The organism is Streptomyces sp. NPDC002698 (assembly GCF_042888945.1).
Lineage (GTDB): Bacteria > Actinomycetota > Actinomycetes > Streptomycetales > Streptomycetaceae > Streptomyces.
Genome location: NZ_JBIAQM010000006.1, coordinates 248,417 through 305,252, shown reverse-complemented (window position 1 = coordinate 305,252; position 56,836 = coordinate 248,417). Strand labels below are relative to the sequence as shown.

General features: G+C 70.2%; 45 protein-coding genes, 2 tRNA genes and 5 pseudogenes. 31 read left to right on the top strand and 21 right to left on the bottom strand.

The features are described 5' to 3' along the window. Window positions 1–416: 416 nt before the first annotated feature. The 3 genes and pseudogenes from ACFYW9_RS12280 to ACFYW9_RS12270 all read right to left on the bottom strand — a co-directional run. Complete coding sequence (locus ACFYW9_RS12280) at window positions 417–1,502, bottom strand: class I SAM-dependent methyltransferase (RefSeq protein ID WP_389148188.1); 1,086 nt, start codon at window positions 1,500–1,502, stop codon at window positions 417–419. Window positions 1,503–1,684: 182 nt separating this feature from the next. Further along, window positions 1,685–2,293: pseudogene (locus tag ACFYW9_RS12275) on the bottom strand (DUF2064 domain-containing protein); the annotation flags it as partial. A 193-nt stretch (window positions 2,294–2,486) separates the two neighbouring features. Then, window positions 2,487–3,180, bottom strand: a pseudogene (locus ACFYW9_RS12270) (glycosyltransferase family 2 protein); the annotation flags it as partial. Window positions 3,181–3,472: 292 nt separating this feature from the next. Here ACFYW9_RS12270 and ACFYW9_RS12265 point away from each other — a divergent pair. Both ACFYW9_RS12265 and ACFYW9_RS12260 read left to right on the top strand, forming a co-directional pair. Next, window positions 3,473–4,225 (top strand): response regulator transcription factor, encoded by a 753-nt coding sequence (locus ACFYW9_RS12265; protein ID WP_389148185.1) that lies wholly within the window; start codon window positions 3,473–3,475, stop codon window positions 4,223–4,225. A gap of 14 nt (window positions 4,226–4,239) precedes the next feature. After that, a complete protein-coding gene (locus ACFYW9_RS12260) occupies window positions 4,240–5,334 on the top strand; it encodes a sensor histidine kinase (RefSeq protein WP_389148341.1) in 1,095 nt (364 codons plus the stop codon). 145 nt (window positions 5,335–5,479) lie between these two features. Here the strand turns inward: ACFYW9_RS12260 and ACFYW9_RS12255 are convergent, their stop codons facing one another. From ACFYW9_RS12255 to ACFYW9_RS12245, 3 genes are all read right to left on the bottom strand, one after another. Continuing rightward, window positions 5,480–6,475 carry an NAD-dependent epimerase/dehydratase family protein gene (locus ACFYW9_RS12255; protein WP_389148182.1) on the bottom strand — a complete coding sequence of 332 codons (996 nt, stop codon included), beginning with the start codon at window positions 6,473–6,475 and terminating at the stop codon, window positions 5,480–5,482. Between the two features lie 92 nt (window positions 6,476–6,567). Beyond that, window positions 6,568–6,915, bottom strand: coding sequence for a hypothetical protein (locus ACFYW9_RS12250; RefSeq protein WP_389148179.1), 348 nt, complete (start codon window positions 6,913–6,915; stop codon window positions 6,568–6,570). 101 nt (window positions 6,916–7,016) lie between these two features. Next, window positions 7,017–7,361 (bottom strand): MerR family transcriptional regulator, encoded by a 345-nt coding sequence (locus ACFYW9_RS12245; RefSeq protein ID WP_329300772.1) that lies wholly within the window; start codon window positions 7,359–7,361, stop codon window positions 7,017–7,019. A 635-nt stretch (window positions 7,362–7,996) separates the two neighbouring features. Here ACFYW9_RS12245 and ACFYW9_RS12240 point away from each other — a divergent pair. Continuing rightward, on the top strand, window positions 7,997–8,686 hold the full coding sequence (locus ACFYW9_RS12240; protein WP_389148176.1) for a hypothetical protein: 690 nt from the start codon (window positions 7,997–7,999) through the stop codon (window positions 8,684–8,686). Between the two features lie 62 nt (window positions 8,687–8,748). On the opposite strand, the gene ACFYW9_RS12235 is transcribed toward ACFYW9_RS12240, so the two are convergent. Next, window positions 8,749–8,988 carry a hypothetical protein gene (locus ACFYW9_RS12235; protein ID WP_389148173.1) on the bottom strand — a complete coding sequence of 80 codons (240 nt, stop codon included), beginning with the start codon at window positions 8,986–8,988 and terminating at the stop codon, window positions 8,749–8,751. Between ACFYW9_RS12235 and ACFYW9_RS12230 the strand changes: the two genes are divergently transcribed. After that, complete coding sequence (locus ACFYW9_RS12230; protein ID WP_389148170.1) at window positions 8,959–9,198, top strand: hypothetical protein; 240 nt, start codon at window positions 8,959–8,961, stop codon at window positions 9,196–9,198. The genes ACFYW9_RS12235 and ACFYW9_RS12230 overlap by 30 nt on opposite strands. Before the next feature lie 117 nt (window positions 9,199–9,315). Here ACFYW9_RS12230 and ACFYW9_RS12225 read toward each other — a convergent pair whose 3' ends face one another. Beyond that, entirely contained in the window at window positions 9,316–12,366 is a 3,051-nt protein-coding gene (locus ACFYW9_RS12225; RefSeq protein WP_389148167.1) for an FG-GAP-like repeat-containing protein, read from the bottom strand. A 358-nt stretch (window positions 12,367–12,724) separates the two neighbouring features. Between ACFYW9_RS12225 and ACFYW9_RS12220 the strand changes: the two genes are divergently transcribed. The 5 genes and pseudogenes from ACFYW9_RS12220 to ACFYW9_RS12200 all read left to right on the top strand — a co-directional run bounded on the left by ACFYW9_RS12220 (window position 12,725) and on the right by ACFYW9_RS12200 (window position 18,094). Beyond that, window positions 12,725–12,976, top strand: coding sequence for a hypothetical protein (locus ACFYW9_RS12220; protein ID WP_389148164.1), 252 nt, complete (start codon window positions 12,725–12,727; stop codon window positions 12,974–12,976). A 234-nt stretch (window positions 12,977–13,210) separates the two neighbouring features. Continuing rightward, a pseudogene (locus ACFYW9_RS12215) lies at window positions 13,211–13,912 on the top strand (glycosyltransferase); the annotation flags it as partial. Further along, window positions 13,909–15,180, top strand: coding sequence for an acyltransferase (locus ACFYW9_RS12210; RefSeq protein WP_389148161.1), 1,272 nt, complete (start codon window positions 13,909–13,911; stop codon window positions 15,178–15,180). The pseudogene ACFYW9_RS12215 and the gene ACFYW9_RS12210, both read left to right, overlap by 4 nt. 89 nt (window positions 15,181–15,269) lie before the next feature. Next, window positions 15,270–15,686, top strand: a complete 417-nt coding sequence (locus ACFYW9_RS12205) for a hypothetical protein (protein ID WP_389148158.1) — start codon at window positions 15,270–15,272, stop codon at window positions 15,684–15,686. Window positions 15,687–16,075: 389 nt separating this feature from the next. Continuing rightward, entirely contained in the window at window positions 16,076–18,094 is a 2,019-nt protein-coding gene (locus tag ACFYW9_RS12200) for a hypothetical protein (protein WP_389148154.1), read from the top strand. A 65-nt stretch (window positions 18,095–18,159) separates the two neighbouring features. On the opposite strand, the gene ACFYW9_RS12195 is transcribed toward ACFYW9_RS12200, so the two are convergent. From ACFYW9_RS12195 to ACFYW9_RS12175, 5 genes are all read right to left on the bottom strand, one after another. Next, window positions 18,160–19,209 (bottom strand): helix-turn-helix domain-containing protein, encoded by a 1,050-nt coding sequence (locus ACFYW9_RS12195; RefSeq protein WP_389148151.1) that lies wholly within the window; start codon window positions 19,207–19,209, stop codon window positions 18,160–18,162. A 137-nt stretch (window positions 19,210–19,346) separates the two neighbouring features. Continuing rightward, on the bottom strand, window positions 19,347–23,030 hold the full coding sequence (locus ACFYW9_RS12190; protein ID WP_389148147.1) for a S8 family serine peptidase: 3,684 nt from the start codon (window positions 23,028–23,030) through the stop codon (window positions 19,347–19,349). Window positions 23,031–23,472: 442 nt separating this feature from the next. After that, window positions 23,473–23,817, bottom strand: coding sequence for a hypothetical protein (locus ACFYW9_RS12185; protein WP_389148144.1), 345 nt, complete (start codon window positions 23,815–23,817; stop codon window positions 23,473–23,475). A gap of 783 nt (window positions 23,818–24,600) precedes the next feature. Beyond that, complete coding sequence (locus ACFYW9_RS12180) at window positions 24,601–24,738, bottom strand: hypothetical protein (protein WP_389148141.1); 138 nt, start codon at window positions 24,736–24,738, stop codon at window positions 24,601–24,603. 367 nt (window positions 24,739–25,105) lie between these two features. Further along, window positions 25,106–25,879 (bottom strand): calcium-binding protein, encoded by a 774-nt coding sequence (locus tag ACFYW9_RS12175; protein ID WP_389148138.1) that lies wholly within the window; start codon window positions 25,877–25,879, stop codon window positions 25,106–25,108. 246 nt (window positions 25,880–26,125) lie between these two features. On the opposite strand from ACFYW9_RS12175, the gene ACFYW9_RS12170 reads away from it, so the two are divergent. From ACFYW9_RS12170 to ACFYW9_RS12155, 4 genes are all read left to right on the top strand, one after another. Then, a complete protein-coding gene (locus tag ACFYW9_RS12170; protein WP_389148135.1) occupies window positions 26,126–26,680 on the top strand; it encodes a DUF6985 domain-containing protein in 555 nt (184 codons plus the stop codon). A 425-nt stretch (window positions 26,681–27,105) separates the two neighbouring features. Beyond that, on the top strand, window positions 27,106–27,378 hold the full coding sequence (locus tag ACFYW9_RS12165) for a hypothetical protein (protein ID WP_389148132.1): 273 nt from the start codon (window positions 27,106–27,108) through the stop codon (window positions 27,376–27,378). 75 nt (window positions 27,379–27,453) lie between these two features. Then, entirely contained in the window at window positions 27,454–28,866 is a 1,413-nt protein-coding gene (locus ACFYW9_RS12160) for an FG-GAP-like repeat-containing protein (RefSeq protein WP_389148128.1), read from the top strand. Between the two features lie 35 nt (window positions 28,867–28,901). Further along, complete coding sequence (locus ACFYW9_RS12155; protein WP_389148125.1) at window positions 28,902–30,329, top strand: hypothetical protein; 1,428 nt, start codon at window positions 28,902–28,904, stop codon at window positions 30,327–30,329. Window positions 30,330–30,524: 195 nt separating this feature from the next. Here the strand turns inward: ACFYW9_RS12155 and ACFYW9_RS12150 are convergent. Further along, window positions 30,525–30,590, bottom strand: a tRNA-OTHER gene (locus ACFYW9_RS12150). A 318-nt stretch (window positions 30,591–30,908) separates the two neighbouring features. Between ACFYW9_RS12150 and ACFYW9_RS12145 the strand changes: the two genes are divergently transcribed. Further along, window positions 30,909–31,247 (top strand): cyclic-phosphate processing receiver domain-containing protein, encoded by a 339-nt coding sequence (locus ACFYW9_RS12145; RefSeq protein ID WP_389148122.1) that lies wholly within the window; start codon window positions 30,909–30,911, stop codon window positions 31,245–31,247. A gap of 168 nt (window positions 31,248–31,415) precedes the next feature. Here the strand turns inward: ACFYW9_RS12145 and ACFYW9_RS12140 are convergent. Then, window positions 31,416–31,640: pseudogene (locus ACFYW9_RS12140) on the bottom strand (calcium-binding protein); the annotation flags it as partial. A gap of 865 nt (window positions 31,641–32,505) precedes the next feature. Between ACFYW9_RS12140 and ACFYW9_RS12135 the strand changes: the two are divergent. The 4 genes and pseudogenes from ACFYW9_RS12135 to ACFYW9_RS12120 all read left to right on the top strand — a co-directional run. After that, window positions 32,506–32,777: pseudogene (locus ACFYW9_RS12135) on the top strand (transposase family protein); the annotation flags it as partial. A gap of 125 nt (window positions 32,778–32,902) precedes the next feature. Continuing rightward, complete coding sequence (locus ACFYW9_RS12130) at window positions 32,903–34,231, top strand: ice-binding family protein (protein ID WP_389148119.1); 1,329 nt, start codon at window positions 32,903–32,905, stop codon at window positions 34,229–34,231. Window positions 34,232–34,482: 251 nt separating this feature from the next. Next, on the top strand, window positions 34,483–35,067 hold the full coding sequence (locus ACFYW9_RS12125; RefSeq protein ID WP_389148116.1) for a DUF5819 family protein: 585 nt from the start codon (window positions 34,483–34,485) through the stop codon (window positions 35,065–35,067). 61 nt (window positions 35,068–35,128) lie between these two features. Next, the gene (locus tag ACFYW9_RS12120; protein ID WP_389148338.1) at window positions 35,129–36,181 is read left to right on the top strand and encodes an HTTM domain-containing protein; all 1,053 of its coding nucleotides are present in this window, start codon (window positions 35,129–35,131) and stop codon (window positions 36,179–36,181) included. Between the two features lie 3 nt (window positions 36,182–36,184). On the opposite strand, the gene ACFYW9_RS12115 is transcribed toward ACFYW9_RS12120, so the two are convergent. Further along, complete coding sequence (locus ACFYW9_RS12115; protein WP_389148113.1) at window positions 36,185–36,583, bottom strand: thiol-disulfide oxidoreductase DCC family protein; 399 nt, start codon at window positions 36,581–36,583, stop codon at window positions 36,185–36,187. Between the two features lie 227 nt (window positions 36,584–36,810). Here ACFYW9_RS12115 and ACFYW9_RS12110 point away from each other — a divergent pair, with 227 nt between their 5' ends. Beyond that, on the top strand, window positions 36,811–37,356 hold the full coding sequence (locus ACFYW9_RS12110; RefSeq protein WP_389148110.1) for an excisionase family DNA-binding protein: 546 nt from the start codon (window positions 36,811–36,813) through the stop codon (window positions 37,354–37,356). Beyond that, complete coding sequence (locus ACFYW9_RS12105; protein WP_389148107.1) at window positions 37,356–38,501, top strand: tyrosine-type recombinase/integrase; 1,146 nt, start codon at window positions 37,356–37,358, stop codon at window positions 38,499–38,501. Before ACFYW9_RS12110 ends, ACFYW9_RS12105 begins: the two co-directional genes overlap by 1 nt. A 49-nt stretch (window positions 38,502–38,550) precedes the next feature. Here ACFYW9_RS12105 and ACFYW9_RS12100 read toward each other — a convergent pair. Then, window positions 38,551–38,624 (bottom strand) — tRNA-Gly (locus ACFYW9_RS12100). Window positions 38,625–39,125: 501 nt separating this feature from the next. Between ACFYW9_RS12100 and dcd the strand changes: the two genes are divergently transcribed. Beyond that, window positions 39,126–39,701 (top strand): dCTP deaminase, encoded by a 576-nt coding sequence (gene dcd, locus ACFYW9_RS12095; RefSeq protein WP_326786575.1) that lies wholly within the window; start codon window positions 39,126–39,128, stop codon window positions 39,699–39,701. Window positions 39,702–39,711: 10 nt separating this feature from the next. After that, on the top strand, window positions 39,712–40,209 hold the full coding sequence (locus tag ACFYW9_RS12090; protein WP_351871400.1) for a phosphoribosyltransferase: 498 nt from the start codon (window positions 39,712–39,714) through the stop codon (window positions 40,207–40,209). Between the two features lie 116 nt (window positions 40,210–40,325). Here ACFYW9_RS12090 and ACFYW9_RS12085 read toward each other — a convergent pair whose 3' ends face one another. From ACFYW9_RS12085 to ACFYW9_RS12075, 3 genes are all read right to left on the bottom strand, one after another. After that, entirely contained in the window at window positions 40,326–41,375 is a 1,050-nt protein-coding gene (locus ACFYW9_RS12085) for a Yip1 family protein (RefSeq protein ID WP_389148102.1), read from the bottom strand. A gap of 98 nt (window positions 41,376–41,473) precedes the next feature. Then, on the bottom strand, window positions 41,474–42,967 hold the full coding sequence (locus ACFYW9_RS12080) for an FG-GAP and VCBS repeat-containing protein (RefSeq protein WP_389148099.1): 1,494 nt from the start codon (window positions 42,965–42,967) through the stop codon (window positions 41,474–41,476). A gap of 326 nt (window positions 42,968–43,293) precedes the next feature. Continuing rightward, the gene (locus tag ACFYW9_RS12075; protein WP_389148096.1) at window positions 43,294–45,570 is read right to left on the bottom strand and encodes a heterodisulfide reductase-related iron-sulfur binding cluster; all 2,277 of its coding nucleotides are present in this window, start codon (window positions 45,568–45,570) and stop codon (window positions 43,294–43,296) included. A gap of 266 nt (window positions 45,571–45,836) precedes the next feature. Here ACFYW9_RS12075 and ACFYW9_RS12070 point away from each other — a divergent pair, with 266 nt between their 5' ends. The 7 genes from ACFYW9_RS12070 (at window position 45,837) to ACFYW9_RS12040 (ending at window position 54,848) form a co-directional block, all read left to right on the top strand. Continuing rightward, window positions 45,837–46,952, top strand: a complete 1,116-nt coding sequence (locus ACFYW9_RS12070) for an undecaprenyl/decaprenyl-phosphate alpha-N-acetylglucosaminyl 1-phosphate transferase (protein WP_389148093.1) — start codon at window positions 45,837–45,839, stop codon at window positions 46,950–46,952. A gap of 147 nt (window positions 46,953–47,099) precedes the next feature. Next, window positions 47,100–48,944 (top strand): molecular chaperone DnaK, encoded by a 1,845-nt coding sequence (dnaK, locus tag ACFYW9_RS12065; RefSeq protein WP_365878917.1) that lies wholly within the window; start codon window positions 47,100–47,102, stop codon window positions 48,942–48,944. Next, window positions 48,941–49,600 (top strand): nucleotide exchange factor GrpE, encoded by a 660-nt coding sequence (gene grpE, locus ACFYW9_RS12060; RefSeq protein ID WP_351871418.1) that lies wholly within the window; start codon window positions 48,941–48,943, stop codon window positions 49,598–49,600. The genes dnaK and grpE overlap by 4 nt, the downstream gene beginning before the upstream one ends. A gap of 33 nt (window positions 49,601–49,633) precedes the next feature. Beyond that, window positions 49,634–50,821 (top strand): molecular chaperone DnaJ, encoded by a 1,188-nt coding sequence (gene dnaJ / locus ACFYW9_RS12055; RefSeq protein ID WP_351871421.1) that lies wholly within the window; start codon window positions 49,634–49,636, stop codon window positions 50,819–50,821. Window positions 50,822–50,828: 7 nt separating this feature from the next. Then, entirely contained in the window at window positions 50,829–51,281 is a 453-nt protein-coding gene (locus ACFYW9_RS12050; protein WP_328670535.1) for a heat shock protein transcriptional repressor HspR, read from the top strand. Between the two features lie 702 nt (window positions 51,282–51,983). Then, a complete protein-coding gene (locus ACFYW9_RS12045; protein WP_389148086.1) occupies window positions 51,984–53,066 on the top strand; it encodes a sugar ABC transporter substrate-binding protein in 1,083 nt (360 codons plus the stop codon). A 717-nt stretch (window positions 53,067–53,783) separates the two neighbouring features. Further along, window positions 53,784–54,848: a LuxR C-terminal-related transcriptional regulator gene (locus ACFYW9_RS12040; RefSeq protein ID WP_389148083.1), complete on the top strand. Its 1,065-nt coding sequence runs from the start codon at window positions 53,784–53,786 to the stop codon at window positions 54,846–54,848. A gap of 67 nt (window positions 54,849–54,915) precedes the next feature. On the opposite strand, the gene ACFYW9_RS12035 is transcribed toward ACFYW9_RS12040, so the two are convergent. Further along, complete coding sequence (locus ACFYW9_RS12035) at window positions 54,916–55,908, bottom strand: helix-turn-helix transcriptional regulator (protein ID WP_351871431.1); 993 nt, start codon at window positions 55,906–55,908, stop codon at window positions 54,916–54,918. Between the two features lie 182 nt (window positions 55,909–56,090). On the opposite strand from ACFYW9_RS12035, the gene ACFYW9_RS12030 reads away from it, so the two are divergent. After that, on the top strand, window positions 56,091–56,378 hold the full coding sequence (locus ACFYW9_RS12030; RefSeq protein ID WP_389148079.1) for a hypothetical protein: 288 nt from the start codon (window positions 56,091–56,093) through the stop codon (window positions 56,376–56,378). Further along, complete coding sequence (locus ACFYW9_RS12025; protein WP_326786561.1) at window positions 56,375–56,710, top strand: hypothetical protein; 336 nt, start codon at window positions 56,375–56,377, stop codon at window positions 56,708–56,710. The genes ACFYW9_RS12030 and ACFYW9_RS12025 overlap by 4 nt, the downstream gene beginning before the upstream one ends. Window positions 56,711–56,836: the final 126 nt, after the last annotated feature.

The window sequence follows — 56,836 nt, the reverse complement described above, 5'->3', positions numbered from 1 at the left end:
CCGGGAAGCCCAGAACCGGGAAACTCTGAACCCGGAGGCCCAGAACCGCGACGGCCCGCGCCGCGACGGCGGTTGGAGGCGCGGCTCGCGGCGGCGCGTCGGCGTCCCGGCCGCGACCTGATCGGCAGCCCCTTCCAACTGCTGCTGTTCGCTTGCTCGTTCGCGTTGGCGGGCTACGCCGGGGTGCGGCTCCTCGCGGCCGACTGGTCCCGGGTGGCCCTCTGGTTCGTGGGCGCGGCGGTGCTGCACGACCTGGTGCTCGTGCCGCTGTACGCCGTCGCGGACCGGGCCGTCTCGAAGACGCTCGACGCGAGGGGCCACCGGGACCTGACGATGTACGTCCGTGTTCCGGCGGCTCTCTCCGGTCTCCTGCTGCTGGTGTGGTTCCCGCTGATCAGCGGGCAGGTCGCCGACCGCTACCGGTCGGCGACCGCCCTGCCGGCCGACGGGTTCGCGGCCCGCTGGCTGCTGATCACGGCGGCGCTGTTCGCCGGGTCCGCGCTGCTGCTCGCCCTGCGGTCCCTCCGGGCCTCCCGCCGGGGCCCGCTGCGCAGGGCCACGAAGGACCGTCCGCCCGCCGCCCACTGAGCGTCGGCGCGCCATCCGGCACGCGCCGCGTGCCGGAGCAGGGCCGGGGTGCCGAGCCGGGCCCACGGGAAGGCGGCCCGGTCGCCGGCCGTGCCCCGGCCGTCGGCCCCGCCCGCGTTCCCGCTCCCGGCCGCGCCGCTGTCGGTGCTGTCGGTGTCGTCGGTGTCGTCGGGGTGCGCGGCGCGGACGATGCGGACGTCGACGCGTTCGTCGATGTCCGCGCCCGCCACGGTCTCGGCGATCAGCAGGCCGCCCGGGGCCAGGAGTTCGGCCGTACGGCGCAGGAGGGCGGCAGGGTCGCCGCCGATGCCGATGTTGCCGTCGACGAGGAGGACGGTGCCCCAGCGGCCCTCCGAGGGCAACGGCTCGAAGACCGACCGGTGCAGCGCCCGGCCGCCGAGCCGTACCGCGCGGGTCACGGCGGCCTCGCTGACGTCGATGCCGAGCGAGGGCCTGCCGCGTGCCGCGAGTTCCGCGACCAGACGCCCGGGACCGCACCCCACGTCGAGCACGGCGCCCTCGCAGCACGCGAGCACCTGGAGGTCCACGGCGTCGGCGCGAGCGCACCAGCGCTCCACGTCCAGGGGAAGGATCCAGCCGTCCGTCCGCCGCAGGAACAGCGGCCCCCGGCCGGCGCCCAGCGCCTCCGCGTAGGGATCGGCGGCCCATGAGCGCGCGGCCCGCCCGGACAGGGCCCCTGTTCCGGGTCCCCCGCCGCTTCCGTTCCCGCTTCCGTTCCTGTTTCCGTTCCCGCTTCCGTTCCCGGGCAGGGTTCCGGTCCCCGCCGCGGCCCCTGTCTCGACCCGCGCGCCCGTCCGGGCTCCCGTCCCGGTGCCGCTCCCGGTACCCGGGACGGGTACGGAGCTCGGTGCGGCGCCGGCGCCCCGAGAGGCTGTCCTCCCCACGCCGCTCATCGCCCGGCCCCCCGCCGCCCGGAGACGGGGCCGGTGTCCCTGCCTCCGGTGCCCGTTCCGGCGGCCCGCACGGTCTTGAGCCCGGCGACGAAACCCTCGTTCCATCCGGTCGCCGGCCCCGAGGTCCGGTCCGGGGTCCGGCCCGCGGTCCGTCCGGGAACCTGCCCCGGGACCGGAGCGGTCGCCGTCCTGAGCCTGCCCAGCTCCGCCGCGAAGACCCCCGCGGGCGCGGCCGCCGCGACCGCCGTCGCGTCCGCGGCCGTGTCGACGTCCCGCAGACGGGGCAGATCCCGCACCCGCAGCCCGGCTCCGACGAGACGTGACCGTTGCGCGGCCCCCGTGGTGCTCGTCGACATCGGGACGCCCCGCAGGAGCTCCGGGCAGGGTTCGGCGAGCCCCAGCGCCCAGAAGCCGCCGTCGTCGGCCGGCCCGAAGTACGCGTCGCAGTCCGCGAAGTCCACCGTGAGGAGGGCGGGTGTCACCTGGGGCGTGTCCATGCCGATGAGCAGCGCGGGCCCGTCGCAGCCCGCGAACGCCGCGGCCAGCCGCTCGTCCAGACCGCCCGCGCACTGTCGTACGACGTCGAGGCCGGCCGGAAGCCAGGGGCCGGGCTCCCCGTCGAGCACGAGGACCCGGCGCCGCGCGGGCGTCGCCGCCACCGCTCGCAGGGTGTCCACGAGGGCCGCCTCGGCCAGCGCGGCCGCTTCCCCGGGGGTGAAGGGCGGGGTGAGCCGGGTCTTCACCCGTCCGGGACGCGGTTCCTTGGCGATGACGAGCAGGGTGACGCTCACTGGACGGTTCCTCCTCGGGACGGTGCGGGAGCGGACGCCGGAGGCGGCGCCGTGACCTGGGCTCCGGCCGGCACGCCGGCCGGCACTTCGGGCCGTGCCTCGGCCTGGTCCTCGGGCCGTGCCTCGGCCCGGGCCTCGGGCCGCGCCTCGGTCCGGGCACCGCCGGAGGACGGGACCGGGTCGTGCGCCCGGGCGGGCGGGGGCGGTTCGGCCAGGACGCGGCGCATGTCCCGTACCGCGTGCCAGGTGCCGCGCCAGGTGCCGGTGACCTTGGAGACGCCGGTGCGCGCCAGATACGGCACGTCGTGCTCGGCGACGCGCCAGCCGGCGTCGGCGGCGCGGACGACCATCTGGAGCGGGTAGCCGCTGCGCCGGTCGGTGAGCCCGAGGCCGAGCAGTGCCTCGCGGCGGGCCGCGCGCAGCGGCCCGAGGTCGTGCAGGCGCAGGCCGGTGCGGCGCCGGAGCATCCTGGCCAGGGCGATGTTGCCCGCACGGGCGTGCACGGGCCAGGCGCCGCGCTCCTGGGGCCGGCGCCGGCCGAGCACGAGGTCGGACTCAGCGGCCCGTACCTCGGCGACGAACGGCAGGAGCAGGGCCGGGTCGAGGGAACCGTCGCAGTCGCAGAAGCAGACGATGTCGGCGGTCGCCGCGGTCAGCCCGGCGTGGCAGGCGGCACCGAACCCCCGGCGCTCCTCGCGCACGACGGTGGCGCCCAGCGCGCGGGCCAGCTCCGCGGAGCCGTCCGTGGAGCCGTTGTCCACGACCAGCGCGCGCCAGCCGGGCGGGATCCGGGAGAGCACCCAGGGCAGGGCGCCGGCCTCGTTCAGACAGGGAAGGACCACGTCGACGTCCGGGTCCGGTACGGGAAAGGTCGTCACGGCCTTCACCTTACGAACGCGAAAGGGATATACCGGACTTCATGTCCTTACGAAACTCGGACGTCGGCGCCGACGAGCCACGCCGGACCCGGCCCGGTGCGACGCTGGATCCATGCATCGAGCGCACGAATCCCCAGGTGCCGGACCTGCCCCGAGCGTGAACGGAAGCCCGGGGACGGCTCCGGACCCGCACCCGGGCCCCGGCGCGCTTCCTTCTCCGGAACCCGCCCCGCGTCCCCTTCCGGCGTCCGCGCCCGACTCCCCTCCGGCCTCCGTTCCGGCCTCCGCGGCGGCCACCCGTGTGCTCGTCGTGGACGACGACCCGACCGTGGCCGAGGTCGTCTCCGGGTACCTCGAACGCGCCGGGTATCTCGTGGACCGGGCGGCGGACGGCGCCGTCGCACTCGCTCGCGCCGCCGCGCACCGGCCCGACCTGGTGGTGCTCGACCTGATGCTGCCGGGCATCGACGGCCTGGAGGTGTGCCGCCGGCTGCGTGCCCAGGGGCCCGTGCCGGTCATCATGCTCACCGCGCGCGGCGACGAGGACGACCGGATCCTCGGCCTGGAGGTCGGCGCCGACGACTACGTGACCAAGCCGTTCAGCCCGCGGGAACTGGTCCTGCGGGTCGAGTCGGTGCTCCGCAGGACCCGGCCGGTACCCGCCGCGCGCCCGCTGCGCGCCGCCGGTCTCGCCGTCGATCCGTCGGCCCGCCGCGCCACCAAGAACGGGACCGAACTCGCCCTCACCCTGCGTGAGTTCGATCTCCTGGCGTTCTTCCTGAAGCACCCCGGCCGCGCGTACGCCCGCGAGGACCTGATGCGCGAGGTGTGGGGCTGGGACTTCGGTGACCTGTCGACGGTCACCGTCCACGTCCGCAGACTGCGCGGCAAGGTCGAGGACGATCCCGCGCGGCCTCGCCTGATCCAGACGGTGTGGGGCGTGGGCTACCGCTTCGACGACACGGAGGCGACGGCCGGGCAGACCGGGGCGACCGGGGCGGCCCGGTCTGCCGGACGGGAACATCCCGTGACCGAGAAGGAGACCGGCGCGTGAACGACATACTGGTCATGGCCCTGTTCGCCTTCCTGGGCGCCGCCGCGGCGGGCCTGCTCGGCGCGGGCGCGCTCCGGCTCCTGCGGCGCCGTTCGCTCACCGCGTCCCTCACGGTCGTCGCCGCCGTCGCCGTCTGCGCCGTGCTCGCGGGAACGCTGGCGGTGGCGTGGGCGATGTTCCTGTCCCCGCACGACCTGAGCGTGGTCACGACGGTCATCACCATGGCGGCCGTCGTCTCGCTGGCCACCGCGTTGCTCCTGGGCCGCTGGGTCGTGGCCGGCAGCAGGGCGCTGACCCTCGCCGCCCGCTCCTTCGGCGACGGCGGCGACTTCGCGGCTCCCGAGGGCCCGACGACCGCCGAACTCTCCGCGCTCAGCCGTGAACTGGCGGACACCAGCCGCAAACTGGCCGAGTCCCGCGACCGCGAAAGGGCGCTCGAGACCTCGCGCCGCGAACTCGTGGCCTGGATCTCGCACGACCTGCGCACCCCGCTCGCCGGGCTGCGCGCGATGTCCGAGGCCCTGGAGGACGGTGTGGCCGCGGACCCGAACCGCTATCTGCGCCAGATGCGTACGGAGGTGGAACGCCTCGACGGCATGGTCGGAGACCTCTTCGAACTCTCCCGGATCCACGCGGGCGCCCTCGCCCTCTCCCCCTCCCGCGTCTCCGTGTACGACCTCGTCGGTGACGCCCTCGCCGGAGCGGACCCGCTGGCACGCGAGTACGGGGTGCGCCTGGTCGGGAACCGTGTCGAGCAGGTGCCGGTCGAGGTGGACGGCAAGGAGATGAGCCGGGTGCTCGGCAACCTCCTCGTCAACGCGATCCGCCGTACGCCCGCCGACGGCACGGTCGCGGTCGCCGCCGAACGCTCGGCCGCGGGCGTCGTCCTGTCCGTCACCGATGGCTGCGGCGGCATCCCGGAGGAGGACATCCCACGGGTCTTCGACACCGGCTGGCGCGGGACCCACGCCCGTACACCACCCGCCGGAGCCGGCCTCGGCCTCGCCATCGTCCGCGGCATCGTGGAGGCGCACCGGGGCATGGCCGCCGTCCACAACGTCCCCGGCGGCTGCCGTTTCGAGGTCACCCTCCCGATGGCGGGGGTGTGAGAGAAGCCCCGGCCTTCCGTCCGGGCCGTCCACCCTCCAAGGCCCTGGGCCTTCCGTCCGGGGCGTTCACCCTCCGAGGCCCTGGGCCTTCCGGCCGGGGTGGTTGTCCGAGGCCCCGGCCCGTGTCCCGGCCGCCGAAAGCGCCCTATGCGCCGCGCAACGGCGCCGTCGCGAACTCCCGCATCCCCTCGGTGAATCCGACCTCCGCCTTCCAGCCCAGATCGGCCCGCAGCCGGGCCGAGTCCGCGGTGATGTGCCGTACGTCCCCCAGCCGGTACTCCCCGGTCACGACCGGCTCGGGGCCCCCGTACGCGTCCGACAGCGCCCGCGCCATCTCGCCGACCGTACGAGGCTCGCCGCTGCCGGTGTTGTAGACGGCGAGCGCGCCGTTCGGCGAACCCGCCTCCAGGGCAGCCGTGTTGGCGGCTGCCACGTCCCGCACGTGGACGAAGTCCCGCCGCTGTCCGCCGTCCTCGAAGACGCGCGGGGCCTCACCGCGGGCGAGCGCGGAACGGAAGAAGGAGGCGACGCCCGCGTACGGGGTGTCGCGGGGCATCCCGGGTCCGTAGACGTTGTGATAGCGCAGCGACACCGCGGTGCCGCCCGTGGAACGGGCCCACGCCGCCGCGAGGTGCTCCTGGGCCAGCTTGGTCGTCGCGTACACATTGCGCGGGTCGACCGGCGCGTCCTCACCCACCAGGCCCGGCGTCAGCTCCTCACCGCAGCGCGGGCAGAGCGGCTCGAAGCGCCCCGCGTCCAGATCGGCGACGGCACGCGGCCCCGGCCGGACCACCCCGTGCCGCTCACACGCGTACCGCCCCTCTCCGTACACGACCATCGACCCGGCGAGCACGAGCCGCCGTACCCCCGCGTCCGCCATCCCGGTGAGCAGCACGGCCGTGCCGAGGTCGTTGCGCGACACGTACTCGACGGCGTCGCCGAACCCGGTGCCGAGACCCACCATCGCGGCCTGGTGGCACACCGCGTCCACGCCGTCCAGCGCCCCCGCGACGGCCTCGGCGTCCCGCACGTCGAAGCCGTCCCGCAGGTCGAACACGACCGCCTCGTGGCCTCGCGCACGCAGGGCCGCGACGATCCGACCTCCGATGAACCCGGCCCCGCCGGTGACCAGTACACGCATGGAACGCACGCTAGGACCGCCGCCGTGTCCGGCGACAGCACCACGCCCACCACGTCACCGCACCGTAAGACCCGGGACACCGTCGCGCGTGCTCACATACGCAGCAGCCGCTGGGCGATCTCGCGGTACTGCCGCAGCGCGTGGCGCAGTTCCTCGCCCTGGGTCTCGGGGTCCTGGCCGTGCCAGGCCGCGTGGAGGTCGCTGCGCCGTTCCGTGAGGGCGCTCATGAGGTGGGCGGCGACCTCGTCGAACGCGGTCTCGGCTTCTTCCAGGGCTTCCAGCGGGTTGTGCGCGAACGTGTTGAGCGCGTGGTTCAGCCGCTGGGTGACGTCGGCCCGCTCGTCCGCCCCGAGCAGCGGTTCCGGGCCGGGCGTACGACGTCCGGCGGAACCGGGCCGCCCCTCCGGAGGCTGTTGGGCGCGTGTCTGGTCGTACATCATGGTCGGCCGCTTCCTGTACGTCGTACCGGCGCGGGGCGCGTCGGGGAGTTCGGGGGCGACGACCGGACCGGACGTTCCGGGAGGTCATCGCCAAGACGTGTTCAGCCGGCGCTGGATCCCTCCCGTTCCGCCTGGGCGGCGCGCCGGTACTCGGCGTTGATGCGCTGGGCGTCCTCGAGCTGGTCCTCGAGGATGACGATGCGACAAGCGGCCTCGATCGGGGTCCCCCGGTCGACGAGTTCCCGCGCGCGGGCGGCGATCCTCAGCTGGTAGCGGGAGTAGCGGCGGTGGCCGCCCTCCGAGCGGAGCGGAGTGATCAGCCGGGCCTCACCGATGGCCCGGAGGAATCCGGGCGTCGTGCCGAGCATCTCGGCGGCCCTGCCCATCGTGTACGCGGGATAGTCGTCGTCGTCGAGACGACCACTGAGTGGAGTGTCCGCTGTCATTTCACCTCGTCGTGGCACGCGTCGAGGGGCCCCGCTGCCGTACGGCACCAGGGCCCCGAAGGAAATTGAACACCATCTGCCGGCTCCGCTGCGGAGCCGACCTTCTGTTTCCGCTACCGGGCCCGTCTGAGGGGCGGATGAGCGGGGATCGTGTATGCCGTGACCGGAAACCACCGTCCATTCCGGGTTTTTGCGGTATCGGCCGTGTTGCTCCGGTGCCGCGCGATCCTGATGGCGTCTGCTTCCTCCGTCCTTGGCTCGGTGTCGATCACTCGCCGGACCGGGAGCGTTCTCCTCCGGACCGACGCTGTCTGTACAAGAAACCCTAATCACGCCACAGCTCGATGTCTACTGTGACAAAGACAGGTTTCGCGACGCGCGGGGATCGGATTTTCCGTGGCGCGCGGCGATCGCCGCGGTGGACGGTCCGTATGCGGAATCGAGATCATCCCGCGTCCTTCTCTCCGCAACTGCCGGGCGGTCCCGTGCTGTCCTGGGGGACAGAATCCGCGGCCGGGCGAGCGACGGCCGTATGCCGTGGTCACGCATGTCGTGGCCATGACTTCGCTGGTCGGGAAGGCCGGGACGGCCGGTGGGAGCCGGCCGGGCGAGGTCGTCGAGAACGAGGATGGGACATGTCGGGTCTCAGACGTACGTCGGCGCTGGCGCTGGCGGGCGGGATCATGCTGCTGACGGGGTGCCAGGACCCGGCGGGCACGGGCTCCGCCGCGGACACCCCCACTTCCTCCGCGGCCGCCTCGGCCGCGGAGGCCGTCCGGAAGGACACCCCGGCCGCCTCACCCTCGTCGAGTCCCGACGGCACGAGCGCCCCCTCGTCGAGTCCCGACGGCACGAGCGCCCCCTCGTCGAGTCCCGTCGGCACGAGCGCCCCCTCGCGCGGCTCGGCCACCGGCTCCCCCGAGCGGGCCACCGCCACCCCGGCCGGCCACGCGGCCACCGCCGTCGCGGGCTGCCGCAACCTGGCCGCCGGTGACGCGGTGAAGGCCGAGGTCACCCGGATGTACCGGCACGACGTCACCCACTTCCAGCACATCGAGCCGGTGCCGCACACGTTCTTCTACGGCCGGTGCGGAACCGTCCGCTACGCCGCCACGCGTTTCCAGCCGTTCGCGGGTGCCACGCAGGCGGAACTCGTGGGCATGCAGGACGAGGGAAGCGTCACCAAGTACTTCCGCGACTCGGGTGGCGGCTGGGTCTACATCGCGAGCGACGGCCTCCCCGCGGGTCCGCACGGCTGCGGCGACATCCCGGCGATTCCCGACGCCCTGGCCACCGCGTGGGGGAACTGCTCGTTCGCGCGCTGAACCGCCCGCCCTCCTCGCTCCCCGGATCCCGGCGCGCCCCGCCCGCGCGGGGCCGCCGGTTCTCACGGCGACGACGGCACCGGGAGCACGGTCGGGACCGTGGCCGGAGAGGCCGTCGCCCCGCGTGCGACGGCACCGAAGTCGACGTATCCGGTCCTCTCCGGCGCGGAGATGTGGCCGAGCTCGGTCCGGTTGGCGACCGTGGCCAGATCCCGTATCAGCGTGTTGCGGGTGCTGCTGCGCACCTGGGCGAGCTGCTGGAAGATCCTGCCGTGCTCCTCGCGCAGCAGGTTCGCGAACAACGTCCGGTACTCGCCGTCCTGAGTCACCGTCAGCTGCGCGAGCCGGCCCTGCCGCTGACCGCCCGCCCCGGCGGCGGGTACTGGCTGGCGGCGGCCGTCCCCGCGACCCTGGTGGCCCTGTTCCTCCTGATCGCGGCCACGGTGACGCACTCGCCCGCGCACGTACGCACCGGCCGGCATCCCCGCGATGGCCAGGGCCGTACCGGCTGATCCGCCGGTGGTCCGGGCCGCTCTCTGGGAGGAAGGCGGCCCGGACACGGGATCACTTCGAGACTGTCACCTTGAGCGGGGCCAGATCCGGGCCCGTCGGGCGGTGGCGGAGGCCGGTCAGAACAGGCCCTTGTACCCCTGCCAGCCGGTGGCGGTCTTCGTACGGCCGCCGAAGGAGCCCTTGCCGTTGCCGTCGTTGCGCCAGACGGTGCCGGCGGTGTCGCGGGAGACGAGGTCGGCCCGGCCGTCGCCGGTGACGTCGCCGACGCCCACGACCACGTCGTACGACGAACCCCAGTCGTCGAAGACCTTCACGCGGGCCTTGAACGTGCCGGTCGCCGTGCCGCCGTAGCGCCACAGCTCGTTCGACCTGTCCTGGGCCAGCAGGTCACCGTGACCGTCGCCGTCGAGGTCACCCGCGCCCACGACCTTCTTGTACCCCGTCCACTTGGACGCGACCTTCACCCGGGCAGAGAACGTGCCCGAGCCGGTCGCCTTGTAGAGGTAGACGTCGCCGGTCGAGGACTGGCGGGCGATCAGGTCGGCCCGGCCGTCGCCGCTGACGTCCCCGGGCGAGGTCAGCACGTCGTACTGGTTCCAGCCCGCGCCCAGCGAGGTGTACGTGGTGGACGGCGTCACCGCCGCCCCGCACGCGGGCCGGTAGGCGCGCAGCGAGCCGCTGCCGAACCGTACGAGCATGTCGTTGCAGCGGTCACCGCTCAGGTCGCCGAAGGGCACCGCCTTCACCGTGGTCGGCCACCCGGAGCCCGTTACCTTGCCGGTGAACGTTCCCTTGCCCGTCCCGTACTGGTACGTCAGGCCGCCCGAGCCGTTGAGCGTCACCAGCTCGCCGAAGCCGTCCGACCCGACGAAGTCGCGGCGGACCGCGGCGGCTCCGGTGACCTTGACCGAACCCGTCCTCGTCAGTGCCGCGCCCTGTCCGTCCGCGGGGGTGACGGTCAGCTTCCAGGTGTAGGCGCCGTTGGGCACCAGCCGGCCGGAGCCGTCCTTGCCGTTCCAGGCCGGGTCCACCACACCGCGGGCCGGACCTCCGGAGAGCGTGCGCACGGCCGCACCGGCCTTGTCGCCGATCTCGAGCTTCCAGGAGGCCGCGGGCTTGTTCAGCCACCACTTCGGGCTCCACTGCGTGGCGCCGCCCTTGACGTCGGCCGAGGCGGCGACGGTGGCGTCGCGCTGGACGAGCGCGGAGACGGGGACATCGCTGGAGGTCAGACGGACGCTGTTGTCGGAGCGGAGCTGGGCGATCACACCGGTGTACGGGTCGACGTCCCAGGCGTTGCCCTCGAACGCCCCGGCGGTGTGCGCCACGGGAGTCCCGCCGCGCACGTCGATCACCTTGAGCTGTCCGGACGCGACCGTCGCGACGAAGCCGTCGCCGAGCTGCGCCTGCTCCCAGTCGCCGCCCGACACCAGCGTCAGATTTTGCTTGGTGACGGTGTCGTAGACGCCCTGGCCCTCCGAGTCGAGCACGCAGTTCCACAGCAGCCACCGGCCGACCGCCTGGAAGTCGTTCAGCAGGCAGCCGCGCCCGAACCACACCGGCTCGCCCTGCTTCCCGGTCGGCAGGTCGTAGGGGACCACGCTGTCGTTGCCGGACATCACCCAGGCGGTGGTGCCCCAGATCGCCCGCACGCTCTCCGTCGTGGTGAACACCGTGTGTCCGGAGTCGACGTCGACGATCCGGGTCTCGGCCACCCCGTTGCTGTCGTACGGCCTGTTCAGGGCGGCGAAGCGGCCGTTCGCGGCGGCCGCGGTCTGATAGCTGCGGGAGCTGTCGATCCGGGTGCCGGGCAGCGACTGGCCGGCCCCGAGGAGCTGGGGCTGCTGGGCGGTGTTCGTGCCGTAGCCGGAGATGACGGTGCGGCCGTCGCCGGTGTCGAGGAGACGAGGACGGCCCTCCGCGTAGTTCTCCATCGTGATGCGGCCGCGGGTGGTGCGCGTTCCCGCTGTGGGGGAGCCGGCCACCCCCGTCTCACGGGTGTGGAGATACGTCCAGTCGCCCACGGGGTCCAGCTCCGTGGTGGTCAGCCGCCCCTGGGAGAGGGTCAGCTGGGAGACCGTGTGGGCGGCCTTGCGGGGGTACGCGTCCGCGATCCGGCGCACGGTGACCCCGCCGCCCGCGGCGGCCTCGACGAGGGAGACGCCCCAGTGGTCCGTGTCGGCGCCGCCCGGTACGAGGAGCCCGCCGTCCGGAGTCGCCATGGCCCGCACCGACGTCCTGGCCATCAGCGTCCGCGGCGCGGAGCCGTCGAGGGGGACGGCCTCGACCCGCGAGACCGCGCGGTCGGTGCCGGACCTGCCCAGGGAGGAGTCGTACCGGGCCACGATCGCGGTGTCGCCGACCAGGCCCAGCACCTGCGAGACGTCGCCGACGCGCACGGTCCGCACGGTGGCGTCCGGGTTCTGGCGGGAGGCGACGTGCAGGACACCGTCGTAGCACCACACCAGGTGGGTGGGGCTGAGCGCGACCATGTCGTACCACGGCAGCACGTCGTACGGCAGGGCGGTGAAGCGCGCCTGCGCGACGTCGAGCCACCCGGTGACCTCGTCGTCGCCCTTGCGGTACCGCACCACCTGTCCGCGTGCGTCGCCCAGTCCGGCGGCGGACTGCGTGTAGACACCGGAGGGGACGCCTTCCACCGTGCGGTCGGAGACGGATCCGTCGTCGCGGGCGTCCAGCAGATGCCACCGGGAGTCACCGGGGGTTCCGGTCGTCGTGACGACGGTCGACCCGAGCGTGCTGAAGTAGAAGTGCCCGTCGGGCAGCGCGACCGTGCCGACCTGACCCGACGTCATGTTCCGCAGCGTCACGGTCCGGGCGGAGCTGTCGAAGCGGGCGACGACGTCCGAACCCGCGCCGGCACTCGTGACGCCGTACGCGTCCGTGCCCGAGGCGTCGACGACGGTGTCGACCCCGTCGTACGTCGTCCACAGCTGGCCGCGCCCCTCCTCGTACCGGAGGAATCCCGAGGGCCCCGCGCTGAGCAGGCCCGTCCGGGGAACCAGGGACGTGGTGGCCGGCACGACCACCTCTCCGGTGACCGGTTCACCCTGCGCGACGCCGGCCGTCAGCGGGCCGAGTCCGAGAGCGAGCGTGAAGGAGACAGCGGCGGCGGTGGCGCATCGTACGAGCGCGCGTCTGCCCATGCGGGACCTCTCCGGGAACGTGGCTGAAAGCGTGGAGAGACATGTGCGTGGGCCGTCGCACCGCAGGTCACAGACGTGCGGGCATAGGACGTTCGGACACCCCCCAAGCGAGTGGCCGGATCGTAGCATTTTACTTGCGCATGACCATTGCCCCGGCCGGGGAGCGGGCGGTGACCCGCCGTGGCACCGGGGCCTGTTGCGCGCGTCCGTGAATCGATCGGTGCCTGCCCGGACCGGTCCGGGCTTTTCTGAACCCGGCCGGGGATTTCGTGAACCGATCGGAGGGGCTCGTCCGATGAGGGGGTGAGCGCCGCTCCCGCGGAGCCCGAGCCCGAGAGTCCGAGCAAGGAGAAGACGGATGCTGCACATGGTGGACCCGACGTCCCTCGCGCTGATCGCCCTCGCGGGCTCCGTCTGGCTGTGGGGTCTGATCGACTGCGCCCGCACGCCCCGTGACCGCGTCCGCTTCCTGCCGAAGCTGCTGTGGCTGCTCCTCCTGCTCAACGGCACGGTCCTCGCCACCCTGGCCTGGGTTTACTTGGGCAGAAAGCCGGCAGCGAGCGCGGCGAAGGTCCCGGCCGGGCGGACCGGGTCCCTCGCCCAGGCGTAGTAGCGGAGGGGCGTGCGTACGAGACCGGCCGGCCGCGCCCGCCAGGGATCCCGCCGCCCGGCGGAAGGTCCTACTGGTAGAACCGCACGCCGCCGTTCGACCCGAGGGCGTTGAGTTCCAGCACGCCCCCGTCCGAGGTGACGTACACCGTGCCGGAGGTGAAGCCCCACTTGCCGGTCCCCACCGGCAGGCCCGCGACCGGGGTGGTGCGACCGGTGCGCGCGTCGATGGGGAATCGAGTACGTGATGGGCTTCAACCTCGACCGCCGGATGTACGACGTGCTCGACTGCATGCCGACCATCCCCGGCGCCGTGGGCGGCTTCCGCCGCTCGGCGCTGGAGCAGGCGGGCGGCATGAGCGACGACACGCTCGCCGAGGACACCGACGTGACCATGGCCCTGCACCGGGCCGGCTGGAAGGTCGTCCACGCCGAGAACGCCCGGGCCTGGACCGAGGCGCCCGTCAGCATGAAGCAGCTGTGGTCGCAGCGCTACCGCTGGAGCTACGGCACCATGCAGGCGATGTGGAAGCACCGGCACGCGGTGCTGGAACGCGGCGCGGCCGGCCGCTTCGGCCGGGTGGGCCTGCCGTTCGTCGCCCTGTTCATGGTGGTCACCCCGCTGCTCGCGCCCGCCATCGACATCGGCATGGTCTACGGCGTGGTCTTCGTCGACGCGTACAGGACCCTGGCCGCCTGGTTCGCGGTGATGACCCTCCAGGCCGTCTGCGCCTGGTGGTCCTTCCACCTCGACAAGGAGAAGGCGTGGCATCTGATCACGCTGCCGGCCCAGCAGGTGGTCTACCGGGTGCTCATGTACATGGTGCTGCTGCAGTCCACCATCACCGCGCTGACCGGGGGCCGGTTGCGCTGGCAGAAGCTGAAGCGCACCGGTGAGGTCGGGCTTGAGCACACGACGGGGGCGATGTCGTCATGAGCGGTGCGGAACGAGGTGCCTTCGGCGCCCGGAACTCCTACGACACCGTCGCCCTGCGGGTGATGGACCCCGTGGTGCCTCCCCCGCAGTTCGCCCCGCAGCCCGAGGAGGCCGCCCCCGCGCCCGCGCACAAGCCCGGCCGTGACCGCTACCTCGACCTGCTGCGGGCGCTCGCCCTGGTCCGCGTGGTGATCTACCACAACGTCAACTGGACCTGGCTGCCGATCGTCTTCCCCTCCATGGGTGTCATGTTCGCGCTGGCCGGGTCGTTGATGGCGCGGTCCCTCGACCGGCCGGCGCTGGGCGTGATCCGCGGCCGGTTGCGCCGTCTGCTGCCGCCGCTGTGGCTGTTCGGCGCAATCGTGGTGCCCCTGATGCTCCTGGAAGGCTGGAGGCCCGACGCCCATCACGCCAACTGGTGGTGGGGCGACCTGGCCTACTGGATCCTGCCGTTCAGCGAGCCGCCGTTCGGGGTCCCGCTGAACACCTTCGGCGGGCACCTGCCGAGTTCCTGGGCCGAACAGATCTGTGTGCCGCTGTGGTACCTGCGCGCCTACCTCTGGTACGTCCTGCTGTCGCCGCTCATGCTCAAAGCGATGCGGAAGCTGCCCTGGGTCACCCTGCTGGTGCCGCTGGCGCTCGCGTTCTTCATCAACTCCGGACTGGTCGACCAGTCCGGCCGGCTGATGGAGGCCGCCACCGACTTCACCACCTTCGGCTCCTGCTGGCTGCTCGGCATGGCCCACCAGGAGGGGCTGCTCCGCAGGATCCCGCAGTACATCGTGCCGTCCCTCGCGCCGCTGGTGCTCATGTTCGGCTACTGGTGGCTGATGCGGTCGCCGGTGGAGAACCCGCGGTTCGGGCACGATCTGGAGGCGGTGCCGGTCGCCCAGGCGATCTGGTCGTTCGGCGCGGTGCTGCTGCTGCTCCACCTGAGCCCGTCCTGGGAGCGGTGGCCCAAGCCGCTGGAGCGGTTCAACGGCGTGATCACCCTGCTCAACTCCCGTGCGGTCACCGTCTACCTGTGGCACGCCGTCGCGCTGGTGCTGACCGAACCGCTGCTCGACCCGCTGTGGAGCAACGACTTCATGTACGACCACGCCCGGTGGCTGCTGTCGAGCAAGTGGACCCCGCTGGTGGTCGCCGTTCCGCCGGTCTGCCTGGCGATCCTGCTCTTCGGCTGGATCGAGGACGTGGCCGCCAAGCGCCGCCCGCGGCTCTTCCCCTATCCCCGCCGCTCCAAGGGCCGCCGCCGCAGCAGCCGCTAGTGCCCCGACGTGCCCCGCACTTATCTGGTTCTTACATCTCGTGTAGCGTGCGCGCGTTCGATATCCCGCAAGATCCAGGAAGATCGCAGATGAGCGCTCCGACGCCCCCCGCCGCCCCGCAAGACCCCCAGCCCTCTCCGTTCCCGGAGCAGCCCGTACCCGGAGCCGCACCCGCGGCCCCCGCCCCCGCAAGGGAGAGCAAGCTGAAGAAGGTCCTCGGTGTTGTCGTCCTGATCGTCGTCGCCGTGGTGGTGAAGCTCGGTATCGGCTACGTCTTCGACTCCCCGGTGCGCGCGGAGGTCGGGGACTGCGTCAAGGTCACCGGCGCCGAGAACGACCCCGACGTGGAGACCAAGAGCTGCGACGACAAGGACGCCAACTACAAGGTCCTCAAGGTCGTCGAGAACACCTTCGACACCAACGCGTGCACGGTCGGCGAGGCCGCGCTCGCGCAGCAGTGGGACGCCGACAAGTTCGTCCTCTGCCTGGACCCCGTGAAGAAGTAGGACCCCTCGGCGGCCGACTCGGGCCGCCGGGATGAGAGCGCGAGCTCGATTCTCGAACCCGTTACGACGAAGAGGGCCCCGGACGACCGTTCCGGGGCCCTCTTCGTCACAACCGTTCGGCGTCCTGGGGTGTCTGATGTGGCGGAACACCTGGTTTCCCGCTGTTCGCCTGTACGTATCCGTCGCTTCACTGGGACGGTCGGACCAGCCTGGACATTCCCAACAGGAAATGAATTTTTTCTGTAGATCGGGTGTACAACTTTTTACCTTCTTTTCGAGTCGAACTGGCATATACGCCGAACTGGCGTACACAGGTCGCCCGTTCGGGCGAGCGTCTCGGAAGAGAAGGCCTGCCCATGATGATTCGTCGGTTGTGTGGAGTTCTACGCGTGCGCGGGGTGACCGACCTGCTCCTCGTGCTCCTGCTCGTCGCCGGTTTCGTCGCACTGCCGGGTTTCGCCCTGCTGCCGTCCCTGTGGGGCTTCATGGCGACGGCGGCCCTGACGTACGTGGTGGACGAGGTACTGCACACGCGCGCTCCGAGTTTCGTCCGCCGGCTGGCGGCGCTGCATCTCGATCGCACCATGCGGTTCGCGGTTCGCACGGTGATGCTGCTCGCGCTGGCCAGCCGGATGGGTGCGCCGGGCGTGTGGCTGGTCACCGCCCTCGCGGTCGTCAGCGGTCACTTCGCGATGATGATGCTCTATACGGCGGTGCACCACGCCATCCGACGGCGCCGGGTGCTGCCGCTGATGGTGCGCAACCTCGACCTGAGCGCGCTGCCGATACCCCCGCAGCCGCCCGCCGTCCTGTTCAGACGCCACTTGCGCAAACTCCTGCACCTGGACCTGCCGGCCCACGTCGGGCTCCTCGCCGCGCTCGCCGCCGGCACCTGGGAGCCGGCCTACGCGGGCTTCGCGCTCACCGTCGGTGTGACCGCGGCGGCTGTCCTCGCGCTGCTGGGTCAGTACCGCAGGGCGCGCCGGATGCCCGCACGGGACGAGGTGTTCGCCGAGGTCAACCGTCAACTGGAGGAGTACCGACCGGAGGTGGCGCTCTACTTCAGCTTCGCGGCCGTCTCCCGTGACTTCATGTACCAGGTCAACATGTGGATCGAGACGCTCGAGCAGCTCGACCTGCGTCCGGTGATCATCCTTCGCGAGAACGCCTCGTTCCGCTACCTGAGCCGTACCTGGATCCCGGTCGTCTGCGTACCGAAGGCCGACGACCTGGCCGAGCTCGAACTGTCAGACGTCCGGGTCGTGCTGTATCCCGGCAACGCGGGCAAGAACGTGCACATGCTCCGCGTGGCCGAGGCCAAGCACGTCTTCATCGGGCACGGCGACAGCGACAAGCTGGCCAGCAGCAACCGGGTCAGCAAGGTGTACGACGAGATCTGGGTGGCCGGCCGCGCGGGCCGGGACCGCTACCAGCGGGTGCGGCACGCGATCAGTGACAGCGCGATCGTGGAGGTGGGCCGCCCGCAGCTGTCCCCGATCCGGCTGCACGCCGAGCACGTCCCCGGTCCTGTGCCCGTCGTCCTCTACGCGCCCACCTGGGAAGGCTGGAGCGACGACGACTGCCACACCTCGCTGATCCCGATGGGTGTGCCCCTCATCGAAAAACTCCTGACGGAGAACGTACGGATCATCTACAAACCGCACCCGCTCACCGGCAAGCGCTCGGCCCGGGCGGCGGACGCCGACAAGACGATCCGCGAGCTGCTGCGCGCCGACAACGAGCGGCGTGACCCCGCGGAGGCGGCGGCCGCGGCCCTCGCCGTACGGCCCCGGCTGCAGGAGATCCGGGCCCGCCTCGACGAACTGGCGGGCCGGCTGCGCGGCGACGCCGCCGAGCAGATGCGTGAGGCCCGGGTGCCCGACCGCGCCGGCGCGGCCGAGTGGCAGGAACTGCGCGCCGAGTGGCACCGGATCTTCTGGGAGAGCCAGGGCACCCTTCGCCACAACGTGATCCTCGGCCAACTGCCCAACCTCTACGAGTGCTTCAACCAGGCGGACATGCTCGTCAGCGACGTCTCCTCGGTGGTCGCCGACTTCGTGGCCAGCCTCAAGCCGTACGTCCTCACCAACGCGCGCGACCTGCCCGACCACGAGTTCCGGGCCGCCTACACCACTGCGGGCGGCGCCTACCTCCTCGACCGCGAGTGCACCCGTCTCCCGGAGATCCTCGACTCGGTCCGCGCTCCGCACACCGACCCGATGGTCCTCGACCGCCGCACCCTGAAGGAGTACGTCCTGGGACTCGACCACCCCACCTCCATGGAGCGCTTCAACTCCGCCACCAATGCCCTGGCCGCGAAGGGAGAGGCGGAACGGGCCGAATCCGTGATGGAGGCGGACCGGGCCGAATCCGTGATGGAGGCGGACCGGGCCGTGACCGTGCTGTAGCGGCCTCGCACGGCCCGGGGGGCCCGGGCTGACGGGCTCACGCTCTTCGGCCCGACCCGAGCCGGCTAGGCGGTTTCGTCCGGAACACCGTGCGCGCCAGGAGGAGATGTCTGCCGGCCCGGCACGGGTGGCGCTGCCCAGCCGTGCCGGACGGCGTGACCGCCGAGCTGCATCCGGGTACGGACTCCGGCCATGTCCATGAGGTGGCGCAGGCGTCGGTGCAGCGTGCGCGGTGACAGGCCCAGCTGTGCGGCGATCGTCTGGTCGGTCAGGCCGGCCAGCAGGAGCGCGAGGATCCTGCGGTCGAGGTCGCCCGGGCCTTCCGCGCCGAGCTCCACGGTGGTTTCGGCCTCTGTGCCGGTACCCGACAGTTCGAGCGGGTGGGCGGTGCGCCATACCGTCTCGAACAGTGCGTCCAACGCGTCCAACAGGCCGCTGCGGTGCAGCAGTACGGCGCCGGGCTCTCCCGCCGGTGTGACCGCGAGCGGGACCAGGCCGAGCTCGGCGTCGGCCAGCACGAGTTTCATCGGCAGCTGGTCGGCGACACGCAGCTGGACACCGTTGCGCAGTGAGGCGATCGCATCGGTGATGATGCCCGGTTCTGCCAGCACGGCCCGGTCCAGCACCGCCCGGAAGTGCACGCCGCGGTCGATGGCCATGGGCTCGGCCGTGTTCTCTTCGGGCGGGACGGCGAGGAACGGCGCGGTGATGAAGCTGCGGACCTGCGTACGGGCCGCCTGCTGCACCTGGAGGAAGCGATGGCGGATGGCGTCGCGGCCCGTGACGACTTCGATCAGATCGTTGATGCTGTTGCCGGTCATCGCCGCCCGGTGCTCCTCGGCGAGGGTCACCAGCGCCTGCTCGGCCATCCGCAGCCCGTCCCGGCGCTGGCTGATGAGAGCGCCGAACGCCATGGCCGGCGGCGCGGCGGTGAACCGCTCGTCCGCCGACCTGATCACCAGTTCCCACTCGACCAGCCGGGACAAGGCCTTGTCGACGTGGGCCTGCGGTACGGCGAGCAGATCCGACAGCAGCGTCGCGGTGGAGTCCGGCCGTCCGACCAACGCCCGGTAGACCAGCTCGTCATCGGGTTCGAGGCCCAGAACATCCAGCATCGGCGACCGACCTCCTTCCACTTGCCGCAGCGGGGAGAGTATGTGCCAAGTCGGCGGACCCTGAGTAGTCCCTGCTGGGAGCAGGTGTGACAAGAAGGGCCCCGGGGAGGTGACTCCCCGGGGCCCGACAGCGCGGTTCATCGCAGGCCGTACGCCCGGACGATCTCGTTCTTGACGCTGTAGCCGCGGTCCGTCCCGGCGCTCGCGCGGACCGAGATGAAGCCGCCGGACTTCTTCGCCGTCCTGAACGAGCCCTGCCAGTAACCGCCGTCGCCCTTGGCCAAGGTCACCTTCCGCCAGGTGGCACCGTCGTCGTACGAGACGTCCAGCTTCACCGTGGTGACCTTGCCCGGCACGGTGCCGAGGCCCATCGACACCGGCTTGAGCGCGATCTTCTGGGTCGCATCGGCCTTCACGTCGCCGTGCAGGTCCGACTCCAGCCTGTAGTCCAGGTTCAGCACCGAGAACGGCTCGAAGAAGTCCGAGTCGACCGTGCCGGACCTGAACGTCCACTCGGAGTGGGTGCGCGTCGACAGCCGGAAGACGTCGCCGGGCCGCTCCGCGTCGAGGACGGCGCGGTAGGGCAGGTCGCCCGCCGGCACCTCCTGCCACTGCATGTCCGTGCTGTTCGGGTTGTCGTGGATCAGCGTGTCGCCCTGGAAGACCTGAAGGCGGGTCGGCGTCTCGCCCCAGTCCAGGAAGCCGCCCAGCCGCATGTTGTCGCTGGCGGAGGCCCACGCCTGCACGTTCCACGTCATGTAGTTCTGCCAGCGGGAGTTGTACACCCCGAAGGACTCGCTCTGGGCGGGCCGGGTCGCCGGAGCGAACCAGTCCAGACGGGTGGCGCTGCCCTTGGCATACGTGTTGTCGCCCGACACCATCACCCACGGCAGGTCTCCGTCGACGCCCTGAGCGTGGAACTCTCTCCAGTTCTGGCCCGGGGTCACCCATTCCGTGCGGGTGCCCGGGTGCCACTCGGCCTCGGGGAGGTTGAACGACGGGCTGAGGGTGAAGTCGGACCGGTAGCCCTCCGCCGACGTGCCGCCCGTGGCCGAGTAGTAGCGGGCGTCGATCCGGGCGAGGTCACGCTCGGCCGGCTGGTAGACCAGGGGCCGGTCCGGCACCCGGCCGGGGTAGTCCCGGGTCAGGTCGTAGACGAACGGTGTGTACTCGGTCTGCTTCACGGTCAGCTTGAAGTGGCCGGTCCTGGCCATCGCGACCAGGGCCTTGCCCTCGTCGCGGTGCACGGTGGCGACCGGGACGGCCGATTCACCGACGTACTCCATCAGGGCACCGACACCGTCGTTGACCACGATCAGTGCCTTCGCACCGGCCGCCGCCGCGGCCTCGGCGCGCTCCTGCGGCGAGACCTCGTCGCTGCGTTCGACGACGACGAGCTTGCCCTTGGCCCTGATCTTCTCGTACGCGGCCGCCGAGCCGTTGCCCGCGTAGACGGTGTCCAGCCTGTTCGTGACGGTGCCCAGCGCGCTGCCCGCCTGCACCAGGGCGCCGAAGCTGCGGTGACCACCCGCCGTGCTCAGGCTGAGCTGCGGTTCGCCCTTGCGCCAGCGGGTGGTCAGGATGAACTCGCCCTGCTTCATCGGCTCCGTCGGCGCGACGTAGACGTCGTCGTACGTCGGCGGCAGCACGTACGCGCTGCGGTAGTCCGTGTACGGGTCGAGGCCCTTGTAGTGGACGTTGAAGTCGACCTTGCGCTGGCGGTCCTCGGTGCGCTGCGGCGCCTCGGTCCGCAGCAGGCGTGCCCTGCGCGCGTCCAGCACCACGTCGGCGGAGCCGTCCTCGAGCACCGTCTCCGGGTCGACCAGCACGGCCAGACCCGAGCGGTCCGCCTTCTCACCGGCCACGTCGAGGTACGCCGCCACGGTGTACTGGCCGGGCGTCATGCGCATGGTGGTCGAGCCGTCGACGTAGAGCGCCCACGGCCAGAAGTCACCGGCCAGGTTGATCTGGACCCAGCCGGCGGCGGGCTTGCCGTCCCGGCCGACCAGCTTGATGTTCAGGTCGTAACGCTCCTCCTCCTTGAGCAGCGCCACGGACGTGCGGGTCACCGGCTTCCCGGTGGCCGCGTCGGTGCCGATCACGTAGCCGACGTGCCGGCCTGCCGAGGCGGCTCGCGGGTCACCGGTCACCGGGACGGCGGCGGTGCCGCCCGCCGGGACGGTCACCTCGGTGCCTCCCAGCGCGAACGGACCGCCGTCGTCGGTCAGCGTCAGGTTCAGCGTGACGTCGGCGGAACCGGTGTTGGTGAAGGTCAGGTCCTTCGTGACGGCGGCGTCGCTCGGCTCGTGCGGCCACGTGTAGTTGCCGAAGAAGAGCGATCCGGTGCCGCGGACCGTGGTGCGCACGGCGGCGGCCACGTCGACACGGCCGGTGCCGACCTCGTACGGCGAGTACCCGCCGTCCAGGCCCTTCGCGGTGCTCATCAGGTGTTCCTTGAGCTGCGCGCCGGTCCAGTCCGGGTGCCGCTGGGCCAGGACCGCCGCCGCGCCGACCACGTGCGGGGTGGCCATGGAGGTGCCGCTGAGGGTGCGGTACAGGCCCTCACCACCGTCGGTCATGTCCTGCGAGCGGGCCGCGGTGATGTCCACGCCGGGCGCCGCGATGTCCGGCTTCATGCCGCCGGAGTAGGCCAGTGGGCCGGTGCTGGAGAAGGACGCGAGCCGGTCCTGCTTGTCCGTGGCGGCCACGGTCAGCGCCGAGGCGGCCGCACCCGGGGCGGAGACGCTCTCCGGGCCCGCGTTGCCGGCGGCTATGACGAACAGCGTGCCGTACTGCTCGGACAGCGCGTCGACCGTCTGCGACATCGGGTCGCTGCCGTCCGTCGGGTAGGTGTCGCCGAGACTCATGTTGACGACGTCCGCACCGGACTCGGCCGCCCACTGCATGCCGGCCATGACCCAGGAGTCCTGGCCGTAGCCCTCGGCGCCGCCGAGCACCTTGCCGACGAACAGGTCGGCGCCGGGGGCGACACCCTTGTAGTCGCCTCCGGAGGCGGCGCCGGAGCCGACGATGGTGGAGGCCACATGCGTGCCGTGCCCGTTGACGTCGGTGACGCCCTCGCCCGGCACGAAGCTGGTCGTGCCGTCGATCACGCCCGCGAAGTCGGGGTGGTTGACGTCGATGCCGGTGTCGAGCACCGCGACCTTGACGCCCTTGCCGGTGTAGCCGTCCTTCCAGGCCTCGGGCGCGCCGATCAGCGGCACGCTCTCCTTCAGGCTGGCCTTGACGCGACCGTCGAGCCACAGCTTCGACACACCCGCGCCCAACTCCGCGCCGCCCCGCGGCGCGACGGTGGTCCAGAAGGTGCGGGCCCGCCGCTTCTCGGTGCTCAACGCGGCACCGTGGATGCCCTTGAGCTTGCGGGTCAGCCTGCTGCCGCGGGGGGCCGTCGGCTCGACGGCGGAGCGGGACTTCGGCTGGGCGTACGCCGCGATCAGCGGCACCGCGGCCGACTTCGCGTCGTCGTAGCCCATTTCGATCAGGTCGGTGACGTTGAACAGCCGCCGGTCCAGCTTCCCGGCGCCCAGCAGTGGAGCCGCCTCGTCCGGGACGACGAACAGGTCGCCCTTGATCTCCTGGATCTTCACGCCCCCGACGGCGCTGTCGGGACGGCGGACGTCGGCGGTCTGCCTGCCGTCGGCCATGGTGGTGACGGTGACGACGTCGCCGGTGACCAGGGTGACCTCGTGGGTCGCCGAGGGGCTGGCGGGAACCGGGGGCTTGGCCGGAGCGGCTTGTGCGGGCGCTTGCAGAAGTGCGAGCCCCGAAGCCAGCAGCGGCAACGCGGTGGCGGCGGACACGAGCCGCCGGCGTCTGCGCCGAAAGGCGGAAGACTGAGAGGGGGAGGACATGCCACGGGTCTATCGGCCGGTTCACACCGACGTGAAGGCCGGACGACGGCAAGTCCTCGCCATGGCAGGAACTCGCCATCCACAAACCAGTCACAATCAGTCGACCCACGCTTTTCGGGCATGGTCGGGCTCGTGTCACCGGGGCGAACCGCAGCGTCGGCGCCAGGACAGCTGGATGCCGAGCGCCACACGGGGCTCGGTTCGTGATCCCCGGGCAGCGGCCCGACCGGGCGCCGGAGCAGCGGACCTCTCGAAGACCCGACTGGCCCATGCGGGCACATCCCAGAGGTCCGGCCGGGTGGCCAGGGCCTGTCCGCCGCCCTTTGCTTCTCCGCGATGCCGGGCCGGGAATGTCCTGCCCCCACCTGAACCAGACGGACGGCGCGCACGCTCAGAGCTCAATGCGTTCTGTCGGGACATCGTCAGCAGGCTCTCCGTAGCGCAGCACGGCGTGCGCCGGCCGAAACGGGAGCGCGCGCAAGCCGGGCTCCATCACCCGGTACAGAGCTTCCGCGTCAGGGCCGTAGGCGAAGATCACGACCTCACCACCACCGAACTCGTTGCCGTCGACCTCCCCGACGCCGGCGGCCTTGACCGCGGCCCCCATCGACCGCTCGGCCGCGAAGACCAGTGACCGCTGGTCAGGATCGCCGAAGTCGTCGCCTCCCAGTCGGAAGCGAGCGATCACGGCGTGCTCCGAGGGTGTCTCCGGCAGTTCGAAGAGTGTGTTCTGCATGGCAGCACCCTCCCACCGGGCTCTGACAGCGGCCTTCGCCCCGGACATCCGCGTCGGGGCGCGGACGGCACCCTGCCCGAACTGTTCGCCCACGCCTGGGCGTTGGTCGTGGCGGGCCGGGAGCCCTCGGCGTGAGAACCGCGGTGCCGGGCAGTGCTCACGCACAACAACAAAGGCCAGGCCGCCGACCTGGGACTCTGCCATGGAGCGGGTGACGAGAATCAAACCCGCACTCTCGGCTCGGGAAGCTGCGGGCACTTGAGCGCGGTTCGGGCGCCGACCGGGCTGAACAGCTGCGGCGCGTCCTTGATCGCCTCGGCCGCATGCACCGTGGTTGCCCGCTGTCCCCCGTCCGATCCGGTGCGCCGGTGGTGCGAGCCGCACAGGAGCAGCGGTCGCGCTCGCGGGGCCTGTTGTCAGTGCTCACGGCTAGGGTCGCAGACGCGCGGCCGGCTTCCGAGGTGTCCAGCTCTACAGAGCGGCTGCATCCCCGATCTGTCCGGGGGCGGCCCGGGTACGGCCCGGGACCCAACCGACGGTCGGGCTTCGTCGATGGCCAAGGAGAGACCTGCCAGCGCCGGCCGCGCAATGAGTACGCCACCGCCACAGGAGCAGGCACACGCTTGCCGTCTGTTCCTGGGACAGGTAGGCACAGACGATTTGGCGTGCGTGTCAGCTCAAGGCCACCTGTGTCCACCATCGTTGATGTCGGACGTAGATGTCGGCGCACGCGGTTCCTTCCGAGCCCGGCGTGGATCTGCGTGGCATGTTCTTCCCCCTCCCCTACGGGGTTGGCATCCCGAAGAACAGGACGGTCACGAGCAGGTACACCGGAACGGCCAGGGCCACGACCAGCCCGGCAAGGCAGCCCCAGAGGGCAAGTCGATTACTGGTCCCGTCGTATTCGTCGCTCTTCGGCACGCCCGTATCCAACAGCGCGATACGCCCTGCTCGCTACCTCCAGAAGCACCCAGTCCAGGGCTCCCGTCAGGAAGCAGGCCAAAGCCACTCATTGAGGACTGCGCCGGCGCGGTCCATGGGCGAGTCGGCACTTCAGCGATCTCGAAAACCGTCGTGGCGCGAGTCATGGGTTCAAATCCCACACCCACCATGCAGGTTGACGGCCACCGACCGGGTAGATCGGTCAGGGCCGCTGCGTCGCACGTTGCCCGTTGGGTGACGGCCCGGCCGCGCAACTGACGGTCCCGGGACGGCCCCGGCACAGCAGCAAGCCCCCACCGACGGAGAACCCGTTGCTGGGGGCTTGATCAGTGCGTGATGCCGCTGTCTACCGCACGTCCACGTAGTCCCCGGCGGTCTTGACCGTCGCGGTCGTGCTGGTGCCGGAGAAGTAGTAGCGCCAGTAGCCGTCGCCGGCAGCTGTCGCGGTGGTCTTCAGGCTGCCGGTGCTGTTGGTGTATACGGTCTTGACCGTCGTGTAGGTATTTGTTCCTGCTTTGCGGAACTGCAGCTTGACCGGCTGATCGGTGTAGCCGCGGTAGTCGTGGGTCTCCCAGTTGGCGCGGGTCAGTTTGCCGGTGACGGTGATGCTCTTGCCCTTGGCGACCGGCTCCGGCGAGGCGTTGACGCTGAGCTTCGAGTAGCGCTGGACGTTCGTGTGCTTGTAGACATCCAGGGCGATGCCGCCGTTGCCCTTGTCGAAGGCGTCGATGCCGACATTCCACTGCCCGGCCTGAGTGTTCTTCTGCAGGTCGCCGGGGTCGAGGGTGAAGGGCACGACGCAGGTCTTCGTCGCGGCGTCGACGGCTGTGCATGCGGGACGGCCGAACGCCGCCGCCGTGTCCATGTCGTCTTCCTCGGGGCCGCCGTGGTACACGAATACGCGTGCTATTTCGATGCCGTCCGGATCGGTGGCGGTCACCGAACCCGAGAAGGTGACCTTGTTGGAGACGCCGACCACGATGGGCTTGCCACCGTTGACCGTGACGCTGGTGATCGTGGTGTCGCCACCCCACACCTCGTCGGCCTGAGCCGCAGGAGTGCTTGCGACGGCGAGTGCCAGGGCGCCGGACAGAGCGGCGCCTATGGCGATTGAGCGCATGTAGTCCCCAGAAAAACAGGCCTGCCGGTCGAGCCCCCACCGCAGGCACCATGATTGATGGAGGGAGAGTACTGCGTTCACGCCAACTTGGCTGGTTGTCCACCTGTACGCCAGTCACCACACCCGGCGCGACCGACATCGCGGAGGACCGGACCACCTGCACGACGTCCCCGGGGCACCCTTCGCGGGTCCGGGCGGTACTCATGTGTGACCGGGTGGTCGTCATCGGTCGTGTAGAACTGCGCCATGGACATGTCTGCCTTTGTCTGGGACGAGTTCTTCTGGCGAACGACGGTCCGCCTGCCCCCCGGGGGGTGGGCATCAGCCGACGCACGTACCGATGGGTCACCCGTGCCTGAGCCGGTCTCCCTTTACTACGCTCCGGAGGGCAGGAGCGACCACCCGCTGGATGAGTCGGAGATCGCCTCGGTGGCATGGACGGTGGCCAACCTCCCGCGCCTGATGGACTCCCTCCTGCCCGGACTGTTCGCCTACTACCAGGCGATCTGCGCCGCCCCCGACGGGCTGGATCCGGATGACCTGCCCGCTCTTGATCAGGCCGAAGAGCTGAAGTCGTTGATCGGCATCGAGTCCATCCACGTCCACCGGATCTCCAAAGACGGCAAGCCGTACGTCGGCTTCGAGGGCACCTGCCGGTGGGATGAAGAGCACGGCGTGGGCGCCCTCATGCACGACACCCGCATCGTCAAGATCGGAGGCGGCGACACGGCCGTCCTCCTCTGGATAGCAGAGGAAGACAGCGAACGGACCGATGAGGTCGACGCCGCGACCCGCCTCTGATGCCGGCGGAGTCCCGATCGCGCTGCCCTCTTCACCGTCGCTGCTTGAATCGATCCCTGACCATCCCGATGCGAACCATGGGCGCGGCGGTCGCTGAGGTTTGCTCGGCTGGTCGGCCGGTTGCCTGGGCCGGGTGGCGAGTGGCTGCGGTGGGTCGAGCGCTGGAGAGTCGTCGTCTACTGAAGCCGCTCAGGAACAATCCTGAAAACCGTCGTGGCGCGAGTCACCGCGGGTTCAGATCCCATGGTCACAGCAGCCCCGAAAAAACCACCGAACTCATGTGCAACCTTTACGCCCCGGCCCAGGTCTCCTGATTGCCGGTCTCCTGTGAACCGCGGGACAACTCGCGTCGAACACGGGGGAGCCGCAGCCCACCGACTGCGGATGCCCGCCAGGCATCCCCCGCATGCCGCAGGAGAAAAAGCATGCACAAGCACCGCCGACTCGCCCTCGCGACACCCACGACTGCCGCGCTGACGGGTGGTCCGCTCACCTTCGCCGCCGCCTCCCCCGCGACCGCGGCGGACTCCGTCAAGGTCGCGAAGGCCGACTTCAACGGCGACGTCGCCACCTCGGCGCCCGGCGCCTACGCCAGCGGCCAGAAGGACTCCGGCCAGATCGCCGTGCTGTACCGCACGGCCACCGCCGGCGTCTCCACCTCGGGTACCCCGCGGCTCGGCGCCGTCTTCACCGACTGACCACCCCTCGTCCCGCTCATCCCGGCTGGGCCCATCACGTCGCGGGCCCGGCCTCCTCCCACCCGGAGCCCCGCCTTGCGCAAGCGCGTCCTGCTGCTGGCCGCCACCCTGACCACCGGCCTGCTCACCGCCCTGCCCCTCACTCCCGCCGCCGCCGCGCCCTCCCGTCTGGCCGGCGACTTCAACGGCGACGGCTATCTGGACCTCGCCCTGAGCGCCGCCGGCCACCAGGTCGGTACGGCACAGCAGGCCGGTGCGGTCGTCGTGCTCTACGGCTCGTCCTCCGGCGTCTCGGCCGCCAAGCGCACCGTCATCACGCAGAACTCCGCCGGTGTGCCGGGCACCGCCGAAGCGGGGGACCTCTTCGGTGAGAGCCTGGCCGCCGGCGACCTCGACGGTGACGGCTACTCCGACCTCGTCGTGGGCGCCCCGAACGAGACCATCGGCGACCGGGACGCCGTGGGCAGCGCCACCATCCTGTGGGGCGGCACGTCCGGCCTGTCCGGCGGCGCCCTGGTGCCCCAGCCGTCCACTCTGGACGAGTGGAACAACTTCGCCACCGGCATCGCGGTCGCCGACTTCGACGGGGACGGGAAGAACGACGTCACCCTGACCGGGCGGACCGAGACCCGCGTCTACAAGGGCCCCTTCACCCGCACGGGCACCCCGGTGAACAACCTCCGTGTCGGCGAACTGGGCACCACCACCAACGTGTTCGCGGGCGACCTGAACGGCGACCGAGCCGCCGAGCGCATCTACCCCTTCCTCGTCGACGGCGATGAGGGCGGCGACATCAGGTACTTCACCTGGAACGGCTACAAGCACGTCATGAAGGGCCTGCCGAACGCCGACGGTCAGCCCGGCTCGATCGGTGACATCAACGGCGACGGCTACGGCGACGTGGTCCTCGGTGACCCCACGGACCCCAGCGCGTCCAAGAAGACCGGCCACAAGGGCGGCCAGATCTCCGTCTGGTACGGCGGTCCGAACGGTCCCGACCCCGCCCAGAAGCCGACTGTGATCCACCAGGACACCGCGGGGGTGCCCGGGGCCGGTGAGGCCGAGGACCTGTTCGGCTCGTCGATCAGCACCGGTGACATCAACGGTGACGGCTACGGCGACGTCGCGGTCGGCGCGCCCGGCGAGGACGTGGGCACGGTCGGTGAGGCCGGCGCGGTGACCGTCCTGTTCGGTTCCGCCTCGGGCCTGACCACCAAGGGCGTGAAGACCTGGACGCAGGACACGGAGGGCGTTCCCGGCGGCTCCGAGGCCTGGGACCAGTTCGGCCAGTCGGTGCGGCTGATCGACATCAACAAGAACGGCAAGGCCGACCTGGTCACCGGCGCCGGCGGCGAGAACGGCTACGGCGCCGTCACGATCCTGCGCGGCGCCGCCTCCGGCCTGACCACCGACTACGCCAAGTTCATCGGCGCCCGCGACGTCTCCGTGCAGGGCACCGGTGAGTTCGCCTGGGCCATCGCCCAGTGACACACCCCCGCCCCAGGCCTCCCCGAGGAAACCCCATGCGTACACGCGTTCTCGTCGTCGCCCTCGCCGGCGCGCTGGCTCCGCTCGCCCTGACCGTCCCCGCCGCCCACGCGACCGCGGCCGCCGTCCCGTACGACTTCAACGGCGACGGCCGCGTCGACCTCGCGATCGGCGCCCCCGACGCGACGGTCGGAGGCCAGTCCAAGGCGGGTGCCGTCTCGGTCGTCTACGGCAGCTCCACCGGGCTGAAGACGGCCACCCGCACCCTGATCACCCAGAACACGGCCGACGTGCCCGGCACCGCCGAGGCGGACGACGCGTTCGGCAGCGCCGTCGCCTCCGCCGACCTGAACAAGGACGGCTACGCCGACCTCCTGGTCGGCGCGCCCGGCGAGGACGTCGACGGCGACACCAACGGCGGCGCGGTGGTCGCCGTCTGGGGCTCCCCGTCCGGTCTCTCCGGGGCTCGCACGGTCGTCAACTACTGGAAGCAGGAGACGGACCGCTACGGGCAGGCCCTGGCCGTGGGCGACCTCGACGGTGACGGCGACCTCGACGTCGTGGTCGGTTCCACCGGTTCCTGCGCCCTGAGCTTCGTCAACGGCCCCGTCACCCGGTCCGGCTCCTTCCAGGGCGGCTCGGGCTCGGGCTTCCCCGCCCCCTACTCCCCGTCGTACGGCGTCACCTCCGTGTCCGCCGGGCGGATCTCCCCCGCCTGGTCCACCAGCCTGGTGGTGCACGGCCGGCAGCCCCGCACCGGTGCCGCCGTCACCCACCTGGTCACCGACCCGTCCATCGGCAACTACACCGACTGGTGGCAGGAGCTGCCCGCCGGTACGGTCTCGGCGGTCGGCGACATCGACAAGGACGGGTACGCCGACATCGCCATCGGCAATCCGGCCGAGACCTCCGCCGACCCGGCGGGGGCCAAGGGCGGCAAGGTCACCGTGGTCTACGGCGGACCGGGCGGCGAGGACACCTCCCGCGCCCCGCTGGTCCTCGGCCAGGACACGCCGGGCGTGCCGGGCGCGGCCGAGGCGGGCGACGCCTTCGGCAGCAGCGTCTTCCTGGGCGACGTGGACGGGGACGGGTTCAAGGACCTGGCGATCGGTGCGTCCGGCGAGGACTTCGGCACCGGATCGGTCACCGTTCTGCGGGGCACCGCCTCCGGGCTGACGACCAAGGGCGCGGCGTCGTACACCCAGAACACCGCGGGCGTCCCCGGCACGGCCGAGAAGGGCGACCGCTTCGGCGCACGGGTCCTGCTCGCCGACCACTCCGGTGACCACCGCGCCGAGCTGACCGTGGGAGGCCCGGGCGAGAACGCGGGCGACGGCGCGGTCTGGTCGCTGCGCGGCGCCTCCGCAGGACCGACGACGGCCGGGGCGCTCTCCTTCGGCCCGTCGGCCACCGGGGTCTCCACGGCGGGTGCCCCGCGGTACGGCTCGGTCCTCAACAACTGATGCCGCGCGGCACCGCTCGGTCAGCGGCCGTCAGGGCGCCTACGCGGTGCGAGAGCGTGGAGCCCCGCACAACAGACTCGGTAGCCGAAGAACCACCGCGATCGTGAAGGCGTGAGGCTTCACCGCCGTCAAAGCCTGCCCTCAAAGCCTGCCGTCAAAAGGCCCCGGACCGTGATCGGTTCGGGGCCTCTTGCCTGGTGCCCCGGCAGGATTCGAACCTGCGACACCCGCTTCAGGAGCGAGGTCGGCCGACCCGGTGGCTGATCTGCGAAATGAGCCCTCCACGGGGTGTGGGAGCCCCCCCACGGGGCGTGGGCTTCGCGGCTGGTGGACGCCTGCTGTTCCCCGTGACTCCCCGCTCGTTCCGGCACGTTGTGGCACGCGTTCAACCGACGGCGGGCTCGCCGGCTGAACGGGCGCGCTTCGCGCCATGCGCTCATCTCTGCGTCTCAAGGCCACAGCTCACCTCCGTATCGGCCGCTGACACCGAGGGTGCCACCGTCGAGAGCTGCACCGACCTGGTTCGGCGACCACGCCCCTCCGCCGAGCCGGTCGCGGCCGTGCCGCGACAATGGTCGGGTGAAAGAAGAGCCGCCCGCACCGACGCCCGTCATCCTCGGCATAGACGACCTCCGGCCGCTGCCCTGGACCACGCGGATCGCGCGCAGCAGCGGCGAAGGCGTCAAGCTCCTGCAAGAGCACCGCGACAGCTTCATCGACGAACTCTGGCTCGACCACGACCTCGGCGGTGACGACAGCATCCTGCCCGTGGTGACCCTCATGGAAGAAGCCGCTTTCAACGGGCGGCCCTTCCAGATCGGCACGGTCTTCGTACACAGCGCCAACCCCATTGGCGCCGAGACCGTCGTCCGGTCACTCGCACGCTGGGACTACCAGGTCCGGCGGGCAACGGTCTAGGAATCTGATTTCGAGGTCTGGCCTCGTCTTTACCAGGTCGATCGCGGGGCGTTGGGAACGTTGGTCGACCGACTGCACCCCTCGGCCGATCGCCCGCCGAGGTCCGGCGCTGACCACCGCTGTTCGGGGTCGGCCTCGTTGCGGAGGTCGACCCGGCTTCGTTGCCGATTACCTCACGTCGACGAGGTCACCACTGGAGTTGGCCGCCGGCGTTGTCGAGGCGCCCGCGAAGGAGTGGCGGTAGTACCCGTCGGCTGAAGCCTGCACCGTGGTCTTCAGTGTGCCGGTGCTGCTTGTCGTGACGGTCTTGCCCTTCGTCACTGGCTCGGGTGTGGCATTGACGGTGAGCCGGGAGGCACGCTGCACCTTGACCGTGCGGTACGAATAATTCCAGGACTGGACCCGGTTGAAGGAGGAGTCCACCGGCAGCCGGCCGGTCCTTGTGGTGCGGATGTGGTGCGTGTCCCGCTCACTGGTCTGGACAACAAAGAACCCCCGGGTCGTCGACCTGGGGGTTTCACATGGAGCGGGTGACGAGAATCGAACTCGCACTCTCAGCTTGGGAAGCTGAGGTTTCCTGGCGGTGGTCGCTGCGCTGATCTGCGGCGGAGTGGTGCTGGAGCCCGGGTCGTCTCTGGGGTCAGTCCCCGCTGTTCCCCGTGGTTCCCCGCGGGATCTGGCACGCGAATGGCACGGTCTCTTCGCCTCGGACGTCGCTTGGCGAAGCTGTGCGATGGAGCGTCTGGGTCTCAGCCGACGGCAGTCAGCCACGATGGTGGGTCGGTCGACCGTGTGCCTCCCCGTACCCCTGCCAGCCTGAGCCAGGCTATCCGGCGGTCGACCGGCTCAAGCCTCGACGGTAAAAGCACATGGGTGGCGCCTTGCACGATGACCTCTTCGTCTCGCGGCAGCTTGACCGAGACGGGCGCCTCGGCGAGGCACCCGCTACCTTCACTGACCATCTGCCACGGGGCGCACGCTTTCCAACTGTGCCGGTGGGGCTTGGGGCTTCGAGCGGGGCCGTTCACCTGCGTTCATGGGCGTTCGGCCGCGGGAGCGGCCACCGGCTTCGGTCTCGTCTGAACGACCGTGAACGGTGCTGAATGAGACGGAAACTGAGACGGGCGCCGGGGCCGGGGTCGCTAGCATCGTTGCTGTTGAAGGGGAAGTCACGGCGCTGGTCCGCAGGGGACCGCGACGAATCGTTGTCGACGGCATGGCTTACCTCTGGCGGCTGCGGGGCAGGCCGACGTACTTCGAGGTTGGCATCATCTGCTGGGCGGACAAGGGTTACCAAGGTGCCGACGGCACGGTCCGCGTTCCCTACCAAGGCTGTTGAGACAGCCTTTCCACAGGTGAGCAGTCCGTCAACCGGCCCCATGCCAAGATCCGGGCGCTCGCCGAACAGGCCATTGTCCCCTGAAATCCTGGCAGCTCCTCCACAAATTCCGGTGCTCGACCGCCCGAATGAGGGGGGGGCAGCCATTCAGCTCAATATTTATCGCACATTCCTTGATGCATACTGATTGATTCCAGCGACACCGGCCGAGTGAATCTTTGCCGAGGTCATTCGCCTGCGTAATATGCCGCCGACAGAAGGGGCGATTCTGTTCGACGAGGAACGCCGGAAGCCCCCCACAGGAGTTGGACACTCGATGACACTGAACATTCCCAGTGTGCCGCCGCGGCGCACAATGACGGCCTGGATTGCAGGGGTACTCACCCTGCTGGTCGCCATTGCCGTTGTGGCAGTGACGCCTACACGAGCAAATGCCGCAACAGCTGTAGATCTGGGTACCGCGGAAAGCTTCGCGGTACTGGCCGGTTCGACGGTCACCAACGAAGGTAATTCTGTAGTCACCGGAGACGTCGGTGTATCTCCGGGAACGGCCGTTACCGGATTCCCGCCAGGTACGGTGACGGGCGGGTCGATCTACGCGGGCGCGGCGGCAGCAGGAGCGAAGGCCGACCTTGGTACGGCGTACGACGACGCTTTCGGTCAGCCTACGGAATTCAACCTTTCCGCGGCGCCCGTGACTCCCACACTGCTTCCGGGTACCTACGCCGTCCAGTCCGGTCTCCTGGTCAACGGCACCTGGACCCTGGATGCCCAGGGCGACCCCGATGCCGTCTGGGTGTTCAAGGTTCCCGCGGGCCTGACAACGGCATCCGGGAGCAACATTGTCCTTCAGAACGGCGCCCAGGCGTGCAACGTGTTCTGGGTGACCGACGAATCGGCCACGCTCGGATCCGGTTCCACCTTCGTGGGCACCCTCATGGCGCTCACCTCGATCACTGTCAATAGTGGGGCGACCATCCAGGGCCGGGTGCTGGCCCGCAACGGGGCCGTGACGCTGAACAACAACGTGATCACCAGGCCGGAGTGTGAGAGCACCACCACCACGACCACTGGTGATGCTGCGACCACTGGTGACGCTGCGACCACCGGTGATGCTGCAACGGGTGATGCTGCGACCACTGGTGACGCTGCGACCACCGGTGATGCTGCAACGGGTGATGCTGCGACCACTGGTGACGCTGCGACCACTGGTGACGCTGCGACCACCGGTGATGCTGCAACGGGTGATGCTGCGACCACTGGTGACGCTGCAACGGGTGATGCTGCGACCACCGGTGACGCTGCAACGGGTGATGCTGCGACCACTGGTGACGCTGCAACGGGTGACGCTGCGACCACCGGTGACGCTGCAACGGGTGACGCCACGGGCGGACACGACTGCAACTGCCACATGAAGCCGGGGAAGCCGGGGAAGCCGGGGAAGCCGGGCAAGCCGGGCAAGCCGGGCAAGCCCAGCCACCACGACAAGCCCAGCCACCACGACAAGCCCAGCCACCACGACAAGCCCAGCCACCACGACAAGCCCAGCCACCACGACAAGCCGCAGATGTCCAGCCATGACGAGTGGCCGGGCAAGCCGGGGAAGCACTTCGTGCACGAGGAGCTCGTTCCGAGCTGGATGTAAGACGGGTGGCGCGCGGCGGATCGTCATCAATTCCGTCGCGTGCCGTCCGTGGAAGCAGGAGCAGCAGGTGCGAGCAGTCAGGATGGGAAGGACCGGGTGGGGCCGTGCTGAGCGGCAGTGAGTCGACAAACTTGAAGTATCCGCAGCCGACCGGAGCTAAGCCGGCAGCGCAGGACGGTGGCGGAAGACCGGGTGGCACCCGCAGGATTTCAGGGCCACCCCGCCCGCTGAGCGCTGGAACGGGAACCGCGGTGGCCCTGTGTCTGGCAGTGACCCTGGTCCATGTACTCCTGGTGTTTCTGTACGTGGCGCCTCCGAACGCCGTTTCAAAGGCGTACAGCCAGCAGGTCAACGCGTGGGTCCGGCCCGTGTTCGAGCAGAACTGGCGGCTCTTCGCACCGAATCCGCAGTCCGCCAACCGACAGATCTCAGCGAGGATCAAACGGACAGCAACGGACGGCACCGCACAGGTGAGTGGCTGGATCGATCTGACCGCCGGGGACGATGCCGCCGTCAAGCACAGCGTTTTCCCGAGCCATACGGCGCAGAACATGCTGCGCCAGGCTTGGAATTCGTACCTGAAAACGCACGGCGGCGACAACCAGCCGCGCTCGGAGCGGGCTCTGATGATCGAGAAGTATCTGCGCAACATCGCAGTCGATCGCGTCGCCGCCCGACATGGCGGCTCCTTCGGTTCCATCCAGCTGCGGGTGATCTCGCGGCCTATCGCTGCGCCCGGCGCAGCGAGTGGATCCCCCCGGGCCGCCAAGGCGTTGACGCGGGCCGAAACCCGGTATCTGCCCTGGTGGAAGGTGGCCTCGCATGGAACTGACTGAGCAGGAACCGGTCGCGGCGCCCACCGCGTCCGAACGCACCACTGAGCGGGCAGCCGTTCGCATGCCGCAGCGCGTTCTCGACCGGACCCATGCGTTCCTCGCCTTCCTGACCGAACGGCCGGTCTCCCTGTACGCGGCGGCGGTACTGCGCATCGGGTACGGGCTTCTCTATCTCGTCTTCCTGCTCCGTGAGTTTCCACACCGCAACGAGATGTGGGGGCCAGGTTCACCGTGGACGCCCACACTGGCCAGGCAGATGTTCGACCAGAGTGGGTGGGCCAGCGTCCTCACCCTGTCCGACAGCCAGGTGTACTTCGAGGTCTGCTACGCCGTGGCTCTGGTGACGTGTGCGCTGTTCTTGCTGGGCTGGCGGACGCGGGCGGTGTCCGTGTTGTTCGCGGTCGTGGTGGTGTCGTTCCACGCCAGGGCGATCTTCATGGCGGACGGCGGGGACAATCTCATGGTCCTCATGGCTGTCTACCTCGTCTTCACCGCGTGCGGCCGGTGCTGGTCCCTCGACGCCCGCAGGACCCGGCTCCAGGCGTCGGCGGGCAAGACGGCAGGCCCGCGGGGCAGCGATCTCCGGCACCATCTCGGCGACGCCCGCATCATCTTGACCACCGTGCTGCACAACTGCGGCATGTTCGTCATCGCCGCCCAGGTCTGCTTCCTCTATGGATGCGCGGGCCTGTACAAGGTGCAGGGCCCGAAGTGGGGCGACGGCACAGCCCTTCACTACGTCCTGAACATCGACCTGTTCCGGCCCTGGCCCGAGCTGTCCCAGACGATCGCCAGCCATCATGTGCTGATTGCCGTCGTCGGTTACCTGACGGTGCTGGTACAGGTCGCGTTTCCGTTCGTCCTGTTCGGCAGGCTCAAATACCCTGTTCTGGTACTGCTGTTGGGCATGCACGTGAATATCGCGGTGCTTCTGGGGCTGCCTCTCTTCTCCGGCGCGATGATCGTCGCCGATGCCGCATTCCTGCCGGACCGCTTCTACCGCGCGCTGGGACGGCTGTGGCGGCGCACCTTCCAGCGCACAGGTGGCATGGGAGCGGAAGCTCCGGTACGGACAGCAAGGGCTGCGGTGCCGCCGCAGCCCTTGCTGAAGTAGGGGTCAACAGTCCGGTTTCCCTCTCATGTGGGCCGGGAGAGAGCAGGTGACTGTGCCGCCTGGTAGACGATGGCGGTTCTTCGCGACAACCTGGTAGACGCCACGTGCCATCCAATTGACAGGCGGCAGCTGAAGAACAAACCCGAGCCACCACCAGCGCCTTCGTCCGCACATCAGCATGGCGGACAGGGCGCGTGGTCCGCCGTGGACCCTGCCGTCGGCCGGGCTGATCCAAAGGACCTCGCGGTCGGCTCTGTCTTCGGTGACACCCAGGGCGGCGAGGTCGGCGTACTGCCAGGGAACGAATTGCACACGCGGCTGAATGGTGCGCCGGGCAATTTCGATCGTTCTGCTACAAAAACCGCAGTCTCCGTCGAACAGCAGAATGGGCTTGCTTGCCATCTGGGTTGCCTTTCCTCCACGGACTGCGTTGAAGATCTTCAGTGTGCGGTGATCAAAAGCCGATTGGTGAGCAACACGACCTATAAGCGCGTAACGCCAGCTTGTTGGAGCTCCTCGGTCGGGCGGTTCATGGAAGGTGATCTCGAACCGGGCGACTTCGTCCGCCGCCGAGACCGGCAGGAGCGGATCCACGATGACCGGCGAGAGGCCCGGGGAGACAGGCTGCGGTGACCGGGGAAGCCGATCGGCGTCCGGGCATCCCCCGCGGGGAGCGCGGGGCGATCAGCGTCGCCGACGGGGTCGTTGCGAAAATCGCTTCCCGGGTGGCGCGGGAGGCGCTGAGCCGGTTCACCGAGTCGGCCGGCCACGTACCACCCGGCCGCCGGACCCCACACGTGACCGCATCCGTGCGGCGGGCACCGGAGCCGAATGCCGCAGGACGAGACGGTGAGTCTGCCGCCGGACGACAGGCGGTGCTCGGGGAGGCACGGCTGCGCATCACCGTCGAGCTCGGCTATCCGTCCGACATCGGGGCACAGTGCGCCGCAGTGCGCCGGGAGGTCACCGAACGGCTCAGGGCATGGGCCGGCATGGACGTCCCCGACCTCGCGGTGTCTGTCTCGAGGCTGCACTCGGTGCACTCGCGGCGCATTCGATACGTGAAGGTCGGCCGTCACGTCCGCATCCCCGCAAGCGCGGTGGATGAGTTCCTCGCTGCGCACACGGTGAAGCCGTTCAGGCGTCCGCGTGCTCGATACGGGAGGGCCGCCTGATGGCCAACAGCAAGGGCAGGCGGCGCCGGTTCGGCGCGATTCGGCGTCTCAAGTCCGGGCGCTATCAGGCCCGTTATCCGGGGCCCGACGGGGTGATGCGTCCGGCGCCGTTCACCTTCGAGACGACGGCGGACGCGGACGACTGGCTCGCTGAGAAGCAGACCGAGATCCGCAGGGGGGAGTGGCGTGACCCCGAGGCTGGAGCGGTGGGCTTCCGCGCCTACGCGGACAAGTGGATCGAGGAGCGGGAACTCGCACCGCTGACCCAAGATCTCTACCGGTACCTCCTCGACAAGCACCTCTTCGCCTTCGCCGACACGGACTTGGACGAGATCACCGCACCTCGCGTCCGCGAGTGGCGCACCGAGAGGCTGCGCACGACGGGAGCCAAGACGATCACCGCCAAGGCGTACCGGCTCCTCAAAGCCATCATGGAAACGGGGGTTGATGACGAGCTGATCCAGCGCAACCCGTGCCGGATCAAGGGCGGCGGCAAGGAGAAGGCCGTCGAGCGGCGCATTGCGACCGTTCCCCAGGTGGACGCTCTCGCCAACGCCGTCGGGATGCGGTGGCGCCTCATGGTCTACCTCGGCGCCTACGGTCCGATGCGGCCGGAAGAGCTGGCCGGCCTCCGCCGCCGAGACGCCGACCTCGACACCCTGCGTATTCGCGTTCGCCTCGCCGAGCCGGAGCGGATGAACGGGCGGCGTGTGCAGGGAGAAACCAAGTCCGAGGCGGGCACTCGAACGGTCGTCCTTCCCGCGTTCCTCCGTCGAGAGCTGCGCTGGCATCTGGAGTCGTACGCCGAGGGGGGGCCGGACGGTCTGATCTTCGTCGGGGAGAAGGGAGCTCCCTTCCGGCGTAGCACCTTCGGCACGAAGTGGAGAAGGGCACGTGCGCTGGTCGGCATGCCCGAGGGCTTCCGGTTCTACGATCTCCGCCACACCGGTCACACCCTGTCCACGCGCTCCGGTGCGACGCTCAAGGACACGATGGTGCGGGCCGGCCGGTCCTCGGAGAGGGCGGCGCTGATCTATCAGCACTCCGACGACGATCGACAGCAGGAAGCTGCTGCCGTGCCAGTAGAGGACACCGATGATCCGGACGAACAACGTTCTGGCACGGATCTGGCACGCGGCGAGTGATCGCAGCGGACAGCAAAAAGGCCCGGGTCGATGACCTGGGCCTCTGTCATGGAGCGGGTGACGAGAATCGAACTCGCACTCTCAGCTTGGGAAGCTGATGTTCTACCACTAAACTACACCCGCGTAAGACGCCGGTTTCGGCCGGCGTCGAATGCCCGCTCACTGTACCTCATGCCCGGCCCCCGGCGTCGAAGCCGCGGGGCCCGTTCGCGTTTCGGAGGGTGGACGCGGCTGCGGGGGACGGGAGTTGGGGCGTACGGTGGGGACGTTGAAGCGGGTCCAGGCGGGGTCGGAGTGCCGCCTGGAGAGCCATCCCTTTCATCCCGTAATGTGGATTTCGTTGTCAGGGCATCAGCCCGACGCGGTTCTTGGGGAAGGGACTCTGGGACTTGATGGAGCGCACCGTCGTCCGTTGTGCCGAGGGGCACGTGTTCAGCACCGCTTCGTTCCCGATGCAGCAGGCCGAGCGCCTCGGCCCCGGCCGGCTGCTCCGGTGTCCACGGTGTGCCCGGCTCCGCAGTGTGGTGCCGGTGGCCTTGGAGAAGACAGTGTCGGAGCGCTAGTACGGGCGCGCGGGGCCGTCACGATTGTGGTGGCTCCGCCCGCCTTGCGTATCCTCAGGACGTGCTTCTCTCAGACAAGGACATCCGGGCCGAGATCGACGCCGGGCGGGTCCGGATCGATCCCTACGACGAATCCATGGTGCAGCCGTCGAGCATCGACGTGCGCCTCGACCGCTACTTCCGGGTGTTCGAGAACCACCGCTACCCCCACATCGACCCCTCGGTCGAGCAGGCGGACCTCACGCGGCTCGTCGAGCCCGAGGGTGACGAGCCGTTCATCCTCCACCCCGGGGAGTTCGTCCTCGCCAGTACGTACGAGGTCATCTCGCTGCCCGACGACCTCGCGTCACGGCTGGAGGGCAAGAGCTCGCTGGGACGGCTGGGGCTGGTCACCCACTCCACCGCCGGGTTCATCGACCCCGGGTTCTCCGGACACGTCACCCTCGAGCTGTCCAACCTCGCGACCCTGCCGATCAAGCTGTGGCCGGGGATGAAGATCGGGCAGCTGTGCATGTTCCGGCTCAGCTCGCCGGCCGAGTTCGCGTACGGCAGCGACCGGTACGGCTCCCGGTACCAGGGCCAGCGCGGGCCGACGGCCTCGCGGTCCTTCCTGAACTTCCACCGCACCCAGGTCTGAGGCGATACCCATGTCTGCTGTGCGCGAGAACCTCACCTACGAAGGGTTCGGCGTCGCCGTACGCGAACTCGCCCGGACCATCGCGGACGACGGGTACGAGCCGGACATCGTGCTCTCCATCGCCCGGGGCGGCGTCTTCGTCGCGGGCGGGCTCGCCTACGCCCTCGACTGCAAGAACATCCACCTGGTCAACGTGGAGTTCTACACCGGGGTGGGGACGACGCTGGAGATGCCGGTCATGCTGGCCCCCGTCCCCAACGCGATCGACTTCTCCGACAAGAAGGTCCTGATCACCGACGACGTCGCCGACACGGGCAAGACGCTCAAGCTCGTGCACGACTTCTGCGTGGGCGAGGTCGCCGAGGTCCGCAGCGCCGTGATCTACGAGAAGACCCAGTCGCTCGTGAAGTGCGAGTACGTCTGGAAGCGGACGGACGAGTGGATCAACTTCCCGTGGAGCTCCGAGCCCCCCGTCGTCCGGCGGTCCGGCCAGGTGCTCGACGCGTAGGCGCGACGCGCGGCCACGACGGTTCGCGGTCATGACGTGAAGAGGGACCCCCGGCGGTGTGCCGGGGATCCCTCTTCGTCGTGTCCGGGCGGGGGCGTGTGCCGCCCCCACCGGCGTCAGAACGTGCCGAGCTTGATGATCGACAGGATGGCGATCAGCTGGATGGAGGACGCGGCGAGGGCCTTCGGCCACGGGAGGTCGTGGGACTTGCCGACCATCAGGGTCAGCAGGGCGCCCGCTGCGACCCAGGTGATCCAGCCGAGGAGCTTGACGAAGGACGCGTCGCCGCCGAGGAACATGGCGAGGAGCAGCCGCGGGGTGTCCGTGATGGACATGATCAGCATGGAGAGGCCGACCGTGGGCTGCCAGGCACCGTCGCCGCCGAGCTGGCGGGCCAGGGTGTGGGTGACCACGCCCAGGACGAACGTGCTGAGCACGAGGGCGACAGCGGTCGTCAGGACGATCGGGACGGCGTTGGAGAGGGTCGCGTTGATGGCGTCCTCGCGGGCGCCGTCGAAGCCGAAGACCGCCAGCAGGCCGTAGAGGAACGTCACGATCAGGGCCGGGGCCCACATCGCGTAGTCGCGCATCTGGAGGAAGGTCTGGTTGGGGGCCGTCACTATGCCCTTGAGCAGGTCCTTCCAGTGCAGCCGGGGGCCGACCGGTGGAGCGGCCGCCTGGCCCGCCCGGTAGACGTCCCCCTGGTTGTAGGGGTCCTCGCCGATCGAGAAGGCCTGCGTATGGCCGGGGCTGTTCGCGGCGTACGGGTCCGGGCCCTGCTGCGGGTGACCGTCGCCGAAGTACTCCGGCTCGCCGTGCCCGCCGGCGTGTCCGCCGCCCTGGGGCCAGCCGCCCTGCTGTCCACCGCGGTAGGGCTGGCCGCCCTGCTGTCCGCCGTACGGCTGCTGTCCCCCGTACTGCGGCTGCGATGGCGCGGGCGGATAGCCGTACGGCTGCTGCCCGCCTCCCTGGGGGGACTGCTGTCCACGTCCCTGGGAGGACTGTCCGTACGACGGTTGTTGTTGCGGTCGCCCTTGCGGGGCACGGTTGTCCCGGCCCCCGCGTCCGATCCTGAATCCAGCCACGTCATCGAACGTACCTGGTCCCGGAGAGCGGCGTGCCGGAGCCGGGGCAACGGGCCCGGCATTGGGTCCGAGCTGTGACATCCCCTAAGGGCGCCGCGGGCGGGTCCCCTACGGGAGGTCCGTTCGACGGAACGCCACGTGGAGGGGCCGTCCGGGGACGGCCGGCCCCTCGGCGGCGGTCAGTCGGCGAAGACGGCGCCGAACTGCGGGGTGCCCGACGTCGAGACGCCCGACGTGCTCGGCGAGACGGTACGGGAGCCGGTCGTGGTGATCTTGCCGCCGCTGGAGGGCAGGTAGGTGACCGCGCCGTTGGCGGCGTTCTCGTACGAGCCGACGATCAGGTCGGCCCTGCCGTCGCCGGTGACGTCGTCGAGCTTGACGTCCGCGCCGAACAGGTCGCCCTTCTCGTCGTTGCCGGGGACGCCCGCCGTGCTCTGCGCGAAGGCCTGGGTGCCGGAGGAGACGTCGATGCCGGCCGCGGAGCCGTACAGGACGGTGACCATGCCGGTGTTGGTGACGCCGTCGATGTCCTCGTTCGGGGCCGAGACGACCAGGTCCTGGTAGCCGTCGCCGTTGACGTCGCCCATGTCCAGGTCCCAGCCGAAGCCGTCGCCCTTCTCCGAGGTGCCCGGGACGCTGCCGCTGTTCTGGGTGACCCCGGTCGTGCCGGCCGGGCCGGACGCCGAGCCGTAGGTGATGTTCACCTTGCCGCCGTTGGCGGAGTCCGGGACGGGGGTGCCGTCCTCCAGGGCGGAGTCCCAGCCGGCGCCGCTGACGATGTCGCCGAAGCCGTCGCCGTTGATGTCGCCGACGCCGGTGACGATGCCGGGCTTGAGGGCCTTGGCGGACGCCACGCTGAGACCGCTCGCCGTGCCGGGTACGTAGTAGTTCGTGTTCCAGCCGTAGTCGGAGTCCGTCTCGAAGCCGTCGACGATCAGGTCGGTCCTGCCGTCGCCGTTCACGTCGCCCGCGGTCAGGCTGAGCGGGCCGTAGGGCTGGTCGTTGGTGCCCGACTGGATCGGGGGCTTGATCGTCGTACGGGCGCCGGGGGTGCCGGCCGTGGTGAAGCCGCCCTTGTAGACGTAGATCGTGCTCGCGGAGCTGCCGACGGCGAGGTCCGCCCTGCCGTCGCCGTCGAAGTCACCGGCGGCCAGGTCCTTGCCCCAGTAGTCGTGCGAGGAGGGGGCCGGGTCCGGGACGTCGACGCCCTTGCCGGTGAGGCCGCTCGCGGAGCCCCACAGGATGGCCAGGCCGCCGCCGTCGGTGTCGGTGCCGACCTTCTCCGAGGGGGAGGCGACGGCGAGGTCGTCGTACCCGTCGTCGTTGAAGTCCGCGTACGCCGTCTCGGCGCCGAAGGCGTCGCCGGCCTCGGCGGAGCCGGGGACACCGGTGGTGTTCTGGCTGATCGTGCTGCGCTTGGCGGACGAGACGCCGGTGGCCGTGCCGTAGAGGGCGACGATCTGGCCGGCGCCCGCGTGGCCGCTGACGTAGGCGCCGTGGGCCGAGAAGGCCACATCGCCCTTGCCGTCGCCGTTGAAGTCGGCCTGCGGGACCGTGGTGGAGTCCGCGGCGGACGCGGTCGCGGCCGAGAAGGTCAGAAGACCGCCCGTCAGAGCGGCGGCCGTCGCCGTCGCGAGGGCGAGACGCACGTGGTGCGGGTGACGCATGTGCATGCGGGATTCTCCTGCGGCATGCGGGGACGCTGGGCGCACGTCCCCTGTCGATAGGGAGCCGAGCGTCTGTATTTGCCTGGAGTTGCACGGCAGTTCACTGACTGATCGGCGAACAGGAGACCGCTGACGGGCCTCAAGGGTTGTACGTGAGTTCGGTCGTCTCCGCGGACACGACGGCACCCCCGTGCTCCGCGGAGCACGGGGGTGCCGGTCGTACCGATCCGGGCCGGGCCGGTCGGCTGTGCCTGACGGCCGGGTCAGGCGGCTGGGTCAGACATGCGTGTCGCCGGACGGTCGTACGGGACCGCCGGGCCGGACGGGGACGGTCACTTCACCGGCTCCGGCTCCGGCTCGCTCTCCGACTCGGCCGCGCCCGCCGGCGGCTCTTCCTCGACCGGCGTCTTGACGGATTCGAGCAGGAGCTGGGCGACGTCGACGACGGTGACGGACTCCTTGGCCTTGCCCTCGTTCTTCTTGCCGTTGACCGAGTCGGTCAGCATGACGAGGCAGAACGGGCAGGCGGTGGAGACGATGTCGGGGTTCAGCGACAGAGCCTCGTCGACACGCTCGTTGTTGATGCGCTTGCCGATCCGCTCCTCCATCCACATCCGCGCGCCGCCGGCGCCGCAGCAGAAGCCGCGCTCCTTGTGGCGGTGCATCTCCTGCTGGCGCAGGCCCGGGACGGCGGACATGATCTCGCGCGGGGGCGTGTAGACCTTGTTGTGCCGGCCCAGGTAGCACGGGTCGTGGTACGTGATCAGACCCTCGACCGGGGTCACCGGCAGCAGCTTGCCCTCGTCGATGAGGTGCTGGAGCAGCTGGGTGTGGTGGATGACCTCGTAGTCACCGCCGAGCTGCGGGTACTCGTTGCCGATCGTGTTGAGGCAGTGCGGGCAGGTGGCGACGATCTTCTTCGCCGTCCGCGGCTTCTTGGTGGACTCGTCCTCGTCGTCCTCGCCGAAGGCCATGTTCAGCGCCGCGACGTTCTCCATGCCGAGCTCCTGGAACAGGGGCTCGTTGCCGAGGCGGCGGGCGGAGTCACCGGTGCACTTCTCGTCGCCGCCCATGATCGCGAACTTGACGCCCGCCATGTGCAGGAGCTCCGCGAAGGCCTTCGTGGTCTTCTTGGCCCGGTCCTCCAGGGCGCCGGCGCAGCCGACCCAGTACAGGTACTCGACCTCGCTGAGGTCTTCGATGTCGCGGCCGACGACGGGGATCTCGAAGTCGACCTCCTTGGTCCACTCGAGGCGCTGCTTCTTGGCCAGACCCCAGGGGTTGCCCTTCTTCTCCAGGTTCTTGAGCATCGTGCCCGCCTCGGACGGGAACGCGCTCTCGATCATCACCTGGTAGCGGCGCATGTCGACGATGTGGTCGATGTGCTCGATGTCGACCGGGCACTGCTCGACGCAGGCGCCGCAGGTGGTGCAGGACCACAGGACGTCCGGGTCGATGACGCCGTTCTCCTCGGCGGTGCCGATGAGGGGGCGCTCGGCCTCGGCGAGGGCGGCCGCGGGGACGTCCTTGAGCTGCTCCTCGGACGCCTTCTCCTCGCCCTCCATGTTCTTGCCGCCGCCGGCCAGCAGGTACGGGGCCTTGGCGTGCGCGTGGTCGCGCAGCGACATGATGAGGAGCTTGGGGGAGAGCGGCTTGCCGGTGTTCCAGGCGGGGCACTGCGACTGGCAGCGGCCGCACTCGGTGCAGGTGGAGAAGTCGAGCAGGCCCTTCCAGGAGAACTGCTCGACCTGGGAGACGCCGAAGACGTCGTCCTCACCGGGGTCGGTGAAGTCGATGGCCTTGCCGCCGGAGGTCATCGGCTGGAGGCCGCCGAGGGCGGTCCCGCCGGTCGCCTCGCGCTTGAACCAGATGTTCGGGAACGCCAGGAAGCGGTGCCAGGCCACGCCCATGTTGGTGTTGAGCGAGACCACGATCATCCAGATGAACGAGGTGCTGATCTTCACCATGGCGGTGAGGTAGATCAGGTTCTGCAGGGTGGTGACGCCGAGTCCCTTGAAGGCCAGGACCAGCGGGTACGAGGCGAAGTACGCGGCCTCGTAGTGCTCCACGTGGTGGATGGCGCCTTCGAGACCGCGCAGCACGTAGATGGCGAGGCCGATGGTGAGGATGACGTACTCGACGAAGTACGCCTGGCCGGCCTTGGAACCCGCGAAGCGGGACTTGCGGCCCGGGCGGGACGGCAGGCTCAGCAGGCGGATCACGATGAGCACGGCGATGCCGAGGATCGTCATCACGCCGATGAACTCGATGTACAGCTCGAACGGCAGGAAGCCGCCGATGACCGGCAGCGTCCAGTCGGCCTGGAAGAGCTGGCCGAAGGCCTGGGCGAGGGTCGGCGGCAGAGTCAGGAAGCCGATCGCCACGAACCAGTGGGCGAAGCCCACGATGCCCCAGCGGTTCATCCGTGTGTGGCCGAGGAACTCCTTGACCAGCGTCACGCTGCGCGCGTAGGGGTTGTCGGTCCGGGTACCGGCCGGGACCGGCTGGCCCAGCTTGAAGTACCGGACGAACTGACCGATGGCGCGTGCGAGCAGCGCAACGCCGACCACGGTCAGGACCAGCGACACAATGATCGCGGCGAGTTGCATTCGGGGGCTCCTCGGGCCTGCGAGGTGTTGCTTCGAGGGTGACCTCGAAGGTGATTACTAAGCGGTAACTTATGTAGTCCGTCTGAGACTACCCACTTCCTCCGCCGCACTGTAGTCAGAGGTGCGGTGATCTGCGTCGCTGAGGGAAGCCTGAGTGGGCGCCCGGGACGCGGGCACGAGGTGTGCTTCGCCCGGGGTCGGCAGGACACGTAAACCCGATCGTGTTATTCACCCAATACTGTGACAATTACCCCTAAATTGGCGACGTGCTGTATGGAATCACGGCCGCCACCGCCGCTCTGCTCCTGACCGCCACGCTCACCGCGCTGCTGCGGTCGTTCTCCCTGCGCCTCGGCCCGGACGGAGGGAGGGGACTTCCCGCGCGCCGGGCGAAACCGCGGGCCCCCGGAAGAGGGAGGCCGGTTCCGCTCCTCGGCGGGGTCGCCGTGGCCGGCGTGACGGCGCTCGTCGGCTGGGCCGGGGACTGGACCGGTGCCGCCCCGCTCGGGCCGGAGGCCGGTCGGCTGCTGGTCGCCGGGATCGCGGTCGCCCTGCTCGGCCTGGCCGCCGATCTGCTGCCCGTGCCCCCGGTGGTGTGCGGGGCGGGCGTCGCCGTCGCCGCCGCGCTGACCGTCCCCTACGACGAACTCGGTGTGCCGGCCGGAGTGCTGGCGGTGGGCTGGATCGTCCTCGTCACGCAGGGCTTCCGTTCGCTGGACCACGCCGACGGGGTGATGGGGACGGTCGGCGTCATCACGGCGTTCGCCCTCGGCGCGTGCGCGGCCGCCGAACTCATGGACGGGCTCGCGGCGCTGCTCAGCGTGCTGGCCGCCGCCCTCACCGGCTTCCTGATGCACGGATGGCCGCCCGCCAGGATCGCGCCGGGGCGGTGCGGGTCACTGTTCACCGGCTTCGTCCTGGCCGCGGCGGTCGTGCCGGTGCACGCGGAGCGGCCCGCCGGGACCGGCCTCGGCGCCGCCTTCGCGCTGACGGCCGTGGCCGGCGCGGACGCCGTCCTCGTCCTGGTGTCGCGGCGGCGGGCGGGGCGGCCGCTGCTGCGACCGGCGCCGGACCATCTGGTGCACCGGCTGCGGCAGGCGGGGCTCACCCGTCAGGGGGTCATGGTCGTGACGGGTCTCGCGGCGTTCGCGGCTGCGCTCGTGGGGCTGTGCATCGACCTCGGATGGCTGGGGGCGGGGGCCGCCTGGTGGGTGGCGGGCGCGGTGGCCGCTGTCGCGGTCGTGGGCGCCGTACGTCCCGGGGTCCGCCCGCGCCGTGCCCGTCCGCATGCGATTCCCGCCCCCGGGCGCCCCGTCCCGAGGCCGCTGAGGCGTCCGGGGCGCCCCCGTCCGGAGGCTACGGGTGCAGTAAAGGTGCACTGACTCTACGAGAAAACCGCAGTTCAGAGGCTCCATGCGTGTAAGGAGCGGATAAGAGTTGAGCCCCCATGACTCAGGTCTGTTGACCGAGAGGCGGACGTCGTGCACACTTGAGTCCGTTCCACTCAAGTCATTGCTGGAGGAATTGAAATGGCACGTGCGGTCGGCATCGACCTGGGCACGACTAACTCCGTCGTCAGCGTTCTCGAAGGCGGCGAGCCCACCGTCATCACCAACGCCGAAGGCGCCAGGACCACGCCGTCCGTCGTCGCCTTCGCGAAGAACGGCGAGGTGCTCGTCGGCGAGGTCGCCAAGCGCCAGGCGGTCACGAACGTGGACCGGACCATCCGTTCGGTGAAGCGCCACATGGGCACGGACTGGAAGATCGAGCTCGACGGCAAGAGCTTCAACCCGCAGCAGATGAGCGCCTTCATCCTGCAGAAGCTGAAGCGCGACGCCGAGGCGTACCTGGGTGAGAAGGTGGCCGACGCGGTCATCACCGTCCCCGCGTACTTCAACGACTCCGAGCGTCAGGCGACGAAGGAAGCCGGTGAGATCGCCGGTCTCAACGTCCTTCGTATCGTCAACGAGCCGACCGCCGCCGCCCTGGCGTACGGCCTCGACAAGGACGACCAGACGATCCTCGTCTTCGACCTCGGTGGCGGCACCTTCGACGTGTCCCTCCTGGAGATCGGCGACGGCGTCGTCGAGGTGAAGGCCACCAACGGTGACAACCACCTCGGTGGTGACGACTGGGACCAGCGCGTCGTCGACTACCTGGTGCAGCAGTTCCGCTCCGGTCACGGTGTGGACCTCGCCAAGGACAAGATGGCGCTCCAGCGTCTGCGCGAGGCCGCCGAGAAGGCCAAGATCGAGCTGTCCTCGTCCACCGAGACCTCGATCAACCTGCCCTACATCACGGCTTCCGCCGAGGGCCCGCTGCACCTGGACGAGAAGCTCACGCGCGCCCAGTTCCAGCAGCTGACCGCCGACCTCCTGGAGCGCTGCAAGACGCCGTTCCACAACGTCATCAAGGACGCCGGCATCCAGCTGTCCGAGATCGACCACGTCGTTCTCGTCGGTGGCTCCACCCGTATGCCCGCCGTCGCCGAGCTCGTCAAGGAGCTGACCGGCGGCAACGAGGCCAACAAGGGTGTGAACCCGGACGAGGTCGTCGCCATCGGCGCCGCCCTCCAGGCCGGTGTCCTCAAGGGTGAGGTCAAGGACGTCCTGCTCCTCGACGTGACCCCGCTGTCCCTCGGTATCGAGACCAAGGGAGGGATCATGACCAAGCTCATCGAGCGCAACACCACGATCCCGACCAAGCGCTCCGAGATCTTCACGACGGCCGAGGACAACCAGCCGTCCGTCCAGATCCAGGTCTACCAGGGCGAGCGCGAGATCGCGGCGTACAACAAGAAGCTCGGCATGTTCGAGCTGACCGGTCTGCCGCCGGCCCCGCGCGGTGTCCCGCAGATCGAGGTCGCCTTCGACATCGACGCCAACGGCATCATGCACGTGACCGCGAAGGACCTCGGCACGGGCAAGGAGCAGAAGATGACCGTCACCGGCGGCTCCTCGCTGCCGAGGGACGAGGTCGACCGCATGCGCCAGGAGGCCGAGAAGTACGCGGACGAGGACCACGCCCGCCGCGAGGCCGCCGAGACCCGCAACCAGGGCGAGCAGCTCGTCTACCAGACCGAGAAGTTCCTCAAGGACAACGAGGACAAGGTCCCCGGCGAGATCAAGACCGAGGTCGAGGCCTCCGTCGAGGAGCTGAAGGCCGCGCTCAAGGGCGAGGACAGCGCCGAGATCCGCACCGCCACGGAGAAGGTCGCCGCGGTCTCGCAGAAGCTCGGCCAGGCCATGTACGCCGACGCCCAGGCTTCCCAGGCCGCGGGCGGCGACGCCCACGGCGCCGAGGCCCCGAAGGCCGACGACGACGTCGTCGACGCCGAGATCGTCGACGAGGACCGCCGGGACGGTGCCGCGTGACGGAGGAGACCCCGGGCTTCGAAGAGCAGCCCGACGTCCCTTCCGGCGCCACCTCTGACGACGCCGAGCCGCAGTCCGCCACCCCCTCTGCGGAGGGGGCGGCGGCCCCGGACGGGGACGCAGCAGCACAGTTGACCGGCCTGACGGCCCAGCTGGACCAGGCGCGCATGGCAGTGACCGAGCGCACCGCGGACCTCCAGCGGCTCCAGGCCGAGTTCCAGAACTACCGCCGCCGTGTCGAGCGCGACCGGATCGCGGTCAGGGAGGTCGCCGTGGCGAGCCTCCTGACCGAACTCCTGCCCGTGCTCGACGACATCGGCCGCGCGCGGGACCACGGCGAGCTCGTCGGCGGATTCAAGTCCGTCGCCGAATCGCTGGAGACCGTCGCGGCGAAGATGGGGCTCCAGCAGTTCGGCAAGGAGGGCGAGCCCTTCGACCCGACGATCCACGAGGCACTGATGCACTCGTACGCGCCGGACGTCACGGAGACGACGTGCGTGGCGATTCTGCAGCCGGGGTATCGCTTCGGCGAACGCACCATCCGCCCCGCGCGGGTGGCCGTCGCCGAGCCGCAGCCCGGGGCGCAGCCGGTCAAGGCCGAGGATCAGGCCGAGTCGGCTGAGGACAAGGAGAGCGGTGGCCCGGACGAGGGCTGAGCTTGAACGGACGAGGAAGGAGGGACGTCGGGGATGAGCACCAAGGACTTCATCGAGAAGGACTTCTACAAGGTCCTCGGCGTCCCCAAGGACGCCACCGAGGCCGAGATCAAGAAGGCGTACCGGAAGCTCGCCCGCGAGTTCCACCCGGACGCCAACAAGGGCAACGTCAAGGCCGAGGAGCGCTTCAAGGAGATCTCCGAGGCGAACGACGTGCTCGGCGACCCCAAGAAGCGCAAGGAGTACGACGAGGCACGCGCCCTCTTCGGCAGCGGTGGCTTCCGGCCGGGTCCCGGCGCGGGCGGCGGCAACTTCAACTTCGACCTGGGCGACCTCTTCGGAGGCGGTGCCCAGGGCCAGGGAGCGGGAGGAGCCGGCGGCTTCGGCGGCGGCATAGGTGACGTCTTCGGGGGCCTGTTCAACCGCGGCGGCCCCGCCACGGGCACGCGTACGCAGCCCAGGCGCGGCCAGGACATCGACACCGAGGTCACGCTCTCCTTCACGGAGGCGGTGGACGGCGCGACCGTTCCGCTGCGCATGACCTCGCAGGCACCCTGCAAGGCCTGTTCGGGAACCGGCGACAAGAACGGCACACCGCGCGTGTGCCCGACCTGCGTCGGCACCGGCCAGGTGGCGCGGGGTTCGGGCGGCGGGTTCTCGCTCACGGACCCCTGCCCGGACTGCAAGGGCCGCGGCCTGATCGCGGAGCACCCCTGCATGGAGTGCGCGGGCAGCGGGCGGGCCAAGTCGTCCCGCACGATGCAGGTCCGCATTCCCGCGGGGGTCAGCGACAACCAGCGGATCCGGCTGCGGGGCAAGGGCGCGCCGGGCGAGCGGGGCGGCCCGGCCGGTGACCTGTACGTCACCGTCCATGTGGACGCCCACCCGGTCTTCGGCCGCAAGGACGACAACCTCACCGTCACCGTGCCCGTCACCTTCGCGGAGGCGGCACTGGGCGGCGAGGTGAAGGTCCCGACGCTGGGCGGCCCCCCGGTGACCCTGAAGCTGCCGCCGGGCACGCCCAACGGACGGACCATGCGCGCCCGGGGCAGGGGTGCGGTCCGCAAGGACGGCACCCGGGGCGACCTCCTGGTCACCGTCGAGGTGGCGGTCCCCCAGGACCTGTCCGACAAGGCTCGTGACGCGCTCGAGGCGTATCGCGAGGCGACCGCGGGTGAGGATCCGCGGGCGGAGCTGTTCCAGGTCGCGAAGGGAGCATGACGGAGCCATGGACACGACCGGTCGTCGACGCAACCCCTATGAACTGACCGAGGAGACCCCGGTCTACGTCATCTCGGTGGCGGCCCAGCTCTCCGGACTGCACCCGCAGACCCTGCGTCAGTACGACCGGCTCGGTCTGGTCTCTCCCGACCGCACGGCCGGCCGGGGCCGCCGTTACTCGGCCCGCGACATCGAGCTGCTGCGCACCGTCCAGCAGTTGTCGCAGGACGAGGGCATCAACCTCGCCGGCATCAAGCGCATCATCGAGCTGGAGAACCAGGTGGCCGCGCTCCAGTCCCGTGTCGCGGAGCTGGAGTCGGCCCTCGACGGCGCCGCGGCCGCCATGCAGCAGCGCGAGGCCGCCGTACACGCCTCCTACCGGCGTGACCTGGTCCCGTACCAGGAGGTCCAGCAGACCAGCGCGCTGGTGGTGTGGCGTCCCAAGCGGGCGGCCGACTAGAACCCGGTCGCCCGGGCGGTACCGGACGAACGTGAAGGGCCCGGAGGTCATCACCTCCGGGCCCTTTCGCGCGCCCGCGTTTTCCGGCCGGAGCGGTGAGGTTGACCGTTTTTGACCGAGTGGCTGAAATGTTCCCCCTGAGGTCTGTTTTGCGCATGTCGTCCATATAAGCCCGATAGTGGGGGCTCGGGCTGCCCCTTTCGTCGAGCGCGAGGGGGCGGCGATAAGAGGTGTTCGCGGTGAAATGCCGTCAATGAAGCGGCGGTGTGCGCTTGGTCACTATGGGGGCGGCCGCGTGGGCCGCGCCGAGTGGTCCGCTCGTGGGGGTGGGCGCGGGGGCCGAGGTGGGGGCGCCTCGCGTGGGAGTGCCCTTGTCCATGTGTTCCTTCGAGTCTGACCGGTCGTCAACGGCGGTTAAAAACCGTCGGCGACCGCGACTCCTGTGAACGGACGTCGGATGTCCTTGTGAATGACAGAAGGTGAAGCTGAGGGGATCGGTCGATGGATGGGCGTAGTCTTTTCCCGTCGCGTTCACTTGTGGAACACGAAACGCCGTTGCCATCTCGTTAAGTGGTTACTCCTTGACGCTGAGGTGATCGCCGCGTTGGCTTTCAGCCACCTGGGTCGCAATGCTGCAACCTCGCCCGGAAGGCACCTGATGTGAAGACTCGTAACACCGGCCTCCGCCGTACCGTCATAGCCGTGGCGTCATCCGCCACGGCCCTCACCCTCGCCGGATGCGGCGTGGTCGACTTCGGTGGGAGTGGCAGCACGGCCAGCGCCACGAAGGGCGACGACATCACGGTCGGTCTGCTCCTTCCGGAGAAGGAGAACACCCGTTACGAGAAGTTCGACTACCCGATCATCCGGGAGCAGGTTCAGAAGCTCACCGAGAAGAAGGGTGACGTCCTCTACCTGAACGCTGAGCAGGACGCCGCCAAGCAGCTCCGCCAGATGCAGCAGATGATCGACGACGAGGTCGACGTCATCCTCGTGGACGCCGTGGACTCGGTGTCGATCGCGAAGGGCGTGCGCAAGGCCAAGGAGGCCGGGATCCCGGTCATCGCCTACGACCGCCTGGCGCAGGGTCCGATCGACGCGTACATCTCCTTCGACAACGAGCTGGTCGGCGAGACCCAGGGCAAGGCGCTGGTCGCCGCGCTGGGCTCCGACACCGCCTCGAAGAAGATCATCATGATGAACGGCTCGGTGACCGACCCGAACGCCGCGCAGTTCAAGAAGGGCGCCGAGTCCGAGCTCAAGGACAAGGTGATCGTCGCCAGCGAGTACGACACCAAGGACTGGAACCCGGTCAACGCCAAGGCCAACATGGAGAAGTCCATCCAGGCCGTGGGGCTGAGCAACATCGCCGGTGTCTACGCCGCCAACGACGGCATCGCGGGCGCGGTCATCGACGTCTTCAAGGCCGCGGGTGTCAGCAAGGTGCCGCCGGTCACCGGTCAGGACTCCGAGCTCATCGCCGTGCAGCGGATCATCAAGGGCGACCAGTACATGAGCGTGTACAAGTCGTACCCGCAGGAGGCCAACGCCGCCGCCGAGATGGCCGTCGCCCGGGTCCAGGGACGGACGATCGAGTTCGACGCGCTCACCCGCGACAAGGTCAGCAGCCCCACGAACAAGGACGTCCCGTCCCAGCTCGTGCCCGTGGTGGCCCTCACCAAGGAGAACATCGCGGACACGGTCGTCCAGGACGGCATCTACCCCGTCGACAAGATCTGCACGGCGGCCTACAAGGCGCTCTGCAGCTCGCTCGGCATCAAGTAGGACGCTCCGCCAGACCGTCCCGGAACCGGGACGGCCGGCGAGCACGGTTCCGGCCCCGCTCGCGGGTGCGCGCCGACGGCGCCCACCCGCGGCCGGGGCCGTTCCCGTTCCCGTACCGCCCCGGCCCGGAAAGCCCTCAGGGGCGCGCTGCGCGGCCTCCCGCCGCTCCGGAGCCCCGCACCGCCGCCCCGGCGCACCCAGGGCCCCTGCGGCGCACTCCGGGGCCGCACGCCCCCTTCGGCGTGATCGTCCCGCGCTCGTCGCCCCGCGCTCGTCGCCCCGCGCCCACCGCCCCGCGCCCACCGTCCCGCGCTCACCGCGGGTGCCGTTCAGGTCGCTCTGCGGGGCCGGTGGACTTTCGTCGCGGTGCCCGCTTCCGCGCGGCCTCCGGTTCCTGGGGCGGAGCGCCGTCACCGGCTGCGGCCGGGCGGGTGCGCTCGCCGCAAGTCCCCCGTAAGTGGCCGGAGTTGGGGATTCGGGCGAAGCGTCCCGGAGCGTGCTCCGGGACGCGTCCGGGGGTCCGGGCGGCGGCCCTTCAGCTTGTTGCAAGGGGAGTGGCGGAGGTCAGGATTTATGGGGACGAGCAGGGGCGAACGGACGCTCCTCGCCCGCGCAGCCTTGTTGCGATGCCGGTCGCGTCCGCGCATAGTTGCGCTGCGGAGGACGCCCTGACGCGGGGCTCACGCCAGGGGTTGGAGCTGGAGCCAGGGGTGGGAGATGGCCGGGCACGGGACGGACAGGCATCCGCACGGCGCTGACCGGCTGTGCGATGCGGGCGACCGGGTGTACTCCCGGGCCGTGCGCCGGGGCCGGGTGCCCCGCGAGGACGCCGAGGCGGTGCCGTGCCTGCTGGAACTGGCGCTGCTGCACCCCGACCCGGACGACATGGACTGGCTGGTGCCGACCTCGCCCCAGGAGGTCATGACCCGGCTCCTGCGGGGCGTGTACGAGGAAGTCAGCGCGAGCCAGGCGCGGGTGGGCGACGCGGTGTCGGCCTTCGAGTGGTACGCGGGCCTCGGCGGCCGGGTGCGGGCGCCGGCCGAAGGGGTGGCGATACGGGTCCTGGACGGGCTGCCGCGGATCCATGCCGCCATGGACAAGGCGACCGAGGAGTGCACCCGTGAGGTCCTGACCGTGCAGCCGGGCGGCATCCGGCGCGAGGACGAACTCGTCGAGGGACTGCACCGGGCGCTGGAGATGCGCCGGCGCGGGGTGCGGATGCGCGATCTGTACACCCACGTGGCCCGGCACGGCCAAGGCCTCCTGAACTACATGGAGTTGATGGGCGACGCCGCCGAGGCCCGTACCCTCGACGAGGTCGTGGAGCGGCTCATCCTGTTCGACCGCACGGTCGCCTTCATCCCCGCCAACTCGGACCGCACGATCGCGCTGGAGCTGCGCCACCCCGCGCTGGTGGACTACCTGGTGACGGTCTTCGAACGGCTGTGGCGCCTCGGGATCCCTCTGACCTCACCCATGCCCTCGACGGGCATCGAGGGCATCACCCACCGGGAGCGGTCCATCGCGGCGCTGCTCGCCGAGGGGCATCAGGACGCGGTCGTCGCGGAGCGGCTGGGCATCAGTGTGCGGACCTGCCGGGCGCACATCGCCCGGCTCTCGGAGACGCTGGGCGCGGCGAGCCGGACGCAGCTGGGCGTGCGGATCGCCCAGGCGGGTCTCGACGGGCCGCAGCGTTCCCCCGGATTCGAGCCGGTCCCCGTCGCGGAGGCCGCGTCGGGAGCGCCCGCCGTGTCCGACCGCGGATCCCCGGCCGGCCGCTGAGGACGGCGGTCCGGGCGAGGCTTCCGGAGCCCGGCCGGGCGCGCCCGGCGATCTGGCGCCGGCGGGGTCACTCCCCTCCCTCGGGCTGGTCCAGGAGTCCCGACTGCGCTATCAGGAAGCCGAGTTGGGCCCGGCTCCCGCTGCCGAGGGCGGAGGCCAGCTTGGCGATGTGGGCGCGGCAGGTGCGGACGTTCATGCCCAGGCGGCGGGCGATGGCCTCGTCCACGTGCCCCTCGATGAGCAGTTTGGCGATGGAACGCTGGACGCCGGTGACGCCGTTGGGGCCGACATCGTTCGGGACGTTCTCGGTGAGCGGGACCGCCCGCTGCCAGAGCTGCTCGAAGACCTTGCTCAGGTACAGCACGAGTCCGGGGTGGCGGAGTTCGAGGGCGACCCGCCGGTCGTCGCTGGCCGGGATGAAGGCGACGGTCCGGTCGAAGACGATCAGCCGCTCGATGAGTTCCTCCAGGGTGCGCACCTGGATCCGGCCGCCGGATATGCGCTCCACGTAGGCGAGCGTCCCCTGGCTGTGCCGCGCGGTGTGCTGGTACAGCGTGCGGATGCGCACGCCCCGGTCGGTGAGCGGCCTGTCGCGCTCCAGGGCCTGCATCAGGGCGTCGGCGGGCCGGCCTCCGCCCGGCTGGATCGTCAGCATCTCCGTCTGGCACTCGGCGGTGGCCGAATTGAGCGCCGCGTTGATCCGGTCGAATCCCTCCAGGACGGTGATCGCGTGGATACTCGCGGTGCTCTGTGTGCTGATCGCGATGAACGGGTCGAAGGAGTCGGTCAGTTCGATCGCGAGCCGCCGGCGTTCCTGGATCTCCCGTTCCAGGGGCTGCAGGCGCTGGGCGAGCGCGACCGACGGAGGGACGGGACGCAGCCACTTCTCGTCGTCGGGGTCGGGATGAAGCAGCGCGAACTCCAAGAGGCAAGGGGCCGTTTCCACTTCGACCCGGGTGATGCGGCCGGAGTGCAACGCACTGGCGTAAAGGCGTGTTCCTTCGTCACACAACGTGGTGACAGCGTGGGGATGTGTCGGTTGTGAGTTGTTTGTGGGCAAATCTCCACCCCCCAGGGTCCTGAACGTGCAGGAACATGATGCATCGCTGCTGTGGCATTGACGTGCCTGAATGAGCCATCGTCTTGTGACGACGGGGGAGAAGATTCCATCAAGTGAGGACGAAGCCGACTATGCGAGCGAGATTGCTTGGTTCAGTGCTTGCCGCAGTCTTCTCTGTCGCTGTGGCGTCCGGCTCCCTGGGAGCCTCGGGTCTTGATGCCGGGGGTGCCCGGATCCGGGCCGGCCTGGACAGCGGTTGGACCAGCGTGAAGGCGACCCCGGCGGACAGCGGCTGGACCTCCGCCGAGGCGGTCCCCGGGGACAGCGGCTGGACCGACATCGAGGCCGCGGCGCTCTCGGGCGACAGTGGCTGGACCAGTGTGGAGGCGGACAGCGGCTGGAACGCCGCCGAGGCCTCTGTGCCGGGGGACAGCGGCTGGACGGTCATCTCCGCGAGCGCAGAAGCATGAGCATTCCTCCCGACGACCGCTCCTTCCGCCGAGAGATGGCCACCGCCTACCGGTCCGGCTGGCACTTCATCGACCTGGTCACCGCCATCCCGTACAGCGGCGACTCGCTGATGGTGACCGTCTTCGGAGAGCCCGTCGTCGTCACCCGCGACGACGACGAGGACGTACGGGCCTACCGGTGTCTGCGGCGGCCTCGGGGGGCGCCGCAGCCCGTCCGGTGCGCCATCCGGTACGGCATGATCTTCGTGAACCTCGACCAGCGTGACCACCAGCTCACCGGGCCGGACGTCCCGGACATCGAGACCATCGCAGCCACCCCCCGCAGTGCCTGACGCGATTCCCCCGTCGTAGTAGATCGCGCAGGTACTTCCCCCCGCAGCGGGGGGGGGGGGGGGGGGGGGCGGGGGGGGGGGGGGGGCGGGGGGGGGGGGGGTCGGGGGGGGGGGGGGGGGGGGCCC

Excerpts from the sequence above, each read along its gene's own strand:
- ACFYW9_RS12170 (WP_389148135.1), top strand. The coding sequence starts at position 26,126 with ATGGACATGTCTGCCTTTGTCTGGGACGAGTTCTTCTGGCGAACGACG.
- ACFYW9_RS12120 (WP_389148338.1), top strand. The coding sequence starts at position 35,129 with ATGCCGCAGCGCGTTCTCGACCGGACCCATGCGTTCCTCGCCTTCCTG.
- dnaJ (WP_351871421.1), top strand. The coding sequence starts at position 49,634 with ATGAGCACCAAGGACTTCATCGAGAAGGACTTCTACAAGGTCCTCGGC.
- ACFYW9_RS12040 (WP_389148083.1), top strand. The coding sequence starts at position 53,784 with ATGGCCGGGCACGGGACGGACAGGCATCCGCACGGCGCTGACCGGCTG.
- ACFYW9_RS12185 (WP_389148144.1), bottom strand. The coding sequence starts at position 23,817 with ATGCAGAACACACTCTTCGAACTGCCGGAGACACCCTCGGAGCACGCC.
- ACFYW9_RS12080 (WP_389148099.1), bottom strand. The coding sequence starts at position 42,967 with ATGCACATGCGTCACCCGCACCACGTGCGTCTCGCCCTCGCGACGGCG.
- ACFYW9_RS12075 (WP_389148096.1), bottom strand. The coding sequence starts at position 45,570 with ATGCAACTCGCCGCGATCATTGTGTCGCTGGTCCTGACCGTGGTCGGC.
- ACFYW9_RS12225 (WP_389148167.1), bottom strand. The coding sequence starts at position 12,366 with ATGGGCAGACGCGCGCTCGTACGATGCGCCACCGCCGCCGCTGTCTCC.
- ACFYW9_RS12105 (WP_389148107.1), top strand. The coding sequence starts at position 37,356 with ATGGCCAACAGCAAGGGCAGGCGGCGCCGGTTCGGCGCGATTCGGCGT.
- ACFYW9_RS12220 (WP_389148164.1), top strand. The coding sequence starts at position 12,725 with ATGCTGCACATGGTGGACCCGACGTCCCTCGCGCTGATCGCCCTCGCG.
- ACFYW9_RS12260 (WP_389148341.1), top strand. The coding sequence starts at position 4,240 with ATGGCCCTGTTCGCCTTCCTGGGCGCCGCCGCGGCGGGCCTGCTCGGC.
- ACFYW9_RS12165 (WP_389148132.1), top strand. The coding sequence starts at position 27,106 with ATGCACAAGCACCGCCGACTCGCCCTCGCGACACCCACGACTGCCGCG.
- ACFYW9_RS12195 (WP_389148151.1), bottom strand. The coding sequence starts at position 19,209 with ATGCTGGATGTTCTGGGCCTCGAACCCGATGACGAGCTGGTCTACCGG.
- ACFYW9_RS12245 (WP_329300772.1), bottom strand. The coding sequence starts at position 7,361 with ATGACAGCGGACACTCCACTCAGTGGTCGTCTCGACGACGACGACTAT.
- ACFYW9_RS12090 (WP_351871400.1), top strand. The coding sequence starts at position 39,712 with ATGTCTGCTGTGCGCGAGAACCTCACCTACGAAGGGTTCGGCGTCGCC.
- ACFYW9_RS12255 (WP_389148182.1), bottom strand. The coding sequence starts at position 6,475 with ATGCGTGTACTGGTCACCGGCGGGGCCGGGTTCATCGGAGGTCGGATC.
- ACFYW9_RS12205 (WP_389148158.1), top strand. The coding sequence starts at position 15,270 with ATGAGCGCTCCGACGCCCCCCGCCGCCCCGCAAGACCCCCAGCCCTCT.
- ACFYW9_RS12250 (WP_389148179.1), bottom strand. The coding sequence starts at position 6,915 with ATGATGTACGACCAGACACGCGCCCAACAGCCTCCGGAGGGGCGGCCC.
- ACFYW9_RS12050 (WP_328670535.1), top strand. The coding sequence starts at position 50,829 with ATGGACACGACCGGTCGTCGACGCAACCCCTATGAACTGACCGAGGAG.
- ACFYW9_RS12115 (WP_389148113.1), bottom strand. The coding sequence starts at position 36,583 with ATGGCAAGCAAGCCCATTCTGCTGTTCGACGGAGACTGCGGTTTTTGT.
- ACFYW9_RS12175 (WP_389148138.1), bottom strand. The coding sequence starts at position 25,879 with ATGCGCTCAATCGCCATAGGCGCCGCTCTGTCCGGCGCCCTGGCACTC.
- ACFYW9_RS12210 (WP_389148161.1), top strand. The coding sequence starts at position 13,909 with ATGAGCGGTGCGGAACGAGGTGCCTTCGGCGCCCGGAACTCCTACGAC.
- ACFYW9_RS12240 (WP_389148176.1), top strand. The coding sequence starts at position 7,997 with ATGTCGGGTCTCAGACGTACGTCGGCGCTGGCGCTGGCGGGCGGGATC.
- ACFYW9_RS12130 (WP_389148119.1), top strand. The coding sequence starts at position 32,903 with ATGACACTGAACATTCCCAGTGTGCCGCCGCGGCGCACAATGACGGCC.
- ACFYW9_RS12280 (WP_389148188.1), bottom strand. The coding sequence starts at position 1,502 with ATGAGCGGCGTGGGGAGGACAGCCTCTCGGGGCGCCGGCGCCGCACCG.
- ACFYW9_RS12085 (WP_389148102.1), bottom strand. The coding sequence starts at position 41,375 with ATGTCACAGCTCGGACCCAATGCCGGGCCCGTTGCCCCGGCTCCGGCA.
- dnaK (WP_365878917.1), top strand. The coding sequence starts at position 47,100 with ATGGCACGTGCGGTCGGCATCGACCTGGGCACGACTAACTCCGTCGTC.
- ACFYW9_RS12025 (WP_326786561.1), top strand. The coding sequence starts at position 56,375 with ATGAGCATTCCTCCCGACGACCGCTCCTTCCGCCGAGAGATGGCCACC.
- ACFYW9_RS12155 (WP_389148125.1), top strand. The coding sequence starts at position 28,902 with ATGCGTACACGCGTTCTCGTCGTCGCCCTCGCCGGCGCGCTGGCTCCG.